This is a genomic window from Pseudomonas chlororaphis (assembly GCA_001023535.1).
Taxonomy (GTDB): Bacteria; Pseudomonadota; Gammaproteobacteria; order Pseudomonadales; family Pseudomonadaceae; genus Aquipseudomonas; species Aquipseudomonas chlororaphis_E.
The window spans coordinates 400,801-458,471 of sequence record CP011020.1 but is presented as its reverse complement, the minus strand read 5'-3'; the positions used below and the strand labels follow the sequence as shown (position 1 = coordinate 458,471).

Below are 57,671 nucleotides of genomic sequence, written 5' to 3'. Positions count from 1 at the left end.
GTACAGCGAGAGCCAGCCCACGAACAGAATTACCGGGATCAGCAAGGCGCTTTCCCAGCCATCCGGCACCCTCAGGCGCACGGACTCGGGCAGGCGGCTGAAGACGAAGCCGGCCACCAGGATGCCGATCGGCAGCAACATCAGTAGGCTGAAGATGCCCGGCAGGTGGCCTTCGACGTACGGCGCCAGGAACAGGCCGGCGAAGAAACCGAGGATCACCGTCGGCATCGCTTCCATCAGCTCGATCACCGGCTTGACCTTGCGGCGCATGCCCGGAGCCATGAAGTAGGCGGTATAGATCGCCGCCGCGACCGCCAGCGGTGCCGCCAGCAACATCGCGTAGAACGCCGCCTTGAGGGTACCGAAGGTCAGCGGCGAGAGGCTCAGCTTGGGCTCGAAGTCGGTGTTGGCCGCGGTCGATTGCCAGACGTACTTGGGTTCGTCGTAGTTTTCGTACCAGACCTTGCTCCACAACGCGCTCCACGAGACTTCCGGGTGCGGATTATCCAGCGTCAGCGGTTGCAGCTTGCCGCCCTGCTCGACGATCAACCGGTTGGCCCGTGGCGACATGCCGAACAGGCCCTGGCCGTCGACCACCTGGTCCACCAGCAACGTGCGATGGGCCGTGCTGTGGAACACCCCGAGCTTGCCGGACGCATCGAGGGCAACGAAGCCCTTGCGACGCTCCTCGGCAGTGATCTCGACAATCGGCGTGGTGCCCATCTGGAAACTGCGGATCTGCTTCAGGCGCTGCTCGCCGTCAGGATCGCGTGCCATGAACCACTGGCTCAGACCACCCTTGGAGTCGCCGACGATCAGCGAAATGCCGCCCACCAGCTGGGTCGACGCGGTGACTTGGGCTTCGCCGTTTTCCAGCAGTTTGTAGCGCCCGTTGAGGCTCTTGTCCCGCAGACTGAACACGTCGGCCTGGGCACGTCCGTTGATCACATACAGCCATTGCTGGCGTGGGTCGACGAAGATGTTCTTCACCGGCTCGGTCATCTGCGGCAAGTCGATGCGCGTCTGCTCGCTGGTGACTTCGCCGGTCATCATGTTTTCTTCGCTGGTCAGCGACAGCACCTGCAGTTGGGCGCCACTGGAACCGGCGAGCAGCAGGGTCGAATCGGTGGCGTTGAGGCTGACATGCTCCAGCGCGGCACCCTGCTCGTTCAAGGCGATAGGCGTTTCGCCGTACGGGTACTCGACAGCGGGCGAGATGGTTTTCTTGCCGTCCGGGTAGCTGACCTTATAAGTGTGACGGAACACCAGGGCCTGGCCGTTGGACAAACCGATCACCACCAGCGGGCTGCCGGGCTGGTCTTCACCGATGGACGTCACGCTGGCGCCGGCCGGGATCGGCAGATCGACGCGGCGCAGCTCGGTACCATTGTGAACGTCGAAAAACAGCGCCTGGCCCTTGTCGGAAACCCGCATCGCCACCTGGTTCTGTTCTTCGATGGCAATCATCAGGGGTTTGCCGGCGTCTTGCATCCAGGCCGGGGTGATCGGGTCCTTGGCGGTCAGGTCCGCGCCCTGGAACAGGGGCAGCACTACATAGGCCAGGAAGAAGAAGATCAAGGTAATGGCCGCGAGTACCGCGAGGCCGCCCACCAGGACGTACCAGCGGGTCAGGCGATCCTTGAGCGCACGGACACGGCGCTTGCGTTGCAGCTCAGGCGTATTGAAGTCAATGCGCTTGGGAGGGGAAGTCGTAGTCATTGTGGAATTGGCCAGATCATTCATGCGCACACCCTAGCGATCCTGTATGACAGAAAGATGACAATGCAGTGACGCAACAAAACCGCCGCCCGTGGGAACCGGCAGCGGAGAGAAAATTAGTGTGTGGGAGCGAGCTTGTTCGCGATGAGGGCGCCACATTCAACATCAGTGTCGACAGACCCACCGCTATCGCGAGCAAGCTCGCTCCCACAGAAAGCCCGGGCATTGGCCCGGACTCAGGCGTTACTTCTTGGCGACGTTGCCGCCTTCCGACAGACCCAGGTCAGCCAGCGCCTTGGCGGCGACCTTGGCTGGCAGTGGGATGTAGCCATCCTTGACCACGACTTCCTGGCCTTGCTTGGACAGGACCAGCTTCACGAACTCGGCTTCCAGCGGGGCCAGAGGCTTGTTCGGAGCCTTGTTGACGTACACGTAGAGGAAACGCGACAGCGGATATTTGCCGTTCAGGGCGTTTTCTTCGGTGTCTTCGATGTACTCAGTACTGCCTTTCTTGGCCAGGGCCACGGTCTTCACGCTGGCGGTCTTGTAGCCGATGCCCGAGTAGCCCACGCCGTTGAGCGAAGAGCTGATGGACTGCACGACCGAAGCCGAACCAGGCTGCTCGTTCACGTTAGCCTTGTAGTCGCCTTTGCACAGGGCTTCTTCCTTGAAGTAGCCGTAGGTGCCGGATACCGAGTTACGGCCGAACAGTTGCACCGGCTTGTTGGCCAGGTCACCGGTCACGCCCAGGTCGCCCCAGGTCTTGACGTCGGCTTTGCCGCCGCACAGACGGGTGGACGAGAAGATCGCGTCAACCTGTTCCATGGTCAGGTGCTGGATCGGGTTGTCCTTGTGTACGAACACCGCCAGGGCGTCGACCGCCACTGGAATAGCGGTTGGCTTGTAGCCGTACTTCTGCTCGAAGGCTTGCAGCTCGTTGTCCTTCATCTTGCGGCTCATCGGGCCCAGGTTGGAGGTGCCTTCGGTGAGTGCGGGCGGCGCGGTGGAGGAACCGGCGGCCTGAATCTGGATGTTTACGTTCGGGTATTCTTTCTTGTAGTTCTCGGCCCACAAGGTCATCAGGTTGGCCAGGGTATCGGAGCCGACGCTGGACAGGTTGCCCGACACACCAGTGGTCTTGGTGTAGCTCGGGATCGCAGGGTCAACAGCGGCAACCGCGTTGGCAGTCGCAACGCCAGCGGCGACAAAGGTCATTGCCGCCATCAAACGCTTCAGTTTCATGCCTTACTCCTAGCAGATAGGGTGTGTTAAGTCGGCCAAGTATCGGTAAGCCGTGTGAACACTCTATGGCTGAAATATGACAATTGGATGAAAGGCCAGCATGGAGTTTTACAAAGCGTTTCTGCGTTACAGATCAGCTTCCTTCACCACCCTCACCTTTTCCGCGTCCAGCGCATAGGTGGCGCTGGCCAGGTCGTTGTCGACCTTTTCGATCTTTAGCGTGCCGATCACCCACAGCGGTGTGTAGATGTCGTCCAGCTTCAAGCCCTTGGGGTAGCGCACCAGCACCAGTTGATTGGGCGGCGGTGGCGGGACGTGGATGCAGGCACCCGGGTAAGGCACCAGGAAAAACAGCGTGCTGCGGCCCTTGGCGTCGGCTTCCAACGGCACCGGATAGCCGCCGATGCGGATGTGCTTGTCGTTCATCGACGCCACGGTCTTGGTCGAATACATCACCGCCGGCAACCCCTTGCTCTGCTTCAGGCCACCTTTATTGGTGAACGTGCCGTCGGCTTCGGGGGAGTTGTGGTCGATTTCAGGCATGGCCTCAAGGGCCTTCTGGTCCGACTTGGGCATCAGCTCGAGCCAATCGGTTTCCGGCAATTCGGCAGCATGGGCCAGGCCACTGCCTAGCAAAAGAAGGGTCAACACTAGACGGCGCATGAACGGGCTCGGCAATGAGGAAAGGGTGGAACGCCGAGCATTCTAGCCCCCTGCGCGCGCCGCGAGCAGAGGGCTTTGTCGCATTTGAATCAGTTTCTTTTGATCAGGCCGTAGATCACCAGCAGCACGATCGCGCCCACCAGGGCACCGATGAAGCCCGCGCCTTCGCCGGCCTGGTAAATGCCCAGGGCCTGGCCGCCGTAGGTGGCTGCCAACGAACCGCCGATACCGAGCAGGATGGTCATGATCCAGCCCATGCTGTCATCGCCCGGTTTCAGGAAGCGTGCCAGCAGGCCGACGATCAAGCCGATAAAGATGGTTCCGATGATTCCCATGGCAATTCCCCTTTTGATTGAGCGTCATGCCAAAGCCTAGTCAGACTTTGGCACCTTGCCATGAGAGAATTCGGCCGACGAATGGTTCCAACAATGTTTCAGATTATTGCTCGGCGATCAGCGCCTCGACCTGGATGATCTGCTGGGCAAGGGTCGCCCGGTCAGCACAACGCAGGTTGGCGTGACCCACCTTGCGGCCGGCCTTGAAGGCCTTGCCATAGTGATGCAGATGGCAGTCGGCAATCGCCAGGACTTTCTCGGTGTCCGGCACCTTGCCAATGAAGTTCAGCATCGCGCTTTCACCGACCTTGGCGGTCGACCCCAGCGGCAGGCCAGCCACCGCCCGCAGGTGGTTTTCGAACTGGCTGCACTCGGCGCCTTCGGTGGTCCAGTGCCCGGAGTTGTGCACACGCGGGGCGATTTCGTTGGCCTTGAGGCCACCGTCCACTTCAAAGAACTCGAACGCCATGACGCCGACATAGTCGAGCTGCTTGAGCACCCGGCTGGAATAATCCTCGGCCAAGGCTTGCAGCGGGTGGTCGGTGCTGGCGACGGACAGTTTGAGGATGCCGTCCTTGTGGGTGTTGTGCACCAGCGGGTAGAAGCGGATCTCACCGTCGCGGGCACGCACGGCGATCAGCGAGACTTCCCCGGTGAACGGCACGAAGCCCTCCAGCAGGCAGGCCACGCTGCCAAGTTCGGCAAAGGTGCCGGCCACGTCTTCAGGGCTGCGCAAAACTTTCTGGCCCTTGCCGTCATACCCCAGGGTGCGGGTCTTGAGGACAGCCGGCAGGCCGATGGCGGCGACGGCCGCGTCGAGATCGGCCTGGGATTGAATGTCGGCGAAGGCCGGGGTAGGAATGCCCAGGTCCTTGAACATGTTCTTTTCGAACCAGCGATCGCGAGCGATCCGCAGCGCCTCGGCGCTTGGGTAGACGGGGACGAACTGGGACAGGAAGGCAACCGTTTCAGCCGGGACACTTTCGAACTCGAAAGTCACCAGATCGACTTCATCGGCCAACTGGCGCAGGTGATCCTGATCGCCGTAATCGGCCCGCAGGTGCTCACCCAGCGCGGCGGCACAGGCGTCCGGCGCTGGGTCCAGGAAAGCGAAGTTCATCCCCAGCGGCGTCCCCGCCAGGGCCAACATGCGACCCAACTGGCCGCCACCGATTACACCGATCTTCATTCGTCAACCACCTCAGGCAATGCGCGGGTCCGGGTTGTCCAGGACGCTGTCTGTCTGCTCAGCACGGAATTTTTTCAGCACGGTATGAAACTGCGGGTGCTTGGCGCCCAGGATGCTCGCCGACAACAGGGCGGCGTTGATCGCACCGGCCTTGCCGATGGCCAGGGTCGCCACCGGGATGCCGGCCGGCATCTGCACGATCGACAGCAGCGAATCGACGCCCGAGAGCATCGACGACTGCACCGGCACGCCCAGCACCGGCAGGTGGGTCTTGGCCGCACACATGCCTGGCAAGTGGGCCGCGCCACCGGCACCGGCGATGATCACCTCGATGCCACGGGCCTCGGCTTCTTCGGCGTACTGGAACAGCAAGTCCGGGGTGCGGTGGGCAGAGACCACTTTCACCTCGTAGGGGATGCCGAGCTTTTCCAGCATATCGGCGGTGTGGCTAAGGGTGGACCAATCGGACTTGGAGCCCATGATCACGCCAACCAATGCACTCATCAATGTGCCTCTTCTCTCTGGGCGCCCGCGGGCGCGTCAAAAAACAACAAGCCACGCGGGAAACCGGCGTGGCTTGTTGTACGAATAATGGCCGGGTGAACCGACCGAAGGCCGGGCAGTATACCGAAAACGGTGCGTTAAACGCACTTTCGCCGACCATCTGTCATTTGAGGCGAAGCGGCGGTTTTATTGACTTCGAGGTCAGCAGAACAACGACACAAATCCCTTGTGGGAGCGGGCTTGCTCGCGATAGCGACCGGTCAGTCAATGCAACGGTGAATGTCAGTCCGTCATCGCGAGCAAGCTCGCTCCCACAGGGGCTCGGTGATGACTCTGATATCAGTGACATCCCACAAGGGGTCTGCGCTGTCTTCAAGAACCGGGAACACCCTGCGCCACCCCGCCCTCCAGCTTGCGCCACAACAACCGGACATTGGCCTTGCGCACCAGGGCACAGCGGTAGAGGCGGATCTCCAGTGGGACGTGCCATTGCGCCCCGCCGCAGATCACCAGTTCGCCCCGGGCCAGTTCGGCGCGCACGCTCAGGTGCGGCACCCAGGCGATCCCGAGGCCTTCCAGGGCCATGCTTTTCAGGCTGTCGGCCATGGCCGTTTCATAGACAGTGGTGAAGCGCAGCGCGCGCTGGCGCAGGAGCTGATTGACCGAGCGCCCCAGAAACGCCCCGGCGCTGTAGGCCAGCAGCGGCACGCTGGCCTCGCCTTCGAGGTCGAACAGTGGGTTGCCGTCCGCATCCGCCGCACACACCGGGAGCATTTGGGTCTGGCCCAGGTGCAGCGACGGAAAGATCTCCGGGTCCATCTGCATCGCAGAGTCCGGATCATAGAAAGCCAGCATCAGGTCACAACCGCCCTCGCGCAGGGCGTGGACGGCGTCGCCCACGTTGGTCGCCACCAGGCGCGTGGCGATGTTCATGCCTTCGTTGCGCAACTGCGCGATCCAACGCGGGAAGAAGCCCAGCGCCAGGGAATGCGCGGCGGCCACCTGGATGACCTCGCCCTGCCCGCCTTCCAGGTGATGCAGATGACGCAACACTTCACCCAGTTGCTCGACCACCGTGCGCGCCGTCACCAGGAACAACTGCCCGGCCGCCGTCAGCTCGATGGGCGTGCGCGAACGGTTGACCAGGGTCAGCCCCAGTGCCGCTTCAAGGCTGCGGATCCGGCGACTGAACGCCGGCTGCGTGACGAAGCGCCGCTCGGCCGCCTGGGAGAAACTGCGAGTCGCGGCCAGGGCACTGAAGTCCTCGAGCCATTTGCTTTCAAGATTCATCACGTCCTCCCACATGCACCAAAACGGGTCACACGCTCGCCATAACGCCGGCGTCACACCGGCATTATGCCGAATATGCATAGGGCAGTGTTTAACAGCATTGGCCCTAATTTGCATGCAGGCCTAGGATTCGAGGCGTTCCGGCTCAGACCGGGTCCTTATCGAGATGATTTCCGTCATGTCCTCCGCTGCATCTTTCCGCACAGAAAAAGACCTGCTTGGCGTACTCGAAGTACCGGCACAAGCGTACTACGGCATCCAGACCCTGCGAGCGGTGACCAACTTCCGCCTCTCCGGCGTTCCGATTTCGCATTACCCCAAGCTGGTGGTCGGTCTGGCCATGGTCAAGCAAGCCGCCGCCGATGCCAACCGCGAGTTGGGCCAGCTCAGCGAAGCCAAGCACGCCGCCATCAGCGAAGCCTGTGCACGATTGATCCGCGGTGATTTCCACGAAGAATTCGTGGTGGACATGATCCAGGGCGGCGCCGGCACGTCGACCAACATGAATGCCAACGAAGTCATCGCCAACATCGCGTTGGAGGTCATGGGCCACAACAAGGGCGAATACCAGTACCTGCACCCGAACAACGACGTGAACATGGCGCAGTCCACCAACGACGCCTACCCAACCGCGATCCGCCTGGGCCTGCTGCTGGGTCACGATGCGTTGCTGGCCAGCCTCGACAGCCTGATCCAGGCGTTCGCGGCCAAGGGTGAAGAATTCAGCCACGTCCTGAAAATGGGCCGCACCCAGCTGCAAGACGCCGTGCCGATGACCCTCGGCCAGGAATTCCGCGCCTTCGCCACCACCCTGGGCGAAGACCTGGCACGCCTCAAGACCCTGGCACCCGAACTGCTCACCGAAGTGAACCTGGGCGGCACCGCCATCGGCACCGGCATCAACGCCGACCCGCGCTACCAGGCCCTGGCCGTACAGCGCCTGGCGACCATCAGCGGCCAGCCGCTGGTACCGGCCGCCGACCTGATCGAAGCCACCTCCGACATGGGCGCCTTCGTGCTGTTCTCCGGCATGCTCAAGCGCACCGCGGTCAAGCTGTCGAAGATCTGCAACGACCTGCGCCTGCTGTCCAGCGGCCCACGCACCGGCATCAACGAAATCAACCTGCCGGCCCGCCAGCCAGGCAGCTCGATCATGCCTGGCAAGGTCAACCCGGTGATCCCGGAAGCGGTCAACCAGGTGGCCTTCCAGATCATCGGCAACGACCTGGCCCTGACCATGGCAGCCGAAGGCGGCCAACTGCAGTTGAACGTGATGGAGCCGCTGATCGCCTTCAAGATCTTCGACTCGATCCGCCTGCTGCAACGGGCCATGGACATGCTGCGCGAGCACTGCATCGTCGGCATCACCGCCAACGAAGTGCGCTGCCGCGAGCTGGTCGAACACTCGATCGGCCTGGTCACTGCCCTGAACCCGTACATCGGCTATGAAAACGCCACCCGCATCGCCCGTGTCGCCCTTGAAAGTGGCCGCGGCGTGCTGGAACTGGTGCGCGAGGAAGGCTTGCTCGACGACGCCATGCTCGACGACATCCTGCGCCCGGAAAACATGATTGCTCCGCGCCTGGTCCCGCTCAAAGCGTGATCGACGCGACTAGGGTTTGTACGAAAGGGCGCCGAGCGGCGATCAGGCACTTTTCGTACAAAGCCAACGCTCACCAGGTCGAGGGACTAGACACCTCTCACCTTTTGAGGGCTTGGGGCTCGTCCCCAAGCCCTTTTTTTAATTGACCAGAGGCTGAAAAGAAGTCTGGAAGCTGAAGAAGGTGAGAGCGGGCTTGCTCGCGAATGTGGTGTATCAGCACACGTCATGGCGGCTGACACCCTGCATTCGCGCGCAAGCCCGCTCCCACACAAAGCAGCTCCGCAGATGCCGGGCACTGAAAGGAGCCCGGTTGTTTCAAAGGTCCGTTTCGTCGGACGCACCACAACTGTGCAGACGGGCACCGCGCTGATAGGTATAGTGCCGCCCCTCTTCGCATGCGCGGTCGTCGGTAGCGAGACCCCAACACATGCGAAACCCGAACTAATAACAAACCCGCGAAATGGACCGGGACGAAACATCGCCTCGCCTGTCGTGCCGTCCGCCGGCCGATGTAACGCGATGTTTCCAACTGGCCAGCATTTGCTTAAACAAAAAACAGCGAGGAATACTCATGCTCGAAGTCATCAACGACTTCCTTTCAGGGAAAGTGCTGATCGTGCTCATTGTTGGGCTCGGTAGCTACTTCACGATCCGCTCGCGTTTCGTCCAGTTCCGCCATTTCTTCCACATGTTCGCGGTGTTCCGTGACAGCCTCAGAAGCAGCGCTGGCCAGCTCAGCTCCTTCCAGGCCCTGATGCTCAGCCTGGCCGGCCGCGTCGGCGCGGGCAACATCGCCGGTGTCGGCATCGCCGTGACCCTTGGCGGGCCCGGCGCGGTGTTCTGGATGTGGGTGACCGCCCTGGTCGGCATGTCCAGCAGCTTCTTCGAGTGCTCCCTCGGCCAGCTCTACAAGCGCTGCGACTCCGAAGGCCAGTACCGTGGCGGCCCGTCCTACTACATCCAGCACGGCCTGCAGAAGCGCTGGCTGGGCATGATCATGGCCTTCCTGCTGCTGATCACCTTCGGTTTCGCCTTCAACGGCCTGCAAGCCCACGCCGTGACCCACTCGCTGAACAACGCCTTTGGCCTGGACACCACCTACACCGGCCTGGGCCTGGCGGTCCTGCTGGGCCTGGTGTTCATCGGCGGGATCAAGCGTATCGCCAAGGTCGCCGACCTGCTGGTACCGGTCAAAACCCTGGTGTACATCGGCGTGACCATCTACGTGATCGTGCTGCAATTCGACCACGTGCCGGCCATGCTCGCGACCATCGTCAAGAGCGCCTTCGGCCTGGATCAAGCCTTTGGTGGCCTGATCGGCAGCGCCATCGTGATGGGCGTCAAGCGCGGCGTGTTCGCCAACGAAGCCGGCCTGGGCAGTGCGCCTAACGTGGCGGCCGTGGCGTCGGTCGAGCACCCGGTCGCCCAGGGTGTGGTCCAGGCGTTCAGCGTGTTCCTGGACACCTTCGTGATCTGCACCTGCACTGCGCTGCTGATCCTGCTGTCCGGCTTCTATACCCCAGGTTTCGAAGGCGACGGCATTGCCCTGACCCAGAACTCCCTGGCGGCGGTCGTCGGTGACTGGGGCCGGATGTTCATCTCCGTGGCCCTGGCGTTGTTCGTCTTCACCTCGATCCTCTACAACTACTACCTGGGCGAGAACAACCTGCGCTTCATGCTGGGTGAGAACCGCAAGGCTCTGATCGCCTATCGCTCGCTGGTACTGGTGCTGATTTTCTGGGGTGCCATCGAAAACCTCAGCACCGTGTTCGCCTTCGCCGACATCACCATGACCCTGCTGGCGTTCGTGAACCTGATTGCGCTGTTCCTGCTGTTCAAGGTCGGCATGCGCATCCTGCGCGACTACGACAACCAGCGTTCGGCCGGTATCAAGGTGCCTGTCTTCGACTCCAGCCAGTTCCCCGACCTGGACCTGGACCGCAAGGCCTGGCCGGCCAACCCCTCGGCACCGGTTGCCAACCCTCAGGGCGCCCCGGCGGGCGTGGCCGCAGCGCAACGCTGATCGGCGACCACTGTTGAAAAACCGGGCGCATCCCCTGCGCCCGGCGTGACACAGCGTAAGGTCGGCGTCATGCTCGGCCTTATGTTGTGGCAGCCCATTGAAGCTGCCGTTTTCTTTCCTGGAGAACAACCATGAATGCCTCGACCTACCCTGCCGCCCAACACGTCATGGTGCTCTACACCGGCGGCACCATCGGTATGCAAGCCAGCGCCCACGGCCTGGCGCCTGCATCCGGTTTCGAAGCGCGGATGCGCGACTACCTGCACAGCCAACCCGAACTCGTCGTCCCGCAGTGGCGCTTCCGGGAAATGTCGCCTTTGATCGACAGCGCCAACATGACCCCGGACTACTGGCAGCAACTGCGCGAAGCGGTGGTCGAGGCGGTTGATGTGCAAGGGTGCGACAGCGTGCTGATCCTGCACGGCACCGACACCCTGGCCTACAGCGCTGCCGCGATGAGCTTCCAACTGCTCGGCCTGCACGCCCGCGTCTGCTTCACCGGCTCGATGTTGCCGGCGGGCGTGACCGACAGCGACGCCTGGGAAAACCTCAGCGGCGCCCTGGTCGCCCTCGGCCAGGGCCTGGCGCCGGGCGTGCACCTGTATTTCCATGGCGAGCTGCTGCCACCGACCCGCTGCGCGAAAGTGCGCAGCTTCGGCCGTCACCCGTTCAAGCGCCTGGAACGCCAGGGTGGCGGCGCCAAGGCGCCTTCCCTGCCGACGCAACTGAATTACAACCAGCCCAAGCGACTGGCGAACGTCGCGGCGCTGCCGCTGTTTCCCGGCATCAGCGCCGAAATCCTCGATGGCCTGTTGGGCAGCGGTATCCAGGGCCTGGTGCTGGAGTGCTACGGCAGCGGCACCGGGCCCAGCGACAACCCAGCCTTCCTTGCCAGCCTGCAGCGGGCGCGGGACAACGGCGTGGTCGTGGTGGCGGTGACCCAATGCCATGAAGGAGGCGTCGAGCTGGATGTGTACGAGGCCGGCAGTCGCCTGCGGGGCGTCGGCGTGTTGTCCGGTGGTGGCATGACCCGCGAAGCGGCGTTCGGCAAGTTGCAGGCGTTGATTGGCGCCGGCTTGCCGGTGGACGAGGTTCGCCGGTTGGTCGAGCTGGATTTGTGTGGCGAACTCGCCTAAGGTAGGCCCGTAACCTGTGGCGAGGGAGCTTGCTCCCGCTTGAGCGCGAAGCGCTCACAGCACAGAAGGAGCAAGCTCTCTCGCCACAGCATCCCTATGCCAACGAAAGGTACGGCACACAACTTGCTCGATCTCCAGCTTCCCCAGGCTGGAAACGGACATGCTGCATTCCCACCTCACCACCCTCAACGCCGTCTCCCTGGTGCTCAACGCCTTCAAGCACGAAGGGTTGCCCAGTGACGCCCTGTTGGCCGGCAGCGGCATCAGCACGGCGGACCTGAGCCGGGCCGACACGCGCATCACCACCAATCAGGAGATGCAGGTCTGCGCCAACGCCGTGGCCCTCAAGCGGGACATCGGCCTGGAACTGGGGCGGGACATGCACGTGTCCTCCTACGGCATGCTCGGCTATGCGCTGCTCACCAGTGCCACCTTAGGTGACGCTTTGCGCCTGGCGCTGCACTACCCGGCGCTATTGGGAACACTCTTTGAACTGAACCTGGACGACGATGGCGAGTACGTCTGGCTCAGCGCCAGCGACTATCGAGAGAACCCGGCCCTGGCGGTGTTCAACGCCGAGTTCTGCATGGTTTCGCTGAAAGTCATCTGCAACGACCTGCTCGGCCATCCGCTGCCCTTGCGCGCGGCACGCTTCGAACATGCGGCGCCGGATTACCAGGCCCGGTATAACGCGCACTTCGATTGCCCGGTGCGCTTCAACAGCCTGGACAACGGGTTCGCCTTCGACCGCCAATGGCTCGGGCAACCCCTGCCCCTGGCCGACCCCATCACCCACCACGCCATGGCCGAACGTTGCCGCAGGCAGAACACCGAATTCACCGGCCGCCAAGCCTGGCTGGGGCGGATCCGCCAGTTACTCAGCGCTCAATTGGACGCCGCCCCCGGGCTGGAAAGCCTGGCCGAACAGATGAACTGCTCGGCGCGCACCTTACGCCGGCACCTCAAGGAGCTGGGTTGCAGCTACCAGGAGCTGCTGGACGAGCTGCGCTTCGAACGGGCCAAGCAGATGCTGTGCGAGGACCAACTGCCGATCTACCGGATCGCCGAGCTGCTCGGCTTCAGTGAAACCGCCAGCTTCCGCCACGCTTTCGTACGCTGGAGCGGCGTAGCGCCGAGCCAGTTCAGGCCTTGAGCCATTCGATGAAGATTTAACTAGCCGCGCACAAACGCCCGGTGCAACGCGTCCACCGTCTGGAAGTGATAGGCCGGGCTTTCGGCACACAACTCCTCATGGCTGCCAAACCCATACCCCACTGCCGCCGCGTCCAGGCCATTGCTGCGGGCGCCGATCAGGTCGTGCTTGCGGTCGCCGATCATCAGGGTGTCGCTCGGGTCGAGGTTTTCTTCGGCCAGCAGGTGGGCGATCAGCTCGACCTTGTCGGTACGGGTGCCGTCCAGTTCGCTGCCGTAGATCACCTTGAAGTGCCGGGCGAAGTCGAAGTGGCGGGCGATTTCCCGAGCGAAGACCCAGGGCTTGGACGTCGCGATGTACAGCTGCCGGCCCTGCCCGCCCAGGGTTTCCAGCAACGGCATCACGCCGTCGAAGACGCGGTTTTCATAAAGCCCGGTGACCTTGAAACGCTCACGGTAGAAATTCACCGCCTCCCAGGCCTTCGCCTCATCGAAGCCATAAAACTGCATGAACGCCTGCAACAGCGGCGGGCCGATGAAATGTTCGAGGCGGGTCAGGTCGGGTTCGTCGATGCCCAGCTTGCTCAAGGCAAACTGGATCGAACGGGTGATGCCCTCGCGCGGGTCGGTGAGGGTGCCGTCGAGGTCGAAGAGTAGGGTTTGGTAGTGCATTAAAACTCCTGGGTGGTCATGCAGTTCACTCGAAGGGCTTGACTGAAACTGTGGCGAGGGGATTTATCCCCGCTGGGCTGCAGAGCAGCCCCTAACAAGCTGATCGCAATCGAACATGAAGCATCGCGCCAACTGGTTTGGGGCCGCTGCGCAGCCCAACGGGGATAAATCCCCTCGTCACAATGGTCATTCGACATGCTTAAGTGGGCGATTCAGATCCGGTCATAACCCTCGGCCAGGTGCAGGTCCTTGAGCTTCACGTAGTTCGCCGCGCTGTAGGTGAAGAACGCACGCTCCTTGTCGGTCAGTGGCCGGGCCTGTTTCACCGGGCTGCCGACGTACAGGAAGCCGCTCTCCAGCCGCTTGCCCGGCGGCACGAGGCTGCCGGCACCGATGATCACGTCGTCCTCGACCACGGCGCCATCCATCACGATGCTGCCCATGCCGATCAACACCCGGCTGCCCACGCTGCAGCCATGGAGCATGACCTTGTGGGCGATGGTCACGTCGTCGCCGACCCGCAATGGAAAACCGTCGGGGTTGAAAGGCCCGGCGTGGGTGATGTGCAGCACGCAGCCGTCCTGGACGCTGGTGCGGGCACCGATGCGGATATGGTGCATGTCGCCACGAATGACGGTCAGCGGCCAGACGGAGCTGTCTTCACCGATCTCGACGTCGCCGATCACCACCGCGGTGCTGTCGACAAAGGCGCCCCGGGCAAGCCGTGGGCTGTGGTTCTGGTACGTGCGAAGGGTCACGATAGGCTCTCTCTTTTCGGCTGATAGGTGCTGCTAGCTGCGGTGAGCGTCGATTGTAATTAAGATGGCCCCATGTTTCTTCCAGCCAAGGTGCCAACCGTGAGCGTGAACAACCCTCTTTTGCAACCCTATGACCTGCCGCCATTCTCGGCGATTCGTGCCGAGCATGTGCAACCGGCCATCGAGCAGATCCTGGCTGACAACCGCGCGGCCATCGCGCAAATCCTCAAGAGCCAGGGGCAGCAGCCGACCTGGGCCGGCCTGGTGCTGGCGATGGACGAACTCAATGACCGCCTCGGCGCTGCCTGGAGCCCGGTCAGCCATTTGAACGCCGTGCGTAACAGCCCCGAACTGCGCGAGGCCTACGAGGCCTGCCTGCCGGCGCTGAGTGCGTACTCCACCGAACTGGGCCAGAACCGCGAACTGTTCCAGGCATTCGAAGCCCTGGCGCGCAGCCCCGAAGCCGCCGGGTTCGACGTCGCGCAAAAAACCATCCTCGAGCATTCGCTGCGGGACTTCCGTCTGTCGGGTATCGACCTGCCGCCCGAGCAGCAGAAGCGCTACGCCGAGGTGCAGAGCACCTTGTCCGAGCTGGGCAGCCGCTTCTCCAACCAACTGCTGGACGCCACCCAGGCCTGGACCAAGCACGTCACTGACGAAGCCGCCCTCGCCGGCCTCACCGACTCGGCCAAGGCGCAGATGGCCGCCGCCGCGCAGGCCAAGGGGTTGGACGGCTGGCTGATCAACCTGGAATTCCCCAGCTACTACGCGGTGATGACCTACGCCGAAGACCGCGCCCTGCGTGAAGAGGTCTACGCGGCCTACTGCACCCGCGCCTCGGACCAGGGCCCGAATGCCGGCCAGAACGATAACGGCCCGGTGATGGAACAGATCCTCGACCTGCGCCAGGAGCTGGCCCAACTGCTGGGCTTCGCCAATTTCGCCGAGTTGAGCCTGGCGACCAAAATGGCTGAGTCCAGCGACCAGGTGCTCGGTTTCCTGCGGGACCTGGCCAAGCGCAGCAAACCGTTCGCCGCACAGGACCTGGAGCAGTTGAAGGCCTTCGCCGCCGAACAGGGCTGCCCCGACCTGCAAAGCTGGGACAGCGGCTTCTATGGCGAAAAACTGCGCCAGCAGCGCTACAGCGTTGCCCAGGAAGCCCTGCGTGCCTACTTCCCGATCGACAAGGTACTGGGCGGCCTGTTCGCCATCGTGCAACGCCTCTATGGCATCGAGATCGCCGAACTGAAAGGTTTCGACACCTGGCATCCGGACGTTCGCCTGTTCGAGATCAAGGAGAATGGCCAACACGTCGGCCGTTTCTTCTTCGACCTCTATGCCCGCGCCAACAAACGCGGCGGTGCCTGGATGGATGGCGCGCGCGACCATCGGCGCACCCTCGACGGCTCGCTGCAAAGCCCGGTGGCCAACCTGGTGTGCAACTTCACCCCGGCCGACAGCGGCAAGCCGGCGCTGCTGACCCACGACGAGGTCACCACGCTGTTCCACGAATTCGGCCATGGCCTGCACCACCTGCTGACCCGTGTCGAGCATGCAGGCGTGTCCGGCATCAACGGCGTGGCCTGGGATGCCGTGGAGCTGCCGAGCCAGTTCATGGAAAACTGGTGCTGGGAGCCCGAAGGCCTGGCGCTGATTTCCGGCCACTATGAAACCGGCGAACCGCTGCCCCAGGACCTGCTGGAAAAAATGCTCGCGGCGAAAAACTTCCAGTCCGGCCTGATGATGGTCCGTCAACTGGAGTTCTCGCTGTTCGACTTCGAGCTGCACGCGACCCACGGCGACGGCCGCAGCGTGCTGCAAGTGCTCGAAGGCGTGCGCGACGAGGTGTCGGTCATGAGGCCGCCGGCCTACAACCGCTTCCCCAACAGCTTCGCGCACATCTTTGCCGGCGGCTACGCGGCGGGCTACTACAGCTACAAATGGGCGGAAGTGTTGTCGGCCGACGCGTTCTCGAAGTTCGAAGAGGACGGCGTGCTCAACGCCGACACCGGCCGCGCGTTCCGCGAAGCCATCCTCGCCCGCGGCGGCTCGCAAGAGCCGATGGTGCTGTTCGTCGACTTCCGTGGCCGTGAGCCGTCGATTGACGCACTCTTGCGCCATAGCGGCCTGACCGAGGACGCGGCAGCATGAGCGAGGGGCCTGTGATCACCAAACGACGCTTCATCGCCGGGGCGGTCTGCCCGGCGTGCAGTGAGCCGGACAAGCTGATGATGTGGAACGAAGACGGCGTACCCCACCGCGAATGCGTGGCCTGCGGTTATTCCGACACACTCAACGAGCAAGGCCTGTCGGTGCCCAAGGAACTGGGCACGCGCGTCAACACCTCGGCGCCCAAGGTGCCGGACGCCAAGGTCCAGGCGGTGCAGTTCTTCCCCAACCCCAAGTTGAAGAAGAAAACCGACTGAAACCTGCGGTGTGACCTCCCGACCCGCCCGGAAGATCACACCACAGGCCATACATAGTTACCGCCCGGCACGCGGCCTTCCTTCCCAGACTGTCCAGCACGTACAGACTGACAGGAAGGCCTCATGCCCGACGACAACCCGCTGTTGCAGGCCTATGACCTGCCCCCGTTCGCACAGATCCAGGCCCGCCATTTCTCGCCGGCCCTCGACCGGATCCTGGCCGAGAGCCGCGCCCAAGTGGCCGACATCATCAAGACCCAGACGCCCTTTCCCACGTGGGACGACCTCGTGTTGGCCATGGACGCCATCCATTCGCGACTGGAGGGTTTCGGTTATCTGCTGCACCTGCTGACCTCGACCCGCACAGGGGACGCCTGGGCGCAGGTGGCCCTCGATTGCAGCGAACGGCTGCATGATTTCCAAGCCTGGCTGAAACGCCATCCCATGCTGTTCACGCTCTACCGGCGCCTGGCGGACAGCGCGATCGCCCGGCATTTTTCACCGGCGCGCAAGCGAGTGCTGGAGAAAATCCTGCGGCGCTTGCACCACAGCGGCGCGGCGGAGAGCTTGCCGGCCGACCTGGGCGTGTTGAAGCTGCGCATCAAGGAAGTCCAGGGATTGTTCCTGGAGAACCTGCACATGGCCACCCAGGCCTGGCGCATGACGTTTGACGATGAAGCCCGGTTGCGTGGCCTGCCGACCCGGTTCAAGCGGCAGATGGCCCGCCAGGCGCGGGAAGCCGGGCACGGCGGATGGCTGCTAACCCTCAGCGACGAGGCGTATGGCCTCGTCAGCCAATACGCCGACGATCGCTTGCTGCGCCAGCAGGTGCACGAAGCCTACAGCACCCGCGCATCGGATCAGGGACCCCACGCGGGGCAGTTCGACAACAGCGACATGCTCCGGCAATTGCTCGATGACCGGCATCGGTACGCCACGTCCCTGGGCTACACCGACTTTGCCCAGATGGCGATCGAGCCGGAGCAAGCCACGTCCACCGAAGAAGTGCGAGCGTTCCTGCGGCGCCAACTCGAACGCCAGCAGCGTCACCTCAAGCGCGACGCCGACCAGCTCAAGGCGTTTGCCGCGCAGCAAGGCCTCGACGAACTCCAGCCTTGGGATTACCCGTACCTGGCCAACCAACTTCGCCAACAAGCGGCCGGCGCATCCAAGGAGGCGCTGAGCGTCTGGTTCGCACTGGACGCCACTTTTGCACAGCTGTTGCAGATGGCCACGACGCTGTTCGGCGTCGACTTCGTCGAGCGCCAGGAGGTGGCGACCTGGCACTCGGACGTGCGTCTTTACGAGGTCCGTGAATGGGGGGCGGTGATCGGCTACCTGTATTTCGATCCGTTTTCGGCCCCCAACCGAGACGGTTTCCCCCACACCAGCACCCTGCGAAACCGCCATATCACCGCCGAGGGCCGCCCTCGACACCCCATTGCCGTACTGCATGGCTGGCTGCCGCGCAGCGAGGGGCCGGAGCCGGTGCTGCTCGACCACCTGCAACTGCGCATCCTGTTCCACGAGTTCGGCCATTGCCTGCAGCATGTGTTGACCCGCGCCGACTATCGCGACCTGTCGGGCATCAACGGCCTGTCTCGCGACACCGCCGAGTTTGCCGGGGTCTTGTTCGAGCAATGGTGTTTTTCCAGGCAGGGCCTGGTGCGCGTCGCGCGGCACTACCAGAGCGGCGAAGCCATGCCCGACACGGTCGCCGACCAGTTGCTGACCTTCACCCGGACCCAGGCCAGTTGGGAAACCGCCGTGCTGTTGCGCAACGCGCTGTTCGACCTGGAACTGCACCGCACCCACGGCGACGGGCGCAGCGCCCAGCAGGTCTTCGATCAAGCCAACGCTCAATTGCAGCACCTGCCGGTGACCACGACCGAACGCTGGCCCAACAGCCTGGATTACCTGGTGACCGGCTACGAGGCAAAGCTCTACGCCTACGCCTGGACGAAGGAGTTGGCCGCCAGTGTGTTCCACCGGTTCAAGCGCGAGGGGCTGTTCAACCCGGCCACCGGCCGCGCACTGCGTGAAATCATTTTTGCACCGGGGGACTCGCGACCGTTGTCCGAATCCATCGCCGCCTTTGCAGGCGCACCGCCAATCAGTGGTCCGGCCGGACCATCTGCGGATCGAGGTGCGGGGCCGAGACGGTCGAGTTGACCCAGCTTTCCAGGGAACACAGCGCGAAGACGCTGGTGCTGCAGTCACCGTTCGCCAACGCCAGACGGAGTTTCTCCACATCGGCCTGCATCACGTAACGAACACCGTCCTTGAAGTGATGGCTGTCACCGAAGCCGCCCTCTGTCATCTCGTTCAAGGCGTCCTCTTTGCTCCAGCCCTGCACCACCACCCGGTACATGGCCGCCACCAGCCCGGTTCGATCCGAGCCGTGCTTGCAGTGCATCAGCACCGGCCCCTTGGCTTCCGCGGCCTGGACGGCGCGCAGGGCGCGAAGGATGTCGCTGTCGTCGACGTGATTGGTGCGATAAGGCAGCCGGACCTGTTCAATACCAGGGTCGGAGAGCCAGCGCGCATCCGATTCCGGCAGGAACGTGATAACCGTGCCGATCCGCAGCTTCGTCAGCAATGGCATAGCGCCGCCGTTCGGCAAGGAGCTGCGGTAAAGCGTGGGCGACATCTGGTAAAGGTTGTAATCCTTTTCCACAGGCTGCGCCCACTCAGGGGGCCGCGTCTGCACGGCATCCGCCGCCTGGGCGGGCATTTCGGCCAGCCCAATGAGCAAGGCCAGGCAACACAGTGAACGGGAGCAGAGCTTGAACATGCACGGACGACCGGAAACAAAAGGGTTCGAAGGTGCGCAGTGTCGGCTCGCTCCGGTTAAAAACCCGTAAGCAGGACGTCAAAGTGTTGTGAATTGCGTTCGGTGATGACCGGGCCGCTGAATGGCACTGGTCCAAAGGCAGAGGGCGATATACTGTATGCTCATACAGCTTCGGAGTATTAGCCATGTCAGCCCCCCTGCCGCCACGTGGCCGTGGCACCGCGGCCAACCCGCACAACCGCTTCGCCCCCAGCCGCTCGGTGGTCGAGGATGACGGCTGGTATCAGGAAGTGCCGCCGACCCAGGGCACCGAAATCCGCTTCGAAACGGCGAAGACCATCATCACCCGCAACACCTCGCCGGACATCCCTTTCGATCGCTCGATCAACCCCTACCGCGGCTGTGAGCACGGCTGCATCTACTGTTACGCCCGTCCCAGCCATGCGTACTGGGACATGTCGCCGGGGCTGGATTTCGAAACCCGGCTGATCGCCAAGAGCAACGCCGCCGATGTGCTGGAAGAACAGCTGTCCAAGCGTGGCTATCAATGCGCGCCGATCAACCTGGGCTCCAACACCGACCCCTACCAGCCCATCGAGCGCGAGCAGCGCATCACCCGCAGGGTCCTGGAAGTGCTGCTGCGCTACCGCCATCCGGTGACCATCGTGACCAAGGGCTCGCTGATTCTGCGCGACCTGGACCTGCTCACGGAACTGGCCCGCCAGCGGCTGGTGGCGGTGATGATCAGCCTCACCACCCTGGACGATGAGCTCAAGCGCATTCTCGAACCGCGCGCGGCGGCGCCCAAGGCGCGGTTGCGGGCAATCAAGGTCATGCGCGAGGCCGGCATCCCGGTGGGGGTGCTGTGTGCACCGATGATCCCGATGATCAACGACAGCGAGATCGAAGCCCTGCTGGCCGAGGCCCACGCCGCCGGCGCCCAGTCGGCGTCGTACATCATGTTGCGTCTGCCCTTGGAGGTGGCGCCGCTGTTCGAGCAATGGCTGCAGGCGCACTACCCGCAGCGCGCCGCCCACGTGATGAGCCTGGTCCGCCAGAGCCGTGGTGGCGAACTGTACGACAGCCAGTTCGGCAGCCGCATGCGCGGCGAAGGCCCCTTCGCCGACCTGCTGGCCCAGCGTTTCACCAAGGCGATCAAGCGCCTGGGGCTGGATCGGCGCGAAGGCTACACGCTCGATTGCGACGCCTTTTGTCCGCCGGGCCGACAAATGTCCTTGATTTGAATACAGTTGACCTTGAAACAGCGTTAAAACAACGTTCACACACCGTTCACACACCGGGGCCAGGCCCCGTTGGGTTGTGATTCATGCCTTGTAATCTACGTCCTAGAGCCGTTGATTCAGTTTGAGTTAAGTTTCGGCCGCTACCTTGTTTCACGAGTGACTGACGGGTCGAACCCATCGACCTGGACGTTTTTTAACCAGCCACTAGTGGCCAGTGTGACTGGATCCGTCACGTTGGACACCGAACCGTCAAAGAGGATGAATCATGAGTGACAAGGATAAACAGCCGTTGGCTGCGTCGGCTTCAGCCCAACCCGAGGCGGAGACCGCCGATGCAGCGCTGCAGCATATTGTTGACGGCTTTTTGCATTTCCATCACGAAGTCTTCCCACAGCAGGAAGAGCTCTTCAAGAAACTCGCCACCGCCCAATCTCCCCGGGCGATGTTCATCACCTGCGCGGACTCGCGCATCGTGCCCGAGTTGATCACCCACAGTTCCCCCGGCGACCTGTTCGTCACCCGTAACGTCGGCAACGTCGTCCCGCCCTACGGGCAGATGAACGGCGGCGTGTCCACGGCCATCGAGTACGCCGTGCTGGCCCTCGGTGTGCAGCACATCATTGTCTGCGGCCATTCCGATTGCGGTGCCATGCGTGCCGTACTCAATCCGCAAACCCTGGAAAAGATGCCCACGGTCAAAGCCTGGCTGCGCCACGCCGAAGTGGCCAAGACCATGGTCCATGACAACTGCCCGTGCGGCGACGAAAAACAGACCATGCCCATCCTCACCGAAGAGAACGTGATCGCACAGTTGCAGCACTTGCGAACGCACCCCTCGGTGGCCTCGCGCATGGCCAGCGGCCAGCTGTTCATCCATGGCTGGGTGTACAACATCGAGACCAGCGAGATCAAAGCCTTCGACGCGGACCGGGGTTGTTTCCTGCCGCTCGACGGTAGCCGACCGATCCCGGTGGCGACGCCCAAAGCGCGCTTCTAACCGCTCCTAATACCATCCTTGCGTGGAACAAAGCCTGCCGCCCTTTCGGCGGTCGGGCCTTGCCATGCCTGAAGAAACTTCGGGAGAGTCGCCATGCGTGCTGCTCAATTAAAAGCTGTTCTGCCACGCGAGCTACTCGCTTCCGTGGTTGTGTTCCTGGTGGCGCTGCCCTTGTGCATGGGCATTGCCATCGCCTCCGGCCTGCCGCCCGCCAAAGGGCTGGTTACCGGCATCATCGGCGGTCTGGTGGTGGGTTTCCTCGCCGGCTCCAAATTGCAGGTCAGTGGCCCGGCCGCCGGGTTGGCGGTGCTGGTCTTCGAACTGGTGCGCCAACATGGCGTGGCGATGCTCGGGCCGATCCTGCTGCTGGCCGGGCTCCTGCAACTGCTGGCCGGGCGCTTTCGCCTCGGCTGCTGGTTCCGGGTGACCGCACCGGCGGTGGTCTACGGGATGCTGGCGGGCATCGGCGTGCTGATCGTGTTGTCCCAGGTCCATGTGATGCTCGACGCGGCGCCCAAGCCGTCCGGGCTGGATAACCTGCTGGCCTTCCCGGCTGCGGTGGGCCAGGCCTTGCCGTCCTTCGGCTGGCAGGCCGGGCTGCTCGGCCTGTCGACGATTGCGGTGATGTGGCTGTGGGAAAAGTTTCGTCCCCACAGCCTGCGCTTCGTCCCCGGCGCCTTGCTCGGCGTAGGCCTGGCGACCATCGCCAGCCTGCTGCTGGCCTTGCAGGTCAAACGCGTGGAAGTCCCGGAAAACCTCGCCGACGCCATCGACTGGCTACGCCCGGCGGACCTATTGAACCTGGCTGACCCGACGGTGCTGATTGCCGCCTTCGCGGTCGCGTTCATCGCCAGCGCCGAAACCCTGTTGTCGGCAGCGGCGGTGGATCGCATGCACAGCGGCGAACGGGCAGACTTCGACCGGGAACTCTCGGCCCAAGGCATCGGCAACATGCTGTGCGGCCTGGTCGGCGCCTTGCCGATGACCGGTGTGATCGTGCGCAGCTCCGCCAACGTCCAGGCCGGGGCAACCACCCGGATGTCGACGATTTTCCACGGCCTGTGGCTGTTGCTGTTCGTGTTGCTGCTGTCCAGTGTGCTGCAGAGCATTCCGGTGGCGAGCCTGGCGGGGGTGCTGGTGTACACCGGTTTCAAACTGGTGGACGTCAAGGCCTTTCGAAACCTGGGCCGCTATGGCCGGATGCCGATGTTCACCTACGCCGCCACGGCGCTGGCCATCATCTTCACCGACCTGCTGACCGGCGTGCTGATCGGTTTCGGCCTGACCCTGGCGAAACTGGCCTGGAAAGCCTCGCGGTTGAAGATCAGCCTGATCGACCTGCCCCAGGAAGGTGAGATGGAACTGCGGCTGGTGGGCGCGGCGACCTTCCTCAAGGTCCCGGCGCTGACCCAGGTGCTGGACACCCTGCCCGAGGGCGTGACGGTGCATGTACCGCTCAATAACCTGAGCTACATCGACCATTCGTGCCTGGAGCTGTTGGAAGAATGGGGCCGGGCGAATGCCAGCAAGGGCTCGAAGCTGTTGATCGAATCCCGCGGGCTCAAGCGTCGGCTGGAGGGGCGGTTGCGCACGACCGTCGGGGTGGGCGCAGCTTCTGCCTGATATCCCCAATCAGTGTGGGAGCGAGCTTGCTCGCGATAGCGGTGTATCAGTCAACGTCAATGTTGGCAGATCCAATGCCATCGCGAGCAAGCTCGCTCCCACAGGGGGTTTGTGAGGATACAGCTCTGGATCAAGCCGCTGGCTGATCCAACTCCAGGCCCAGGCCCAGGCGGCGTGACATGCATGGCCAGCGCTTCCACGCGGCGCCGGTGTTCGGGCTGCTGAGCTTCTCGCGGTAGGTTTCCACCGACTCCAGGGCGAACGTCTCGTCGTTGAGCATCTCGTCGAAGGCGTGATGCACCACTTCATCGAGTTGGTTGGCAAAGGCTTCGCCGATCAACTGGTGGGCAATCAGATTGGCGACCGTCATGTCCAGGGGGATCAGTGGCTGGCCGAAATGCTTGATGTACAGGTCATTGACCTCTTCGACGAATCGATGGGCCAGGTAGGCTTCGTCCAGCAGGCTGTCGAGCCCGACATGGCCGGCCATGATCGTCGGCGGCTGGAGGAAGTACTGTTCGGCGATCTTCAGGACCGGCTTGATCTGCGGCTCGATGCCCGCCTCTTTGGCGACTTCGTTGGCGGCATCCAGCAGGTCAGGCACTTCATCGATGTAGGCGGCGACAAAGCGCGCCAGGACGGCGTTGGCATTCGCCTCGGGCAATTGGATAGCACGGTGCAGGTGAGGTAACTGGTTTTCCAACTGACGGGCCAACTGGCCGGTCTGGGCTTCGTGTTGTTGGGCTTTTTGGATCTGCTCGCGCAATGCGGCGGTGTTCATGACAACTCCAGGGAAACAAAGGCAATGAAATAGGGAAGACATAACTTAGCTGGCGCAAACACACTCCTAAGACCTATTTTTCATAATTGCGCTCTTCCTTGATGCGTCACAGTTATATCGGTTTGCCATCACTCAAGGCCGAATGGTTCTCCATTCGCGGTCCCTGGCGCAAGTCCCCCTGTTTCAAACGATTTACGCGGTCGCGTTGCGAGGTTGCAGTCGCTGTCTATACTCGGGTTGGAATGGAGTTAGCTGATGACACCCGATGCATAGGCAGCAAGGCACGGCGGTCGAGTTCGCAGTCTGATGTAGCCGCTCTCCTTGCCGCAGGCGTTACGCCTACGGGATAACAAGAACGATAAGGGGAACCCGCAATGACGCGACATCCACACGTATGGATGGGCCTCCTGTTGTGGTCGATTTTCAGCCAGGCGCAAGCCGCCTGGACTGTGAATATGGCGCCTGGAGCGACACAGATCAGCAACGCAGTGTTCGACTTGCACATGACCATCTTCTGGATCTGTGTAGTCATCGGCATCATCGTCTTCGGCGCCATGTTCTGGTCGATGATGATGCACCGCCGCTCAACCGGCCAGAATGCCGCCCACTTCCACGAAAACACCCGCGTCGAGATCCTCTGGACGATTGTGCCCTTCGTGATCCTGGTGGCCATGGCGATTCCCGCTACCGCCACGCTGATCAAGATGTATGACTCCAGCGAGTCGGACATCGACATCCAGATCACCGGCTACCAATGGAAATGGCACTACAAATATCTGGGCCAGGACGTCGAGTTCTTCAGCAACCTGGCCACGCCCGCCGAACAGATCCATAACCAGAGCGCCAAGGGCGAGCACTACCTGCTGGAGGTCGACAAGCCGCTGGTGCTGCCGGTCGATGCCAAGGTGCGCTTTCTGGTGACCTCCGCCGACGTGATCCACTCCTGGTGGGTGCCGGCCTTCGCGGTCAAGCGCGATGCGATTCCCGGTTTCGTCAACGAAGCCTGGACCCGCGTCGACAAGCCCGGCGTGTATCGCGGCCAATGCGCCGAACTGTGCGGCAAGGACCACGGGTTCATGCCGATCGTGGTCGAGGTCAAGAGCAAGCCCGACTACGAGAAATGGCTGGGTGAACGCAAGGCCGAAGCCGCGCAGCTCAAGGAGCTGACCAGCAAGGAATGGACCCTCGACGAACTCAAGGAACGTGGCGACAAGATCTACCACACCACTTGCGTGGCCTGTCACCAGGCCGAAGGCCAGGGCCTGCCGCCGATGTTCCCGGCACTCAAGGGTTCGAAGATCGCCACCGGGCCCAAGGCCGATCACTTGAGCATCGTCTTCCACGGCAAGCCCGGCACCGCCATGGCGGCGTTCGGCAAGCAGTTGTCGGAGGTCGATATCGCGGCCGTCGTGACCTATGAACGTAACGCCTGGGGCAACAACAAGGGCGACATGGTCACGCCTAAAGAAGTGCTGGAACTCAAACAGGCGGAAAGCCAATGAGCCGACCTGAAGCGTTTTCCCGCAACCGGTCGGGGCTCGCCGCTCCGCGCCGTCCAGCCCAATCGTTCGAAGGAGACAGGACATGAGTGCTGTGATCGATGACCACGGTCATGCCGGCGCCGACCACGCCCACGGCCCCGCCAAGGGCCTGATGCGCTGGGTACTGACCACCAACCACAAGGACATCGGCACGCTGTACCTGTGGTTCGCCTTCTCCATGTTCCTGCTGGGCGGCTCGTTCGCCATGGTGATCCGCGCCGAGCTGTTCCAGCCCGGCCTGCAGATCGTGGAGCCGGCGTTCTTCAACCAGATGACCACCATGCACGGCCTGGTGATGGTGTTCGGCGCGGTGATGCCGGCCTTCGTCGGCCTCGCCAACTGGATGATCCCGTTGATGATCGGCGCGCCGGACATGGCCCTGCCACGCATGAACAACTTCAGCTTCTGGCTGCTGCCGGCGGCGTTCCTGCTGCTGGTGTCGACGTTGTTCACCGCCGGCGGCGGGCCGAACTTCGGCTGGACCTTCTACGCCCCGCTCTCCACCACCTATGCGCCGGAAAGCGTGACGTTCTTCATCTTCGCCATCCACCTGATGGGCATCAGTTCGATCATGGGCGCGATCAACGTGATCGCCACCATCCTCAACCTGCGCGCCCCCGGCATGACGCTGATGAAAATGCCGCTGTTCGTCTGGACCTGGCTGATCACCGCGTTCCTGCTGATCGCGGTGATGCCGGTGCTGGCCGGCTGCGTGACGATGATGCTGATGGACATCCACTTCGGCACCAGCTTCTTCAGTGCCGCCGGCGGCGGTGACCCGGTGCTGTTCCAGCACGTGTTCTGGTTCTTCGGCCATCCCGAGGTGTACATCATGATCCTGCCGGCCTTCGGTGCCGTCAGCTCGATCATCCCGGCGTTCTCGCGCAAGCCGTTGTTCGGCTACACCTCGATGGTCTACGCCACCGCGGCCATTGCGTTCCTGTCGTTCATCGTCTGGGCGCACCACATGTTCGTGGTGGGCATCCCGCTGGTGGGCGAGCTGTTCTTCATGTATGCCACCTTGCTGATCGCCGTGCCCACCGGCGTGAAGGTGTTCAACTGGGCCAGCACCATGTGGCAAGGCTCGCTGACCTTCGAGACGCCGATGCTGTTCGCCGTGGCGTTCGTGATCCTGTTCTCCATCGGCGGCTTCTCCGGGCTGATGCTGGCCATCGCCCCGGCGGACTTCCAGTACCAGGACACCTACTTCGTGGTCGCGCACTTCCACTACGTACTGGTGCCCGGCGCAATCTTCGGGATCTTCGCCTCGGCCTACTACTGGCTGCCGAAATGGACCGGCCACATGTACGACGAGACCCTGGGCAAGCTGCACTTCTGGCTGTCGTTCATCGGGATGAACATGGCGTTCTTCCCGATGCACTTCGTCGGCCTGGCCGGCATGCCCCGGCGTATTCCCGACTACAACCTGCAGTTCGCCGACTTCAACATGGTCTCGTCCATCGGCGCGTTCATGTTCGGCACCACGCAGATCTTCTTCCTGTTCATCGTGATCAAGACCATCCGTGGCGGCCCACCGGCACCGGCCAAGCCATGGGATGGCGCCGAAGGGCTGGAGTGGAGCGTGCCATCGCCGGCGCCCTACCACACCTTCACTACGCCGCCGGAAGTGAAATGAGATGACACACAGGCCTCCTGTGGGAGCGGGCTTGCTCGCGAATCAGACGACGCGGTCTGACAGAAACACCGCGTCATCGTTCTTCGCGAGCAAGCCCGCTCCCACAGGGTTCTCGGTGAGGATGGGAAACCATGGCTGACTCGATTTCGCTGAAGAAACTGGTCACCCGCCTGCTGGTCGTGGTGGTGGCCATGTTCGTCTTCGGCTTCGCCCTCGTGCCGATCTACGACGTGATGTGCAAGGCGTTCGGCATCAACGGCAAGACTGCCGGGCAGTACGAGGGCGAGCAGGTCACCGATGCGTCGCGGCAGGTGCGTGTGCAGTTCCTGTCGACCAATGCGGTGGACATGCCCTGGGACTTCTACCCCAAGGGCGATCAGTTGGTGGTCCAGCCGGGGGCCGTGAACGAAATGGTCTTCGTCGCGCACAACCCCACCAACCGGCCGATGAGTGCCCAGGCCGTGCCAAGCATCGCGCCGAGCACCGCCGCGGCGTACTTCCACAAGACCGAATGTTTCTGCTTTACCCAGCAAGTGCTGCAACCCGGAGAACGAATCGAAATGCCCATGCGCTTCATCGTCGACCGGGACATGCCCAAGGATGTGAAGCACCTGACGCTGTCCTACACGCTGTTCGATATCACCGCTCGTCATCCACCGGTGGCTCTAAACACTGACCGATAGCGTGCCCGATAAGGAGAACAATAAATGGCAACTCACGAACACTATTACGTTCCGGCCCAGAGCAAATGGCCGATCATCGCCACGGTCGGGATGTTCGTCACGGTGTATGGCCTGGCGACCTGGTTCAACGACTTGAAGGCCGCACGACCGGAATCCCACGGCCCACTCATCTTCTTCATCGGCGGCCTGCTGGTGGCCTACATGCTGTTCGGCTGGTTCGGCGCGGTGATCAAGGAAAGCCGCGCCGGGCTCTACAGCCCGCAGCTCGACCGCTCGTTCCGCTGGGGCATGAGCTGGTTCATTTTCTCGGAGGTGATGTTCTTCGTCGCCTTCTTCGGCGCGCTGTTCTATGTCCGCCATGTGTCGGTGCCGGGCCTGGCGGGCGAAGGTACCAAGGGCCTGTCGCACATGCTCTGGCCCAACTTCGAATACGCCTGGCCGTTGCTGAACAACCCTGACCCGAAACTCTACCCGGCACCCAAGGAGGTCATCAGCCCCTGGGGGCTGCCGCTGCTCAACACCGTGCTACTGGTCAGTTCCAGCGTCACCATCACCATCGCCCACCACGCGCTGAAGAAAGGCCATCGCGGTGCGCTGAAGCTATGGCTGGCGATTACCGTGCTGCTGGGGTGCGCCTTCCTGGGCTTCCAGGCCGAGGAGTACATCCACGCCTACAAGGAACTGGGCCTGACCCTGGGCTCCGGCGTCTACGGCGCCACCTTCTTCATGCTCACGGGGTTCCACGGCGCCCACGTCACCATCGGCACGATCATCCTGTTCGTCATGCTGATGCGCATCCTGCGCGGGCATTTCGACAACGAGCATCAGTTCGGCTTCGAGGCGGCGAGTTGGTATTGGCACTTCGTCGACGTGGTGTGGATCGGCTTGTTCATCTTCGTCTACGTGCTCTAGGAGCACGCGTTACCACGGGGCATGGGACACCAGCTGGCCGCTGAAGAAACCCCAGGCGATCAAGCCGACGGTGACCGCGGCCAAGCCGACCCGAACGGCCAGGGCAATCAGCAGGCGATTGGAATCGCTGTCGTCCTTGACCAGGAAAAACAGGCCGCTGAACAGGCTCGCAACCGTGGCAATCAGCATCAGGACGATGGCCGCTTTTAGCATTGGGGACACTCCGGGGGGACGCGATGCAGGTGAGTATAGCTATCCCGTTCGAGCACTTTCGGACGGCGCCATGAGAGGCTTCCGGCCGGGCCTCGTGCCGACGCTGGTGGTGGCCGTGCTGGTGCCACTGATGGTGTGCCTGGGGTTCTGGCAGTTGAGCCGTGGCGAATACAAGCGCGTGCTCATGCAGCAATACGCCGAGCGCCGCGTGGCGCCCCCGATGGACAGCACCGAACTGGCGCAGACCACCGACCCGGCTTTTCGCGTCGTCGAGCTGCAAGGTCACTTCGACGTCGAGCACAGCATCCTGCTGGACAACCGCCAGCACGACGGCCAGGTCGGCGTCGAACTGCTGCAACCGTTTCTCGACCGTGCAACCGGCGCATGGCTGCTGGTCAATCGCGGCTGGCTGCCATGGCCTGACCGCCGCACGCCCCCCGTCTTCAGCACCCCGGAGCAACCGGTGAGCGTTCAGGCCTGGGTCTATGTCGCACCGGGCGCCACCTTCCAGCTCCACGCCGACCCGGTGGCCGCTCCATGGCCGCGCCTGGTCACCGCCATCGAACCGGACAAGCTCTGGGCGGAACTGGGGCGCAGCGGTTTCAGCTATGAACTGCGCCAGCAAGGCGGCCCGGGCGCCTATCGGACCGACTGGCCGGTAGTGAGCATGGGCCCGGAAAAACACCTCGGTTATGCCGTGCAGTGGTTCGCCATGGCGGCGGCGCTGTTCGGCCTTTTTCTTTATCTCGGATGGCACAACGCAGGGAGACCGCATGGGAAGCACCATGAATCCAACCAACACGTCTGAGGCACCCGCCACGCCCAGCCGGCGCAAAGGGCGCCTGCAACTGCTGCTGATCGTGTTCGGCGTGATCGGGCCGATGATCCTCGCCACCGGCATGTACAAGTTCCAGTTCTGGGTGCCCGACAGCCGCAGCTACCACGGCGAGCTGATCGGCAACGGCCAGACCCGCGCCGAGATCGGCGTGCAGGCCGACGAGCAGCGCTGGCAGATCCTGGTCACCGCCCCGCAGGCGTGCTCGGTGGATTGCCGGCAACTGGTGTACCTGGCCCGGCAGGTGCAGATCGGCCTCGGTCGCGACGCGTCCCGCGCCAGCCATGCCCTGGCCATCGCCCAGCCGCTGGACGCCGAGTACGACGCCCAATTGCAGCGCGAGTATCCGCAACTGCAGCGCTACCCGCTGGACCTGCCGGCCTACCGCAAAGGTGCTCAGGACACGGGCGGCGCCCAGCTGTGGATCATCGACCCCCACAGCAACCTGGTGCTGCGCTACGACGCCCGCGTCAAGGGCAAGGACCTGCTCAACGACCTGCGCCACCTGCTGAAACTGTCGAACATCGGATGAGGGCATCGACATGGCCAAACCTGGATTTCGCCTCGCGCTGTTTGCCACGCTGCTGGCACTGATCGTCGTATTGCTGGGCGCCTACACCCGCCTGACCCACGCCGGCCTCGGTTGCCCGGACTGGCCCGGTTGCTACGGTTTCATCAGCGTGCCCAAGAGCGAAGCCCAACTGGCCCATGCCGAGCTGCATTTTCCCGACGCCCCGGTGGAAGCCCATAAAGGCTGGAACGAGATGGTCCACCGCTACTTTGCCGGGACCCTCGGGCTGCTGATCACCGTGCTCGCCGCCCGGGCCTGGATGAACCGCAGGCACCCCGGCCTGCCGTTGAAATTGCCATTGTTCCTACTCGCCGTGGTCTTCGCGCAAGCGGCGTTCGGCATGTGGACCGTGACCCTCAAGCTCTGGCCGCAGGTGGTCACCGGGCATTTGCTCGGCGGCTTTGCCACCCTGAGCCTGTTGTTTTTGCTGACCTTGCGCCTGTCCGGCGTGTTGCCGGCACTGACCGTGCCCAGGCGCCTGCAACACTGGGCCACCGCCGGGTTGTTGCTGGTGATCGGCCAGATCGCCCTGGGCGGTTGGGTCAGTTCCAACTACGCCGCGGTGGCCTGTATCGACTTCCCCACCTGCCACGGCCAATGGCTGCCGCCGGCGGATTTCGCCAACGGCTTTCACCTGACCCAACACATCGGCCCCAATTACCTGGGCGGGCAGCTCGACAGCGATGCCCGCACCGCCATCCACCTGACCCACCGCATTGGCGCGCTGCTGGTCACGGTGGTGCTGCTGGGGTTGGCCTGGCAGTTGAAGACGGTCGGCATGACCCGCCTCGCCGGCCTTGTGCTAGTGGCGCTGGCGGCGCAAATCACCCTGGGCATCAGCAACGTGCTGTTCCATTTGCCGCTGCCGGTGGCCGTCGCCCACAACGCCGGGGGCGCCGCGCTGCTGCTGACCCTGGTGCTGGTCAATTATCACGCCCGGACCAGCCTGGTCCGGGTCAGGCATCAGGTGCCGCTGCGCTGGCGGTTCACGCCGCATAAGCACGGCGCCAGCCCCATCACGATAAAAGGAGAGATGCCATGGCAACCCTGACCGGTGAACGCCACAGCCGGGCGATCTGGCGCGATTACCTGGAGCTGACCAAGCCCAAGGTGGTGGTGCTGATGCTGATCACCTCGCTGGTAGGCATGTTCCTCGCCACCCGTGCCGGCGTACCGTGGACGGTGCTGGTGTTCGGCAACCTGGGGATCGCCTTGTGCGCCGGTGGCGCGGCGGCGGTCAACCACGTGGTGGACCGGCGCATCGACGCGGTCATGGCCCGTACCCACAAACGGCCACTGGCCGAGGGCCGGGTGTCCCCTGCCGCCGCCCTGACCTTCGCCCTGGCCCTGGCCCTGGCCGGGCAAGCGCTGCTGCTGGCCTTCACCAACCCGCTGACCGCCTGGCTGACCCTGGCCTCCTTGCTGGGCTACGCGGTGGTCTACACCGGTTTCCTGAAACGGGCGACGCCGCAGAACATCGTCATCGGCGGCCTGGCCGGCGCCGCACCGCCGCTGTTGGGCTGGGTGGCCGCTACCGGTCACGTCAGCGCCGAACCGCTGCTGCTGGTGCTGATCATCTTCGCCTGGACCCCACCGCACTTCTGGGCCCTGGCCATCCACCGCAAGGAGGAATACGCCAAGGCCGACATCCCGATGCTGCCGGTGACCCACGGCGAGCACTACACCAAGGTGCATATCCTGCTCTATACCCTGGTGCTGCTGGCGGTGAGCCTGATGCCGTTCGTGATCCAGATGAGCGGGATGCTCTACCTGGTGTGCGCACTGGTGCTCGGCGCGCGGTTCCTGCAATGGGCCGTGGTGTTGTACCGTGGCAGTCGGCCGCATGCGGCGATCAACACCTTCAAGTACTCTATTTACTACTTGTTCCTGCTGTTCATCGCCCTGCTTGTAGATCATTACTTACTGTTGAGCCTATGACTCGAACCCAGAAAACCGTCTTCGCCCTCGTGGCCGTGATCGCGCTGATCCTCGGCCTTACCGTCAACAAGGTGCTGTCCGGCAAGGGCGAAGGCGACCCGACGGGGCTAATCGACGCCGGCATCATCCTGCTGCCCCAGAGCCGCAACCTGCCGGACGTGAAAATGACCGACCAGGACGGCCAACCGGTGACCGTCAACGCATTGAAGGACAAGTGGAGCCTGCTGTTCTTCGGCTACACCTTCTGCCCGGACATCTGCCCGACCACCCTCGCCCAACTGCGCCAGATCAAGAGCGAACTGCCGCCCGCCGCGGTGGACAAACTGCAGATCGTGCTGGTGAGCGTCGACCCGAACCGCGACACGCCCAAGCAGCTCAAGCAATACCTGGGCTACTTCGACCCGCAGTTCAAAGGCCTCACCGCCTCTTCCATCGAAGACCTGCAAAAACTCGCCAATGCGGTGAGCATTCCGTTCATCCCGGCCGACACCAGCAAACCCAACTACACCGTCGATCACAGCGGCAACTTAGCCGTGATTGGACCCGACGGCACTCAACGCGGGTTTATTCGTGCGCCGTTGAATAATCAGAAGCTGGTGGCGCAGTTGCCGGAGATGCTCAAGCGCAAATAACGCCACCAATCCCCTGTGGGAGCGAGCTTGCTCGCGATGAATTCAACACAATCCCCCGTGGCGAGGGAGCTTGCTCCCGCTCGACTGCGCAGCAGTCGCAAAACCAGAGAACTCGGTTTACCTGAAGAAACACCGGGGCCTGCTACGCAGGCCAGCGAGAGCAAGCTCCCTCGCCACAGGTGGTTGTGTCGAGCCGAATATCCAGCCCAACACAACCACTGTGGGAGCGGGCTTGCTCGCGAAAGCGGCGGGTCAGCTTGCATCGATACTGAATGTGCCACCTGTTCGCGAGCAAGCCCGCACACACTGGGCGGCGGTGAACACAGCATCCGCAACAGCCCGGTCCCCCTGTGGGAGCGAGCTTGCTCGCGATAAAAACGACACGGTTTCAGAACAGAACACCCCACCCGATTCGCTAAAAAACCTCTCTCCTACAGCCCCCACCTACACCCCTCCATCAAGCTACGCATCCTTGCGCCTTTACCTACAACTACGCCAGAATCCGCCCGCTTGTGCGCCTTGTTCCTGGGTTCTATCGTTTCCTTGCCACTGCCCATCAGTGGTCGGGTTTAGTAGCCCGGTTAAGGATACGGTCGCATGAGTCTCATCAGTCGGGCATTGCCCGCACTCGATGGTGGCTGTGCGCATGGCGCCTTCGGGCGCGCCGGGTTTTCCGTTTTCCTACCGGTCTACTAACTTGCGCACAGCTGCCTCCCTTTCGTTTAGTAGCGAGACGGTAGCGGCCTACTAACAAAGGAAACGTGAAAATGTTCAAAGCAACTCCAAATCCCCCAGATTCGGCCCCTACCCCGCAATCCGCAAAATCCAAAGCCAAGAAGCAAGACGAAACCACCAAACGCGTGCTCGATCACTACTTGCTACCGAAGCCGGATCAACCCAAAGACGAGCCGAAACCTGGGCAGGTTTTTACCGTCGTGAAAGGCCTCGATAACGAGTGCATGCTCGCTAACCTCAGTGAAACGCTGGCTTCAGCCGATGCCATGGTTAGTGATCTGGCGTTTGACCTGGATGGCTCGCGGCGCCATTTGGCGCTGGGGATACAGCAGTTGATTGAGTTGAGTTCGTTGTTGGCGAATCGGGTGTTGGATAATGTGGAGCCGGGGCGGTAGGTAGACGGTTTCCAAAGGAAAAACCCGGCGTTCTACGCCGGGTTTTAGTTATTCCATTCGCAGACGCGGACACGTATTTCTCTTTCGGCAATAGACCGCAAATGGCTAATAAACTGACGTACGGATAAGAGCCGCTTTGGAAGAAGTCGGCTTTGAGGACACGAAATAGATTTTCCACCTTCGGACTTTCCAAACCTTTTTCCTAGATATCCCTTGCCTCCAAGTTGACGTCTTACCACCCTAACTGCCAAGCTCCTGCATAGCACACAAGCGGAGCAAGTGAATGCCTTCTATGCGCCCCTCGCAGATAACTTTTCAATCTCGGACTGACGGAGGACCATTCGTAGAATTTCTACTCTTCGATAATGAAGGTATTCCGACCGATGATGTTTTGGTTGCAGAACACGGTGAGGTCTACTTCAGCGACCTCACCAAAGATTTTGAAACACCTGAAACTTGGCATCAAATCCTGTCCGTATCTCCGGATGAGATATGCATACACCCAATTCATCAGCGAGGGGGAAGCGCAAACTATGGAACTCCTAAGCACGGCCCTGTACACCAAATTTTACTCGCCAGACCCAAGGCCCACCCATACCGCATTCCAACCAATCGCGACGAGCTTGAAGGTCTTCTTAGCTCACTGCCAGATGGCTTCGCGAAGGATTGGCAAATAGGCTTGGGCCTACTGTGGGAATACCGTTTCATCATTGAGTCGATATCCGATATAGGTGACATACACACCATTGTGATCCATGGCGAGGATGGATCGGATGACGCGAAAATTCACGGAAGCTCGTACTATCTTGGCATTGATAGATATTCGGAGCTGAAGCGCAGCCTTGATCGCTTGAGCCAGAGGCACCAACGCGAGACGCGGTCAGACAAGCAATTGGTTTGTTACACGGGATTAGCCCACGCCGCGGATCCGATTCGAAATCCTGAGCGCCCGAAGAAATTACCTGCCAATGTTCTGACGGACCTTATCAAGCTAGGCAGAGGGCGCTCACAGCTATCTACGGCCGACCAAAAGTCAGCGGTAAACTTGGTGAAGGACAACGCAGATGTAATCGCCAAGAAGACACCCATGATGTTGCTCGACCTCAAAGCGGACATTGAGCGGGTAACTTTAGGTGAGTTAGTTGAGCGCTATAAAAACCTGATGTCCGCCGACGCAAAGAAAGACAGGTGGCAGCAGTTTCTTGTTGACAACCCGTTCATCCTAGACATGGCTTTTTCATATCCAATCAAAGTGGTCTGCGAACGACCATATGTGGGCAGTAAACGGTTCAATGGGCGAGGCGGAAATTATTCGGACTTCTTAGTGGCAGCAAAATCAACAGGTAACGTAGCGCTTATTGAGATCAAACACCCAAAAAAGGATCTACTGAAAACTCCCGCCTATAGGAATAATACGTACGGCCCCTCAATCGAACTGAGTGGTTCTGTTGCGCAGATAATTAATCAACGGGCAAGCCTGCAGAGGGAAATTCTCCAGCTCAAAGAAGATCTGGAGGAGCCAGTACATACGTACGCAGTTCCAGCCATCGTCGTAATTGGCCGCACACCTTCCGATAAACACCAGCGGCGCTCATTCGAACAGTACCGAAATGCTCTTAGGGACGTATCAGTGGTGACTTTTGATGAACTGCAGCGGCGCTTGGAAGACATTCACAAGGCACTTTCACCTTCAGCACCAGCGAACTCCAATCTTGGTCCGAACGCTGGCGCCGAAGAGGATGACATTCCGTTTTAGAGAGCACGGGGACAGACCACGATTATGAGGCGGAGCGAAGTTAACTAAAAATCGTGGTCTGTCCCTAATTTCTGCCGGGTATGACCACCACGATTTCATTTCCAGCCATACTCGTCTCTTCCATGTAATGTTTGATGCGGACCAAAACGGTCCGCGATGTACATTCAACAAAAAATTTCTTACTTCTCTCCAGGCCTGTCGGTCAGCAGTTAATCTCCAGGCTTGTGCTTGTGGATAGGTAAAGTTGGATGTTTTTTATCGTTGGGTGGATTCACGTGCCGCCTGCGGTCCTCCTTGCCGTCTTCGCGCTTAGGTTTCGGACCAGGCTTGATATCAGTAAACATACATACCCCCGGAAGGAACGATAGATGAGTAGCATTGAAAACGTAGCACATAGCCACCTATCTCGCTTCTTTCGTTGGTTATCGGCCCTTTCCCCTTTTCTGATTGAGGCAAAGTGCCGCTAATCGACTACCACGAGCTTTAGCTGACGAAACTCCACCCGTGGAGCTGTAGATGGCAGGGAGCTTGCTCCTGCTGGGTGGCGAACCCACCCCATGAGACGTTGATGCAGTCTCGCTGGTAGACCGCATCGACCGGTTTTACGACGGCTGCGCCGCCGAGCGGGAGCAAGCTCCCTCGCCACAGATTCGGTGCTCGAACTTCAGCTTTTCCCATCCTGCGCTTTGGCCTACAACCCAACCAGAATCCGCCGGCTTGTCCGCCTTGCCCTCAAGCTCTATCGTCTCCTCACCGCTGGCCGAGCCGTATCGGTAATCCAGGAAGCTGCCTATGTACCCAGGCTCGGGTAGAAAGCGCTGCCATTCCCTCCCGCACACTGCAACTCTGCGGCCCCTATATCTGTAGCAAAAGGAAGGTCTACATCCATGGACATCCAGGAAATCAAACAACGCCTAGCCCGCCCCGCCGTGAAGCTTATTGCCGGCGGCTTTCGTCCTACCGGGACTGATGAAGAAAGCTGGCTGGGCGACGTCTTTCTATTCCGCCCCGATGAAGAGGTGCCCACCAATCAGGCCGGGCAACCGTTGCTGCCCTATGCGCAGTTCTACCTGCCCGCCCTGCCCGTCAACAGCTCGCTGCTGGCCGGGGTTCGGGTGCTGACGGTGTTCATTTCAAACCCGCTTCCCGAGCACTTCGAGCCGATGGGGAATAATTGGGTCATCCGTGAATATGGGCCGGATGATGTGTTGGTGCGCAAGTCTCTGCCGGTGGCCGGCACATTCCTCAAACCCTTCCCGCTGACAGCGCAAGTGGTGCCGGAGGACTTTCCACTGTGGGATGGCGGTGGTGTGCCGGAGGACCTGGAGCAAGAAATTCTCGCCCTGGAACGCGCGGGCGAGATACAGAGCTATTACGACCTAGTCACTCACACCTACGAACACAAGTTCGGCGGTTACCCCTCGTTCTGCCAGTCGGGGGTCGATCCGGGTGAAGGCTTTGAGTTTGTGTTCCAGATCTCATCGGACGCGAAGATCAATCTGAACGTGGTCGACAGTGGGAGCCTGATGTTCTGGAGGCACAACGAAACTGGGGAATGGGCGCTTTATTATGATTTTTACTGACAGTGAAAAACGGGCTATCAAGGGGCGCCCCCTTCAATAACATTCACGTGGATGCTGGCTCCTGCTTCTCCGTCTTATGAGAGTCAAACCAGGATCTGACCACCGCACCTCCAAGCCACATATCCTTGCGCCTTTGCCTACAACCGCACCAGAACCCGCCGGCTTTTCAGCCTTGCCCTCGGGCTCTATCGTTTCCTCACCACTGGCCGAGCCGGTATCGATGACACTCAGGCATGCTAGCTCCCCGGGAAAGTCATAGGCCCGACCGCATCAAGCTTTCGGCAGCTAGCTTTGGTGGCTCATGTTCACCGGTACACACCGTCTATATACTCAAATCATGGAACGTATCCAATCAATCAATCTCGCGCGGATAGACTGGTGTTGTACCGATCACGGTATGACTCGGGACGAGCTCGCCCGTCAGATCGATATAGCACCTGCCAGCTTTGAAAAAGTGATGGCCGGCGAGGCGGGGCTGACCTTCAACCAGCTGCGTAAGCTGGCGGCCTTTTTCGGGCGAGGCACCTTATTTTTCATGGAGCCAGGGCCGGTCAACGAGGCAAAGGTGCACTCGCCGCAGTTCCGCACCTTGAGCAATCAGAAACCGGAGCTTTCGCATCACCTGAAGCTGCTGGTTGAGCGAGTGGAGCACCATCGCACCGTGTACCTTGCACTACGTGAGGAGCTTGATCCGACGGAGGTCGTGCGTTTCTCGCCGCCCGACCTGGCAGGCCTGAGCATCCCCGATGCGGCCAGCCGTGTGCGTGAATGGCTAGGCCTGGCGAGCCGCAACAATTTTGACAGTTATCGTAAGGCCATCGAAGCGCGCGGTCTGCTGGTTTTCCGCAGCAATGGCTACAACGGTAAATGGCAGATTGCCAAAGAAAACCCGATTCTCGGTTTTTCGCTCTACGATTCTGAATGCCCGGTAATCGTCGTTAAAAAGCAAGATGCAGATACCCGCCAAAGCTTCACGTTGATGCATGAGTTGGGGCACCTACTTATCCATCGTGCAAGCTCGATTGACGATGAAGAGGATTTGTATTCGACGGACGATGAAGAGCAAGAAGCGAACGCCTTCGCCGGCCATCTATTGGTCCCCGATCGGTTTCTGTTGAGCATTCATGACAATGAGCGCCCTGTTGAGGCGGCCGAATTCGATGGCTGGCTGGAACCACAACGCAGGGCGTGGGGTGTGAGCGGCGAGATGATCCTACGGCGTCTGATGGATGCCGGACGTTTGCCAAGCGAAGCCTATGCCGCATACCGGCGGTGGAGCACGCAACGAGTAGTGCCTGAAAAAGAGGGTGGCAGCCGAGAGCACCGCAATCGCGAACCCCGGCACATTTTTGGCGATGGTTACGTGCGCACAGTGCTGGAAGCCATGAACGCTCGTCGTATCACTCTCGCCAAGGCAAGCAGCTATCTCGACAACCTTAAGATCTCGGACCTGCACAAGCTGGAACGCTTCTATGCAGGTGTTTGATGCCTCATCCATGCTTTACGCATGGGATAACTACCCTATCGCGCAGTTTCCGGGTCTTTGGGCATGGATGGCGGATCGAGTGATGCAAGGGGTGATTCGGATGTCCGAGATTGCCGCCGAAGAGGTTGGACACAAAGCACCGGAGTGCGTGACTTGGCTGAAGGATGCAGGTCTGCAAAAGATGCCCGTGACCGAGGCGATCCTGTTGGAAGCCTTTCGCATCAAGGGATTGCTCGAGATCGAAGAAGACAAATACGGTGCTGGGGTTGATGAAAACGATCTATACATCATTGCCACCGCGAAGCTACATGGCTGCGAGTTAGTCACGGATGAGGCGTTTCAACCTTCCGCGAACAAGCTCAAACGCAATTGGAAGATTCCTGCTGTTTGCAATATGGAAAGTGTGCAAACCCCCTGGATCAACTTCCTCGACTACATCAAGCGATCACAAGCGGTTTTCGGATGATGAATTCAACTCATTTGAATTGATCGAGCAGAAAGGACATCAGCAAGGCAATGACCCATTGAGTAATGTCGGACACCGACAACCTCGCTGTTTGAGCTCATAGTGAACTCTTTTCGTCTCCCTCAGAATGTCGGCTGACTAGGCAGCCAGATAGACCGCGTTGAGTTTTTGGGGCTGCTTCGCACCCCAACGGGGATAAATCCCCTCGCCACAGAGAGAGTGCCGGGCTCTCCTTGGCCCCCCACAAAGAGCCATTTACGGTCAAACCTTTTGGCCATTTCGATCCCCTTTTGGCCGCTCCTGCCGTTCTCTCCAACAGCGCATCCCGCAAGACTGTCAGTTACTGGAACAGCCTTGCGGAGAACAATAAATGCTGACGATCTATTCCGACGATCACCACCTGCATCACGGCCGCTGTGAGTTGATGGATGGGCAGTTGATGCCCTGTTTCGAGATGCCTTCGCGGGCCGATCATGTGCTGGAGCGAGTCAAGGCGCGGGCGTTGGGCCCGGTCGAGGCACCACGGGATTTTGGTCTCGGGCCGATCCAGCGTATCCACAGCGCGGCGTACCTGGCGTTTTTCAAAGGGGCCTGGGAGCGCTGGGCCGCGTTCAATCGCGAGGGGGATCTGTTGCCCTACACCTGGCCGGCGCGGACGTTGCGCACGGTCATGCCGACCAGCCTGCACGGCCAGCTCGGCTATTACAGTTTCGATGGCGGCGCGCCGATCACTGCCGGCACCTGGCAAGCGGCCTACAGCGCCGCCCAGGTGGCCCTGACCGCCCAGGCCGACATTCAGGCCGGCGCCCGCAGTGCGTTTGCGTTGTGCCGCCCGCCGGGGCATCACGCCGCCGGTGACTTGATGGGCGGTTATTGCTACCTCAACAACGCCGCCATCGCCGCCCAGGCCTTTCTAGACCAGGGTCATCGCAAGGTCGCCATCCTCGATGTGGATTACCACCACGGCAATGGCACCCAGTCGATTTTCTACGGGCGCAGCGACGTGTTGTTCGCCTCGATCCACGGCCATCCAGAGGCGGAGTTTCCGTTTTTCCTGGGTTACGCCGACGAGCACGGCGAGGGCGACGGTGAAGGTTTCAACTTCAACTATCCTTTGCCGGCCGGCTCGGGCTGGGACACCTGGAGCGCGGCGCTGGAGCAGGCCTGTGGCGAAATCCGTGGCTACGACGCCGATGTGATTGTCGTGTCCCTGGGTGTGGACACGTTCAAGGACGACCCGATCTCCCAATTCAAGCTCGACAGCCCGGATTACCTGGCGATGGGCAAACGCATCGCCGCACTCGGCAAGCCGACCCTGTTCGTGATGGAAGGCGGGTACGCGGTGGCAGAAATCGGCATCAATGCCGTGAATGTCCTTGAAGGTTTCCAAAGCGCCCAATGAGGAAGAAAAGCATGAGCAGACTCAAGCGTTTGATGGTTCCAGCCCTGTGTGCTGCGCTGTTCGGCGGCGCGGTACACGCCGAAGAGCGGACCCTGCGGGTCTACAACTGGTTCGACTACATCACGCCCAAGGCGCTGGAGGATTTCAAGGCGCAGCACAGCCAGGTCAAGCTGGTCTATGACATCTTCGACACCAACGAGGCCCTGGAAGCCAAGCTGCTGACCGGTAACTCGGGTTACGACGTGGTGGTGCCGTCCAATGTTTTCCTGGCCAAGCAGATCGAAGCCGGGGTGTTCCAGCCCCTGGACCGCAGCAAGCTGCCGAACTGGAATCACCTCGATCCCAAGCTGATGAAGCTGATCGAAGCCAACGACCCGGGCAACCAATTCGCCGTGCCCTACATGTACGGCACCATTCTGATCGGCTTCAACCCGGACAAGGTCAAGGCCGCCCTGGGTGACAGCGCGCCGGTGAACAGTTGGGACCTGATCTTCAAGGAAGAGAACATCAGCAAGCTCAAGCAATGTGGCGTGGCGCTGCTCGATTCGCCATCGGAAATCCTGCCCCTGGCCTTGCAGCACCTGGGACTGGACCCCAACAGCAAGAAGCCGGCGGACTACGCCAAGGCCGAAGCACTGTTGATGAAGATCCGTCCGTACATCACCTATTTCCACTCGTCCAAGTACATGGCCGACATCGCCAATGGCGACATCTGCGTGGCGGTCGGTTACTCCGGCAGCTTCTCCCAGGCGGCCAACCGGGCCAAGGATGCCAAGAACGGCGTTGTCGTGGACATGCGCTTGCCCAAGGAAGGCGCGCCGATCTGGTTCGACATGCTCGCCATCCCCAAGGGGGCGAAGAACCCGGAAGATGCCTACACCTTCATCAACTATCTGCTGCAACCACAGGTAATCGCCCCGGTCAGCGACTTCGTCGGTTACCCGAACCCGAACAAGGACGCCACGGAAATGGTCGACCCGGCGATCCGCCAAAACCCCAACCTGTACCCGACCGAAGCGGCCATGGCCACGCTGTATACGTTGCAACCCTTGCCACGGGACGCCGAACGGGCGCGCACGCGGGCTTGGACGAGGATCAAGTCGGGTCAATAGAACGGTGAGGTCGTCCCTGGCCTGGGGGTGTGAAAGCTGGGTATACCCGTGATTCCAGTGTGGGAGCGAGCTTGCTCGCGATGGCGGTGTCAGGCACCGCCGTGTTGAATGGGCTGGCGCCTTCGCGGGCAAGCCCGCTCCCACAGGGTCGGTGGGGTTTGTAGTCCCGGGTATACCCGTGATTGCAGTGTGGGAGCGAGCTTGCTCGCGATGGTGGTATGTCAGGCGCCGCCGTGTTGGATGGGCTGGCGCCTTCGCGGGCAAGCCCGCTCCCACAGGGTCGGTGGGGTTTGTAGTCCCGGGTATACCCGTGATTGCAGTGTGGGAGCGAGCTTGCTCGCGATGGCGGTGTCAGGCGCCGCCGTGTTGAATGGGCTGGCGCCTTCGCGGGCAAGCCCGCTCCCACAGGGTCGGTGGGGTTTGTAGTCCCGGGTATACCCGTGATTGCAGTGTGGGAGCGAGCTTGCTCGCGATGGCGATCCCCCAGCCACCTCCCCCAAAAGCCCCATACATAGTTACCGCCGCCCTGTTTTCCGCGCCGCTAGCATGGAAATCCCGAAGCGCTCGGCTTCGCCATTCCATACGTCGCGAGACAGGGAGACTCAGATGACACCCACAGCCACCCCCACGATACCCAGGGCCGATGCCAATCCCAAGGATGCGATCCTGAATCAGTTGCTCGCCGGGCCCACGTATCCGGAGGTCGCGTCGATTCTCCTGCGCGATGGCCTCAGGAAGCTCTACCCCACGCTGAACCTCGATCCGCACAACACCGTGGTAGGCGAGCCGGACTGGGACATTGTCGAGGACCAAATCGTGCGACGGCCGACGCGCTACGAAACCCTCAGCGAAATGCTCGCCGGCCTGGTGAATGAAAATGGCGATTCGATGCTGCTGATCGAAGGCCTGCACTTCCTGACCCAGTTGCCACTCACCTCCCCCGATGTGCATTTGCCGGTGCGGATCGACCAGATCGGGCGCCTGCTCAATGAGCTGGTGCCGGCCATGCGGACGGCCTGCCAGGAGCAGCAACTGACGTATTGGAATGAATCACTCGGCGAATCCGGCCCTCGCTGGCACCAACTCTCCAGCGCGCTGCGCCAGGCCTGGAACGTCGGGCGCGTCAAGGGCTGGACGGCGGCCGAGTGCGAGATGGCCCGGCAATTGTTCCACTACCCCGACCACAAGGATCGCAAGGCGAAGGACCCGTACGACACCCACGCGTACCTGATCGACATCGACAACGTCGACGGCCCTGAAGTGAAGCGCCTGAGCGACAACTCGATCGTCGTGCTGATCGGCACCCTCGACAAGAAGGAGGTCATCCTCAAGTACTCGATCGCCAGCGGTTACCAGAAATTCGACTCACAGCACGCCCTGGGGCAATCCCTGCCCGCCCATTTCGGGGCGTCCAGCTACCGCAAGCTCCAGTGGCGGCTGTACGAGCCGCAGGGCAATATCTTCGATCACAAGGCCTGCGGGATGATCGCCGAGCAGGTCAGGATCATCGGTTCCTCCCCGCAGACCTGGGCAACCTACGAGCCCCCTGCCAGCGATGGAGAAGGCGACGAGGACGGCCTCGTGGCCTGGTTCCAGAAGCAGATGCCCCACTGGTTGCTGGACGCCTCGCCGTCCGATCAGATCCTGTTTGCCCAGCACATGAAGAACCTGTCGATCCTGAATCAGGAGCATGTCGGCAAGACCTACCTGGACGGCATCGAGCCGCTCAAGGACTTCACGCTGAACCTGCTGAAAAAGCAGATGGTCGCGGACCATGCCGACGCCTCGCGGCTTGATTTGGAGGCCATCGAGATCGAGGTGCGCAGCCCGGTGATCTGGGGAAGCTTCGTGGTACCCGGCCAGATCGAGACCACCCGCTTGAGCCTCGTCGAGTTGGCCCTGCAGAACCTGATCGCCCTGCCCGTCGGCGACAAGATCGTCAAGTTGCGGGACGACACGCCAGCGCCCGGATGGCTGACCGTCGAATACGTCGGGAACCTCATCACCCAGGTCGATATCGGTCGCGTCTACCCCGAACTGATCAAGCAGACGCTGCTCGACGACCCGGCCGAATCGAGCCGCCGCGAGCAGCTGTACACCTCTCAACTGCGCATCCAACTGCCGATGCTGGCGCTCGAATACAAGATCCGCGGCCAGGGTCACCTCGATGACACCGGCTACCGCTACGTCGCCGCGCTGATGGCACCTGCGCCAGCTGATCGCAAGGTCGACGGCAAAACCATCGTCCTGCGCCCACTGGCCTTCGTGCCAGAGCTGCAACTGGGCGACGCGCAAGACGTGGTGAGCAACATGTTCATCATCGGCCCCGAGGACTCCAGCGCCGGGCCCTGCCTGCTGTACCGGCCGCTGTTGGAACCGCAGTTGGGCCAGTACCCCTCCTTCAGCAACCTGTTGTACGCCATCCGGCAAACCCCTTCGTTACGCCAATCGGTGCTGGCCTGGTTGCCCGATGGGGTACGCGATGATTACGGCCGGTTTGTCTTCCCGGACCTTTTGCCCTCCCCCTGGAGCATCGTAGCGTTCGTCGCCGACCCGTTGAGTTCCCTGGCCAACAGCGGTCCCGTCAGCTTGACCGACAAGGCCCTGGGGACGAATTTCCTGCCGCAGTTGTTCAAGGCCAATGCCAACGCCCTGGTCGACCTGGCCGATCGTCAATCGGTGTCCAACCGGGAAAACCGCTGGGAGACCTTCAAGCGGGCGGGCTGGCTGCTGCTCAACCTCGCCCTGCCCTACCTGGGCACCGCCGTCGGCACCGCCGGCTGGCTCTGGCAGATCCTGGACGACATCGACAAGCTCACCCAGGGCAAGGACGCGGCCGACCGACCGGCCAAGTGGGAGGCGTTCACTGACCTGCTGCTGAACATCGCGCTGGCGATCATCACCCATGCCATCGACCGCGCCCGGTCGGCCAGAGGTCCGCGCCCGCTCCAGGCCCCGCAGGAAGTGAGCGAGCTGCAAAACCTGCCCAAGCCGCCCCATGAGCTGGTGATCGAACGACTCGCGCCGCTGGCGAGTGCTTCACTACCGACCGAACACTACGAGGCCATCCGCTCCAGCGGCGCGTTGATGGGCACGTCGAAGGACAGCGCACGGTTTCTCGACAGCTTCAGCACCGACGAGCCGGCAAACCCCGGGCCATACCAAAGCGACGGCGCCCTCAAGGGCCTCTACGAACAGGACGGGGTCTGGCACGCGAAAATGGCCGGCAAGTGGTTCAAGGTGCAGGTCGAAGGCGAGCTGGTGTCTATCGTCGACGCCCAGGACCCTGCGCGCGAAGGCCCCCCGCTGATCAGCGATGGCCACGGCAAATGGCACATCGATACACGCTTGCGCGTGCGCGGTAGCGGGTCCAGGGGCATCCGGCAGAAAGTCATCGCCGATGCGCAGCGGCGCCGGATCGACCTGCTGGCTTCGCTGAATCAGTTCGAAGCCAAGAAACCGCAGAACCAGAAACTGTTGACCATGTACGCCGTGGAAATGGACGAGGCGTCGGGCACCGCCAGGGAGGTCAAGCGCGACACCTACATCGCAACGCTGAAGGCCCAGCGGGAAAACTACGAACAAGCGCTGAAAACCCTGATGGAATGGCCGCTGTTCCAGTCCCGGCCCGACTACCCCCGCACACGGCTCGGCTACCTGAATGCGCAGATCAACTTCACCTTCGCCGAGATGGAGGCCCTGGGGGAACGGTTCGTCCCGGCCCTGGACAAGGCCAAAAGCATGGTCACCTCCGGGGTCAGGGTGTTGGAGCAACAGCACATTGACGCGGCCGAAAGCATGATCAGCGTCGGCGACGATATGATCGAGCGCCTGGACTACATGGAGACGCGGTTCATCGAACTGAAGAGCGTCGGCTATGAGGGCTTCGAGTTCATCCGCCGGCACCGCAAGAAAATGCCACTCTATACCAGCGCCGACCTGCGCCTGATCAAGCTGGATATGTTCCGCCACCTGTGCCTGACACTCGACAGCGTCGAATCGATGCCCGAAGGCTGGGAAGCGATCAACCAGATCGTCGATAACGCCACGGTCGCGTTCCAGAGCCTGCGCGACGCCATCGACGAACGCAGCGTGATTCGCCTCGATGAACGCATCGACGCGTTCGGCAGCCTGGCCGAGCAGTTCGCCGCCATTGACGAACACCTGCACTACCTGGGCAACGAGTACACGGGCAGCGTGCGGTCGCCCCAGCTCGCTCGCCTGCGCAAGGGGATTGCCACGCTGGAACAAACCACGATGCAGCACTTGGCGGCGGCCCTCGATGAGCGTCGAGATAGGCGCAACGCCGGTTCCCCGTACGAGCAACGCCCCCGGCCGAGGAAAAAATTCATCCGGGCGCGCTTCTGGGGCCTGGTGAGCGGTGAGCCGCGCTTGTCCCGGTTGATGGAGGAAACCGATTGGGTCGACGTGAAGAACCCGTTCTCGGGGGAGATCATCGTCACGTTCCACCGCAAGGAAACCGGCGAGTGGATCCCCCATGTCAAACCCGACGCGACGCCGCCGACCGTTCCGTCCCTGGACGTCAGCGTCACCAAGGGCCAGGACCTGATCAACGGGCTGACAGCGTTCAAGGCGCAGATGCAAGCCGCGGTCACACAGCCCGACAAGACGCCCGCCGGGATCGGGATGATCCTCAATGCCCACGCCGGCAGGATGGAGAAAGTCAGCGCGGCCATCCAAAAGGCCCTCGACCAGGCCCAAGGCGTGGCTTCGAACGAAACGTTCGAGCTGCCAGAAGCACAACGGCGCTCGGCGCAAGCCTTGCGCACGCAGCTTGAACGCGAGGCCAGCGCGTTGTACGTCCTGGGTTTCGACACTGTGTTGAATGTCATCAAGCAACGCCCGCCGACCATGAGCAGCATCGTGTGGCTTAAAAGCCGGAACCAGATCTCCATCACCAAACAGAAGAGCCGGCAACGCATCAAGACCCCGCCCTACGGCTACCTCGACCGATATGAGATCAAGGACGTGAAAACCGGTAAGACGCTCTGGTTCGCCGACTTCCGCTATTCGACCAACTGGGTGCCTGCCTACGCGTTTCTTTCGGCGCGCTTGAAAACCATTGAGCAAGCCAGCCAGCAGACCGTTGCCACCGACGCCAGCCAAGCCCTCAGCCAGCGCCAACTGATCGACCGTTACCGCAGCGAAATTGCCGTGGACCAGGCCAAGGAGGTGTTCTTTCAAAAAGCTCGGCCATGAACCGTAATGCCGTTCACTTCAGGTTTATCAGGGCTCGTGGCGAGGGAGCTTGCTCCCGCTGGAGCGCGCAGCGGTCCCAAGTTTTTGGGGCGGCTACGCAGCCCAGCGGGAGCAAGCTCCCTCGCCACGGGGCGGTGGCGTTTTTGGGTTAACGGGTATGAACCGAGGCCCTCAGGGCTTCCAGGCTTGCGCCAGGCTCGCCAGGGCGGTTGCGATGGCCGCCGGTGGGACCGCGGCGAAGCCCAGCACCAGCCCGCCGTGGATGGGCGTGGTGCTGCTGGGCAGCCAATAGCTGCTCAGGCCATTGACTTCGACCCCCGCCGCCGTCGCCTGGGCGATCAGCTCGCGCTCACGGGCCAGACTCTCCACCGGCACCGTGACATGCAGCCCGGCCACGACGGTTGGCAGGGTGCCGACCCCCGGAATGCCTTTGGGCCAACCGGCCAGCAACGCGTCACGCCGAGCCAGCGCGGCCCGGCGCATCCGCCTGATGTGACGCTGAAAATGCCCGGCCGCCATGAACTCGGCCATCACCGCCTGGGTGCTGACTTCCGAATGACGCACGTCCACGGCCCGACGCCGGGCGAAGGCATCGACCAAACCCGCAGGTAGCACCAGATAACCGAGGCGCAGGGCCGGGAACGCCACTTTGCCGAACGTCCCGACATAGAGCACGCGCCCTTGGCGATCCAGGGCCGCCAACGGCGCCAGCGGCGCGCCGCTGTAGCGGTACTCGCCGTCATAGTCGTCCTCGACGATCCAGCCGTCGTTGCGTTCGGCCCAAGCCAACAGCTCCAGGCGCCGCGCAAGGCTCATGACGACCCCGGTCGGGTATTGATGGGACGGCGTCACGTAGGCCAGCCGGCAATGGCTCAACGCACTGAGCGCCGTGCAATCCAGGCCATCGCCATCCACTGCTACGCCCCTCACATCGGCACCGGCCACGGAGAACGCATGCCCGGCCGCACGATAGCCCGGGTTTTCCACCGCCACGACGTCGCCAGGGTCCACCAGCAACTGTGCACAAAGGCTGATCCCCTGCTGCGCGCCACTGGTGATCACAATTTGTTCAGCGGTGCACGACAAGCCGCGAGAGCTGCGCAGGTAGGCCGCGATCAGGCCGCGCAAGCGCGCATCCCCCTGGGAGTCGCCGTAGCACAGCTGTTGCAGGTCGGGCTTGCGCCAGAAAGCCGCATTCAGCTTGGCCCAGACGTCGAACGGGAACAGGTCGAACGCCGGGACACCCACCCGAAACGCCCGCGGCGGACCGCTGGGAGGCTGGGCCAAATGGTGCTTTTCGACCCGCTCCAATCCACCACTGTGGATAACTTTACTGGATGGAAGCACAGGTAAATCCAGCCAATCTGTGGATAAACCCGTGGATAAGCCTGTTGACAACCCTGTGGATACTTTTGTGGATATGTTTTTCGGCGCGGGCTCTTTCTCGAAGGCACGCGTTCCATTGTGGGAGCGAGCTTGCTCGCGAAGCGGCCATCCCAATTCCGGCGAGGACAACTGCGCCACATAGGTACCGTCCCCCACCCGCCCCTCGATGAATCCCTCGGCGTACAACTGATCGTAGGCCCGTACCACGCTGTTGCGGGAAATCGACAAGGCCGCCGCCAGGTCGCGGCTGGCCGGCAGGCGCGTGCCGCTGGCCAGGCGTCCGTCCAGCACCCGCGCCCGCAACGCCTGGTAGAGCTGGCGGCTGAGCCCCTGGCGGCGATCCAGCTCGATGCCGGCCGGATTGAACGACAGCGGCGGTACGGCGTTGCTCATGATGACCCTCGCAATGGACCTATCGAATTGGTCTGAAGTGGCTCTTACAACAGACCAATAGCCTGCCTAGGATGCTCCCATTCGCCAAGGAAAAACATCATGTACAACCCCAAAGCCTTTGCCGTCGAAGACCTGCCCCAATTGCACGGGATGATGGCCGAATGTCGCCTGGCCTTGCTGGTCACCCACGGCGAGCAGGGCCTGCAGGCCAGCCACCTGCCGTTGCTGCTGGACCCGCAGCAAGGGCCCAACGGCAGCCTCTACGGGCACATGGCCCGGGCCAACCCGCAATGGCGCGACCTCGAAGCCGGCGCCGAAGCGCTGGTGATCTTCGCTGGAGCCGATGCCTACGTCAGCCCGGCGTTCTACCCAGGCAAACACGAGCACGGCAAGGTCGTGCCCACCTGGAACTACCAGGCCGTGCACGCTTATGGCCGCGCCGAGGTGTTCAGCGACGCGACGCGGCTGCGCAAACTGGTCAGCGACCTCACCGACCGCCATGAATCGGGGCGCACGCAACCATGGCGCATCGACGATGCACCGGCCGAGTACATCGACAGCATGCTCAAGGCCATCGTCGGCTTCGCCCTGCCCCTCCAGCGCCTGGAAGGCAAGCGCAAGCTCAGCCAGAACCGCAGCCCGGCGGATGCCGCCGGGGTACGCCAGGGGCTCGCCGCCAGCCCCGATCCACAGGACCAGAATGTCGCCCGCCTGATGTCCGTCTTTTCGCCCAAGGAGTGAACATGAGCCTCATCCAGATCCGCCCCGTGACCGCTGACGACCACGCCGCCTGGCTGCCGCTGTGGCAGGCCTACCTGACGTTCTACAACACACAGCTGCCGGAGGCGGTCAGCCACAGCACCTGGCAACGCCTGCTCGATGAGCGCGAGCCGACCCACGGGGCCCTGGCCTGGCGCGACGACACCGCCATCGGCCTGGTGCACTTCATTTATCACCGCTCGAACTGGAGCATCGAGAATTCCTGCTACCTGCAAGACCTGCTGGTAACCCAGCAGAGCCGTGGCACCGGCGTCGGTCGGCAGTTGATCGAGTTCGTCTACACCACCGCCAAGGCCGATGGCTGCTGCAAGGTGCATTGGCTGACCCATGAAACCAACGCCACCGCGATCCAGCTCTACGAGCGCATCGCCGAACGCCCCGGTTTCATCCAATTTCGCAAAGCCTTGTAAGGAGCGCCGCATGTTGACTTCACTGGCCGACTGGAAAGGCGCCCCGACGCCGTCCACCCAACTGATCGAAGGGCGTTTCATCCGCCTGGAAAAACTTGACCCGGCGCGCCATGCCGACGGTTTGTGGCAGGCGCTCGAAGGCCCGGGCGCCGATCCGAAGCTCTGGGACTACCTGCCCTACGGTCCCTTTTCCGAGCGCCAGGCGTTCGATGCCTGGCTGGACAACCATGCCGCCCACCTCGACCCGTACTTCTTCACGGTGATCGACCGCGCCAACGACCAGGTGCAAGGCATTCTCAGCCTGATGTCCATCGTTCCAGCACAAGGCCGCATCGAGATCGGCCATGTGACATTCGGCGCCGCGATGCAGCGCTCGCCGAAGAGCACCGAAGCGGTCTACCTGCTGGCCCGGGAAGCCTTCGCCCTGGGTTATCGGCGTCTGGAATGGAAATGCAACAACGCCAACGCCCGCTCGCGGTATGCGGCCGAACGGCTGGGGTTCACGTTTGAAGGGGTGTTCCGCCAGCACATGGTGGTCAAGGGGCAGAACCGCGATACCGCGTGGTACTCCATGCTGGATTCGGAGTGGCCGGTGATCGGCGCGGCGTTCGAACAATGGCTCAGCGACGAAAATCAGCGCGAAGGCGGCCAGGTGCGCAGCCTGGCGCAATGTCGCTCGGCGTGATGAGTGAACGAGGATCGCCACCGCGCCTCGGTTCGCGGTGGCGATCGATCAAGGACGATCAGGACTCAGGCGGCTTCCTCGTGGCCAGGAACGGCTTGAGCACCTCGGGTGTCACGCCGCTTCGGGCATACGGCCAGGCCCATTGCGGGATGGCCCCATGGGCACTCACATAGCTGGCGAAATCCAGCCGGCTGTGCCCCGCAAGGCTCGCTGAAAAATCGAAGTTGTAGAGGAAGTACTGGGCCTGCCGTTCGGTCATGGCGTAGGCCCCCAGGATCAATCGGTGCGCCCGGCCCTCATCATTGACCAGACTGTCGATCAAGGCACCGGTGAGCGCCGACTCGCTGTCGAGCGAACCTGGCCGTCCCAGCGCGAAACGGATGTTGTCGTCACTGAACTGCGGCCCGATCAAGTCATGCCAGATAGCCCTGGCGCCATCACGGGTAATCCCGCGCATCGAGCGAATGGAGACCCACAGGTTCGGCCGGTTGAACAGGATCGCCACCCGGCTGTTGGACAGCGGCTGCCCTGGCATCGCGAACAACCTGGCGACCGCCGACAGGTCACTGTCCTTGAAGTACCGCACCTCTTGGAGAAAGCCGAAAAAGTCCAGCAAGGCCTGCCGATGCGTGAACAGGCTGTGCAGGTTCCAATCATCGAACGGCCGCATCCAGTTGATATCGATGGCACCGTACCTCGTCAGCTCGTCATAGTGACCACTGGCGTAATCGCCGATCAGATGAAGGCGCGTGTTGGAAATGCTCGGGGTGCGTATCCATTGTGAAAGCAGGCTCACGGGGAACAGACCGCCCAGGTTGGAGGCGATCACCGGGGACTTGAGAAGAATATTTGCCCGCGCCTGCAACACAGGAAATCGCTCGAGCGCCACGGTGAGCAGGTCGACCAGGTCGTCGGCGCGGTCGTAGTAAATGTGTTGCTCCAGCAGGTCCGCGTCGTCATCCATGAGGTTGCCGGTTTCTTGCTCGTAGCGCCGCTTGGCCTTCTTCAAGTCTTCGCTATCCACCAGGTAGGCACCGTTGAGCGCCTCGTCGAGTTGCATCTCGTTGAGGTGGCCATGCAGCGCCTCGTCGTAGCGCACATAGGCCAGGCTGTTACGAGGGTGATGATCGGTCAGTTCCCGAGCCTTGATCCCGTATTCGAGCATGATGTGCACCACGTCCTGGGAGAACATCAGGTACTCATTGTTGAGCAGTTCGACAATCGCCGCGCGCTCGATGGGCGGCAGTAGTGTGTCCTCGAAGAAGGTCCGCAGGGCCTGATCGGTTTGCGTGTAGTACGGAACGCTGCTCAGTATCGGGCGACCCGGCGCCCGCGGAGACAGGTAACTGCCGATGTGTCGCAGCACCTCCGGTGGCAGGTCGGCGTTCCAGGCGTTGTTCAATGTTCGACGCGCCACGTCGTCGGCATACAGCTTGAGAAAATTCACCAGCGGTTGAAACAGGTTATGCGGGTTACCCGTGCCGTAGACAATCTGGCTCACATCGAAGACCGCGGCCTTGCCCATCAGATGTTCCAGCGAACGGGCATTGTCAGCGAGCGCTTGCTGCAGGCCGGTGGGCGGCGCTACCAGGTACTGGCCCATTTCCGGGTGGCGTTCGATGTAGGCGGCGGTTTCATTGCGCAGGCGCTGCATCGAGAAGGTTTGTGGCGACTGGCCCTCGTTCAACCCCCGGGCAACGGCATTGAAGAAGCAGTTGCCGTCCGGATCGAAGGTGACGTCGGTGTCGCCCGCCAATCGCAGCGAGTAGTGGTTTTCACCGGTGCGGATCAGCACGACGTCCGTGTCGGACCGCAGCGGATGCGTGCCGGTCGGATAGCCGCTTTCAACCTGGCCTGGGGTAAAGCGGATCGACCAGTCCCGTTGCCCTGGTCGTTGATCGATGATCAACAGGCTGCGATTTTGTGGCCAGCTTGGAAGGCGGGTGATGAGTGACGGGACCAGGTCCATGATCTCCACGTCCCACGCGTTGGGCGTGCGGATCAGGTCGGCCACGGCGCGAAGCGTTGACGAGGATGGGTTGGGGTTCGACGGGCCCGGTTGGGGCGTGCCTGCCGGCGACCGTTTGCCTCCACCCAGGCCAAAGCCGACGGCGTGCCACTCGCCATTGGGCGCGCGGGCCACTGTGCTTCTCATCACGCCACTGGCGCGGATGTTCGATCCTGAAACCGGGTCGACGATGGCCGCCTCGATGGCCCCGAGCGGCGTATGGTCGTGCACCCGGAACACCACGCCATCGGGCTGCTGCACATACACCCGGCGCGCGACGCTCCCCGTGGCGCTGTCGGTGATCGCGGGGCGATAGAAGCCCCGGGCATCGGCGGACACCCCGCGCAGCACCGTGGTGTCCGCCACCGCATAGCGACGATAAAGCGCTGTTTCGAGGGGCAGGCCAAACGGCGCGCCAGCCTGGTTCTGACGGGCCGTAACTGCCAGGAACGAGGAGCCCCCTCGCACATTGAAGCTCACGCCACCGAGGCCGGTTGTCTTACGGGTGTTGGCCACCGCATGGACAAACGCCAGCGTCGTAGTGTTGGTGGGCACGGCACCGGTCTTGAGCACCAGCAAGCCGGTCCTGACGGCACGGGTCAGCATCTGAAAACCGGGGATCAACAGCAGGCCGGCCAGGTCCATGACGATTTCAACCGCCATCATCACCAGCCGCGCAGTGGTTTGCAGGCCGATGTCCCGTTTGCTGTTGGAGCGGTGGTCCGCATAGGCGCTTTGGAAATTGACGTGGGCGCGGTGAAAGTCTTCAAGCCAGTCACCGCTGATCAGCCAGCCACGGATCAGGGGGCGACCACGAAACTGCCCCAGGGCGCGCTTTATTTCCTCTTTATTGAGGGTGGAAATGCGCGAGCGGAAGTACGTGCGCCATGCTTCTTGTTGCAGCAGCCCGGTAATGCCATCGCTCAGGTCGGCAAACTCATGCAGGTCATTGCCCTCGGGGCTGTCTGGCAAATACACGCCCACGGTGCCCTTGATGTCAGGCCCGGCCTGGTCTGAAAAGATCAGCGCACCGTCGATGCTCAGGGCATTGCGCGGCGCGTTGCCCTGCCCATCAACGCTGCCACCCAGCAGCAGCCCATGGACATGAACCCTGCGTCCACCCACCCAGGCCCGCTCGGCAACCGTGGGTGATTGCAGGACCGCCTCCAGCCAACTGGCCAGCAACTTTCGCGGATGGGCGGGCTTGGCGACCGAGTCGATCACCTTGGCCTTGAACACGGCGTCGCCCTGAAGCGATGCCTCATAGCCCTTGAACGCCAGGCTGGCCCGGTACGCCGCCTGCCAGGCCGCCTTGTAGCGTGGTTCATTCATGCGCTGGCGCAACAGGATTTCATAGTTGCCACCGGCGTCGATGCTCGTCGCCATGCTGGCCAGCTCGGGCCCGGTCACGGTGATCGAGAAGCCGCTGTCCGGGTGTCGGATGCGCTGGCCATGGCGGTCGATCAGGTAGACCGCCAGCACTTCGCGCATGGCGTTCGGGTATTGCGGCGCTCGCAGATTGTCGAGCATCAACTGAGTCAGACTGCTGGTGCGCGACTGCCTCGGGTTGGCCTTGTCGCCATAAGACAGCCTGACCTGCGTCCGGTCCGGGTCCACGTCGATGCGCGGGTGGAGGGTTTGCCGCAGGTACTGCTTGATCTTCTGTCGCGTGAATTGCACCAACGTCGGCACATCGCTGCCCAAGGCGTAGACGGCGTCGAACACCTGGGTTTCGAGACGACGATAGTGGGCCTGCTCGGCCGGTGTCGCGCGCTTGTAGAAAGCGGGACGCTGCCTCTCTATCAAGGCTTCCTGGCGGGCCGCCAGTGGCCCGGCCAACGACAACGATGGCAGGCCAAGGGCATCTTCGGTGAGCCGTGCAAAGTCACTCACCGCCACCGTGGCGTTCGCCGGCGCGTCCAAAACCTTTTCCAGCGCTGCGCCTTGCATCTGCAACAGGTCTGCGGCCGCCACCTCGAAAACGTGCCCGGACAGTTCGGTGGAAATGTCCTGGATCCTGCGTTCCTGGCCGTCAAGAAAGGGACGTACGCGGCTGACCAGGTCCTGGAATGCCTCGAAGCGCTGAAGCCCTCGCTCCAGGGAATACAGGAACAGCGATGGTCGGTCGGTAAACCTGATCACCATCGCCGCCGGCCACTTCTGCGGCTGCGCCGCGCCGTGGTCGAGCATGACCGCGTAGACATGAGGCACGGGGGCTCGCGACAAGCGGCTTCTGTCGGCCTGGGACGGGTGGGTGATGATGAGGTCCAGCAAACGGTCGTCATCGCTTTGCTGGATTCGCGCACTGTGGCTGGGCTGGGCGACAGGATCCCGATCGGCCTTGTACAGGTCGAACAGGTGCAGGAAACGTCGGCACAACAATTGCGCCAGGGCGGCTTGCGTGGTGGACGAGGCCGTCACGCCCAGGGACGCTTCCCAGTTCTGGCGCTGGCGAAAGCGCGCCAGTTCGTCACGGAACTCACGTTTCACCTGCTCGTTCGTGGGCGGATGGGCGATATGGAACACCGTCTCCAGGGCCCGCAGCGTAGGCCCGTCCAGTGCGCCGGCAAAGAGGCTGTCAGCGTCCTTGAGGGAATCGGGGCGGCTGAAAAAACCGACGCCACCGTTGGCGAAGGCAGGTGCCGTGTCGGTCAGCAGGCTGTTGCGCAGTACCTGGGTGAAACGCTCTGATGACGTGAGGGTGCGCTCACCGCTCGGGCTCGTGGTGAAGCGGTTCACATAGCAGTGATCCGGCTCCAGGTTCGCCAGCAACGAGGGGCGAAAGGTCTGTGGGGCAATCCTGGCCTTGAGCAAGCTGACCAGCAGGTTTGCGATGACCGTGTCGAAGGTGGGAACGGCGGCGAACAAACGGGCCAGCTGTATTTGGTGGGTGTCCAGCAGGTCCAACTGCCTGAGTTGCTCCCTTGCCTGGGCGTCGGTCGCGTCCGACCGGGGGCCAGGCGACGCACTGCCCGGCTCATCGTTGGGAAAAATCGACATCTGAAGGATCCGGTTCTGATTGAAGAGTCCGGACCCTATCGCGCTGTTCGAGCCGCCATGGCGTACATATGTATGGGGGGCGGCTGAACCGGGAGGCAAGCGTAAGCTGATATGACCTTCAAGGCCCACTGTGGGTGCGGGCTTGCTCGCGAAGCGGCCGGCGCGGCCTGACAAAGACTGCGCGTTATCGTTCTTCGCGAGCAAGCTCGCTCCCACAGAGGATGGGGGGCAAAGCTCAGGCCAGCTTTTGCGCCAACACCGCAATGTGCTCCGGGCCGATCCCGCAGCAGCCGCCCAGATGACTGGCCCCACGTTTCTGCCAGTCTGCCGCCCATTGCAGGTAGCCCGGCGGATCGAGGTCGTCGCGCAGCGGGTCCAGACCGTCATTGGCGGTGGCTTCTTTCGGTTGCGGCGGGAAGGCGTTGGCATAGGCACCCATGTTGATCGCCACCCCGAGGCGCTCGAAGGTCTCACGGGCGGCATCGATCGCCGCCCCGATCACTTCCGGCTGGCTGCAGTTGAACAGCAGTGCCTGGACACCCAGTTCGGCCGCGACCGCCGCGGCCTCCGCCACCGGCTCACCGGAACGCAGGCGCGGCACTTCGTCGGTGTCTTCATCTTTCAAGGTAAACGACAGCCAGAACGGCTTGCCGTCCTTCGGCAGCCCGGCGTGGATCGCCCGCGCCTCGACCGTGGAACTCTGGGTCTCGGCCAGCCACAGGTCGACATGGGGCGCCAGGCCGGTGACCAGGGGCGTCAGCAGCTCGCTGGCACGGGAGGCGTCGAACAGGTCGGGCCGATAGGAACCGAACAACGGTGGCAGCGAGCCGGCCACCCGCACCGCTTTGCCGGATGCCAGCACGGCCCGTTGCGCCAACGCCCCCGCCAACGCGGCCAACGCCTGGCCTTCGGCGGCGAAACGCGCCTCGCCGATGTGAAACGGCACCACCGCGTAGCTGTTGCTGGTGATCACGTTGGCGCCGCTGGCGATGTAGGCCGCGTGCACGGCCTCCACGGCCTCGGGTGCTTCGCTCAAGGCCAGCGCCGACCACTCCGGCTGGCGGAACGGTGCGCCCCGGCGTTGCAGTTCGCGGCCCATGCCGCCATCGAGAATGACTGTCGTTGCTGCGCCCATATGCGATTCACTCATAAGCTTATGAAAAATACTCACTACCGGAGTTGTTCTTATAACTATTTAATACGCAGCCATCGGCTGACCACAACTTATTTTTTACCCGGGACTGCACATGAAACTTCAACCTTTGTTGGCCCTGGGCCTGACCTTACTGGCCGCTTCATCGCAGGCGTTCGCCGGCGCCACCCTGGACCGCATCGAACAGAAAAAAGAGCTGGTCGGCGTGTTGATGGAAAGCTATCCACCCTTCTCGTTCCTGAACGAACAGAACCAGCTCGACGGTTTCGACGTGGACGTCGCCAAGGCCGTGGCCGAGAAACTGGGCGTGAAGCTGCGCCTGGAAACACCGTCCTGGGACGTGATCGCGGCCGGACACTGGAGCGGCCGGTATGACATCTGCATCTGCTCCATGACCCCGAGCAAGGCGCGCGCCGAGGTGTTCGACTTCCCGGTGCAGTACTACGCCTCGCCGGCGGTGATCGTGGTCAACGCCAAGGACGACAGCATCCATGGCGCCAAGGACCTGAGCGGCAAGAAAGTCGGCCTCACCAGCGCCTCCAGCTACGAAAGCTACCTGAACAAGAACCTGGTGATCGAAGGCGCCGAA

The 57,671-nt window shown here is 62.1% G+C and carries 46 protein-coding genes and 1 pseudogene (2 of these 47 only partly in view); 31 read left to right on the top strand and 16 right to left on the bottom strand.

Annotated features, from left to right (window positions below):
• The 7 genes from VM99_01875 to VM99_01845 form a co-directional block, all read right to left on the bottom strand.
• Positions 1–1,743: the 5' portion of a phosphate ABC transporter permease gene (locus VM99_01875; GenBank protein AKJ96856.1), read on the bottom strand. 543 nt of this gene lie to the left of the window's left edge; the window shows 1,743 of its 2,286 coding nt (coding positions 1–1,743); its start codon is at positions 1,741–1,743; its stop codon lies beyond the left edge, outside the window.
• 219 nt (positions 1,744–1,962) lie between these two features.
• Positions 1,963–2,961, bottom strand: coding sequence for a phosphate-binding protein (locus VM99_01870; GenBank protein ID AKJ96855.1), 999 nt, complete (start codon positions 2,959–2,961; stop codon positions 1,963–1,965).
• 126 nt (positions 2,962–3,087) lie between these two features.
• The gene (locus tag VM99_01865) at positions 3,088–3,624 is read right to left on the bottom strand and encodes a lipoprotein (protein ID AKJ96854.1); all 537 of its coding nucleotides are present in this window, start codon (positions 3,622–3,624) and stop codon (positions 3,088–3,090) included.
• 89 nt (positions 3,625–3,713) lie between these two features.
• The gene (locus VM99_01860) at positions 3,714–3,959 is read right to left on the bottom strand and encodes a transglycosylase (GenBank protein ID AKJ96853.1); all 246 of its coding nucleotides are present in this window, start codon (positions 3,957–3,959) and stop codon (positions 3,714–3,716) included.
• A 103-nt stretch (positions 3,960–4,062) separates the two neighbouring features.
• Complete coding sequence (locus tag VM99_01855) at positions 4,063–5,148, bottom strand: phosphoribosylaminoimidazole carboxylase (GenBank protein AKJ96852.1); 1,086 nt, start codon at positions 5,146–5,148, stop codon at positions 4,063–4,065.
• 12 nt (positions 5,149–5,160) lie between these two features.
• Positions 5,161–5,652 (bottom strand): N5-carboxyaminoimidazole ribonucleotide mutase, encoded by a 492-nt coding sequence (locus VM99_01850; protein ID AKJ96851.1) that lies wholly within the window; start codon positions 5,650–5,652, stop codon positions 5,161–5,163.
• Between the two features lie 372 nt (positions 5,653–6,024).
• A complete protein-coding gene (locus VM99_01845) occupies positions 6,025–6,942 on the bottom strand; it encodes a LysR family transcriptional regulator (protein ID AKJ96850.1) in 918 nt (305 codons plus the stop codon).
• Between the two features lie 178 nt (positions 6,943–7,120).
• On the opposite strand from VM99_01845, the gene aspA reads away from it, so the two are divergent.
• The 4 genes from aspA to VM99_01825 all read left to right on the top strand — a co-directional run bounded on the left by aspA (position 7,121) and on the right by VM99_01825 (position 12,857).
• A complete protein-coding gene (gene aspA / locus VM99_01840; protein ID AKJ96849.1) occupies positions 7,121–8,545 on the top strand; it encodes an aspartate ammonia-lyase in 1,425 nt (474 codons plus the stop codon).
• A 571-nt stretch (positions 8,546–9,116) separates the two neighbouring features.
• Positions 9,117–10,568, top strand: a complete 1,452-nt coding sequence (locus VM99_01835) for a sodium:alanine symporter (protein ID AKJ96848.1) — start codon at positions 9,117–9,119, stop codon at positions 10,566–10,568.
• A 131-nt stretch (positions 10,569–10,699) separates the two neighbouring features.
• Positions 10,700–11,704: an asparaginase gene (locus VM99_01830; GenBank protein ID AKJ96847.1), complete on the top strand. Its 1,005-nt coding sequence runs from the start codon at positions 10,700–10,702 to the stop codon at positions 11,702–11,704.
• A 160-nt stretch (positions 11,705–11,864) separates the two neighbouring features.
• Positions 11,865–12,857, top strand: a complete 993-nt coding sequence (locus VM99_01825; GenBank protein AKJ96846.1) for an AraC family transcriptional regulator — start codon at positions 11,865–11,867, stop codon at positions 12,855–12,857.
• A gap of 20 nt (positions 12,858–12,877) precedes the next feature.
• Here VM99_01825 and VM99_01820 read toward each other — a convergent pair whose 3' ends face one another.
• Both VM99_01820 and VM99_01815 read right to left on the bottom strand, forming a co-directional pair.
• Complete coding sequence (locus tag VM99_01820) at positions 12,878–13,528, bottom strand: HAD family hydrolase (GenBank protein ID AKJ96845.1); 651 nt, start codon at positions 13,526–13,528, stop codon at positions 12,878–12,880.
• Between the two features lie 212 nt (positions 13,529–13,740).
• Complete coding sequence (locus VM99_01815; GenBank protein ID AKJ96844.1) at positions 13,741–14,286, bottom strand: anhydrase; 546 nt, start codon at positions 14,284–14,286, stop codon at positions 13,741–13,743.
• Between the two features lie 99 nt (positions 14,287–14,385).
• Here VM99_01815 and VM99_01810 point away from each other — a divergent pair, with 99 nt between their 5' ends.
• From VM99_01810 to VM99_01800, 3 genes are all read left to right on the top strand, one after another.
• The gene (locus tag VM99_01810) at positions 14,386–16,437 is read left to right on the top strand and encodes an oligopeptidase A (GenBank protein AKK01668.1); all 2,052 of its coding nucleotides are present in this window, start codon (positions 14,386–14,388) and stop codon (positions 16,435–16,437) included.
• Complete coding sequence (locus VM99_01805) at positions 16,434–16,712, top strand: DNA-binding protein (protein ID AKJ96843.1); 279 nt, start codon at positions 16,434–16,436, stop codon at positions 16,710–16,712. The genes VM99_01810 and VM99_01805 overlap by 4 nt, the downstream gene beginning before the upstream one ends.
• A 123-nt stretch (positions 16,713–16,835) precedes the next feature.
• Entirely contained in the window at positions 16,836–18,884 is a 2,049-nt protein-coding gene (locus tag VM99_01800; protein AKJ96842.1) for an oligopeptidase A, read from the top strand.
• Here the strand turns inward: VM99_01800 and VM99_01795 are convergent.
• The gene (locus VM99_01795) at positions 18,826–19,506 is read right to left on the bottom strand and encodes a protein phosphatase (GenBank protein ID AKJ96841.1); all 681 of its coding nucleotides are present in this window, start codon (positions 19,504–19,506) and stop codon (positions 18,826–18,828) included. The two genes, VM99_01800 and VM99_01795, sit on opposite strands and share 59 nt — an antisense overlap.
• Before the next feature lie 185 nt (positions 19,507–19,691).
• Between VM99_01795 and VM99_01790 the strand changes: the two genes are divergently transcribed.
• The 3 genes from VM99_01790 (at position 19,692) to VM99_01780 (ending at position 23,370) form a co-directional block, all read left to right on the top strand.
• Positions 19,692–20,750: a radical SAM protein gene (locus VM99_01790; GenBank protein AKJ96840.1), complete on the top strand. Its 1,059-nt coding sequence runs from the start codon at positions 19,692–19,694 to the stop codon at positions 20,748–20,750.
• A 265-nt stretch (positions 20,751–21,015) separates the two neighbouring features.
• On the top strand, positions 21,016–21,747 hold the full coding sequence (locus VM99_01785; protein AKJ96839.1) for a carbonate dehydratase: 732 nt from the start codon (positions 21,016–21,018) through the stop codon (positions 21,745–21,747).
• 93 nt (positions 21,748–21,840) lie between these two features.
• Positions 21,841–23,370, top strand: coding sequence for a SulP family inorganic anion transporter (locus tag VM99_01780; GenBank protein AKJ96838.1), 1,530 nt, complete (start codon positions 21,841–21,843; stop codon positions 23,368–23,370).
• Between the two features lie 130 nt (positions 23,371–23,500).
• Here the strand turns inward: VM99_01780 and VM99_01775 are convergent, their stop codons facing one another.
• Positions 23,501–24,151, bottom strand: a complete 651-nt coding sequence (locus tag VM99_01775) for a hypothetical protein (GenBank protein ID AKJ96837.1) — start codon at positions 24,149–24,151, stop codon at positions 23,501–23,503.
• 374 nt (positions 24,152–24,525) lie between these two features.
• Here VM99_01775 and VM99_01770 point away from each other — a divergent pair, with 374 nt between their 5' ends.
• From VM99_01770 to VM99_01755, 4 genes are all read left to right on the top strand, one after another.
• Entirely contained in the window at positions 24,526–25,653 is a 1,128-nt protein-coding gene (locus VM99_01770; GenBank protein AKJ96836.1) for a cytochrome B559 subunit alpha, read from the top strand.
• An 82-nt stretch (positions 25,654–25,735) separates the two neighbouring features.
• Positions 25,736–27,328, top strand: a complete 1,593-nt coding sequence (locus VM99_01765) for a cytochrome oxidase subunit I (GenBank protein ID AKJ96835.1) — start codon at positions 25,736–25,738, stop codon at positions 27,326–27,328.
• A 131-nt stretch (positions 27,329–27,459) separates the two neighbouring features.
• Positions 27,460–28,011, top strand: a complete 552-nt coding sequence (locus tag VM99_01760; GenBank protein AKJ96834.1) for a cysteine synthase — start codon at positions 27,460–27,462, stop codon at positions 28,009–28,011.
• 24 nt (positions 28,012–28,035) lie between these two features.
• Positions 28,036–28,923 carry an MFS transporter gene (locus VM99_01755; protein AKJ96833.1) on the top strand — a complete coding sequence of 296 codons (888 nt, stop codon included), beginning with the start codon at positions 28,036–28,038 and terminating at the stop codon, positions 28,921–28,923.
• A gap of 9 nt (positions 28,924–28,932) precedes the next feature.
• On the opposite strand, the gene VM99_01750 is transcribed toward VM99_01755, so the two are convergent.
• Complete coding sequence (locus VM99_01750; protein ID AKJ96832.1) at positions 28,933–29,136, bottom strand: major facilitator superfamily permease; 204 nt, start codon at positions 29,134–29,136, stop codon at positions 28,933–28,935.
• Positions 29,137–29,206: 70 nt separating this feature from the next.
• Between VM99_01750 and VM99_01745 the strand changes: the two genes are divergently transcribed.
• The 13 genes from VM99_01745 (at position 29,207) to VM99_01685 (ending at position 47,267) form a co-directional block, all read left to right on the top strand.
• Entirely contained in the window at positions 29,207–29,944 is a 738-nt protein-coding gene (locus VM99_01745; GenBank protein AKJ96831.1) for a cytochrome oxidase biogenesis protein Surf1,facilitates heme A insertion, read from the top strand.
• A complete protein-coding gene (locus tag VM99_01740) occupies positions 29,910–30,503 on the top strand; it encodes a hypothetical protein (protein AKJ96830.1) in 594 nt (197 codons plus the stop codon). The genes VM99_01745 and VM99_01740 overlap by 35 nt, the downstream gene beginning before the upstream one ends.
• Positions 30,504–30,513: 10 nt before the next feature.
• Positions 30,514–31,593, top strand: a complete 1,080-nt coding sequence (locus VM99_01735) for a cytochrome B561 (GenBank protein ID AKJ96829.1) — start codon at positions 30,514–30,516, stop codon at positions 31,591–31,593.
• A complete protein-coding gene (locus VM99_01730) occupies positions 31,581–32,480 on the top strand; it encodes a protoheme IX farnesyltransferase (GenBank protein ID AKJ96828.1) in 900 nt (299 codons plus the stop codon). The genes VM99_01735 and VM99_01730 overlap by 13 nt, the downstream gene beginning before the upstream one ends.
• Complete coding sequence (locus VM99_01725; protein AKJ96827.1) at positions 32,477–33,112, top strand: copper-binding protein; 636 nt, start codon at positions 32,477–32,479, stop codon at positions 33,110–33,112. Before VM99_01730 ends, VM99_01725 begins: the two co-directional genes overlap by 4 nt.
• 767 nt (positions 33,113–33,879) lie before the next feature.
• The gene (locus VM99_01720; protein ID AKJ96826.1) at positions 33,880–34,242 is read left to right on the top strand and encodes a hypothetical protein; all 363 of its coding nucleotides are present in this window, start codon (positions 33,880–33,882) and stop codon (positions 34,240–34,242) included.
• A gap of 283 nt (positions 34,243–34,525) precedes the next feature.
• Positions 34,526–35,998 carry a hypothetical protein gene (locus VM99_01715; GenBank protein AKJ96825.1) on the top strand — a complete coding sequence of 491 codons (1,473 nt, stop codon included), beginning with the start codon at positions 34,526–34,528 and terminating at the stop codon, positions 35,996–35,998.
• Positions 35,999–36,885: 887 nt separating this feature from the next.
• The gene (locus VM99_01710) at positions 36,886–37,581 is read left to right on the top strand and encodes a hypothetical protein (protein ID AKJ96824.1); all 696 of its coding nucleotides are present in this window, start codon (positions 36,886–36,888) and stop codon (positions 37,579–37,581) included.
• A 337-nt stretch (positions 37,582–37,918) separates the two neighbouring features.
• Positions 37,919–39,067 carry a peptidase gene (locus VM99_01705; protein ID AKJ96823.1) on the top strand — a complete coding sequence of 383 codons (1,149 nt, stop codon included), beginning with the start codon at positions 37,919–37,921 and terminating at the stop codon, positions 39,065–39,067.
• The gene (locus tag VM99_01700; GenBank protein AKJ96822.1) at positions 39,054–39,533 is read left to right on the top strand and encodes a DNA-binding protein; all 480 of its coding nucleotides are present in this window, start codon (positions 39,054–39,056) and stop codon (positions 39,531–39,533) included. The genes VM99_01705 and VM99_01700 overlap by 14 nt, the downstream gene beginning before the upstream one ends.
• Positions 39,534–39,903: 370 nt before the next feature.
• Entirely contained in the window at positions 39,904–40,935 is a 1,032-nt protein-coding gene (locus VM99_01695; protein AKJ96821.1) for an acetylpolyamine aminohydrolase, read from the top strand.
• Positions 40,936–40,946: 11 nt separating this feature from the next.
• A complete protein-coding gene (locus tag VM99_01690; protein AKJ96820.1) occupies positions 40,947–42,047 on the top strand; it encodes an ABC transporter substrate-binding protein in 1,101 nt (366 codons plus the stop codon).
• Between the two features lie 606 nt (positions 42,048–42,653).
• Positions 42,654–47,267 carry a hypothetical protein gene (locus VM99_01685; protein AKJ96819.1) on the top strand — a complete coding sequence of 1,538 codons (4,614 nt, stop codon included), beginning with the start codon at positions 42,654–42,656 and terminating at the stop codon, positions 47,265–47,267.
• Positions 47,268–47,438: 171 nt separating this feature from the next.
• On the opposite strand, the gene VM99_01680 is transcribed toward VM99_01685, so the two are convergent.
• Positions 47,439–49,046 carry a GntR family transcriptional regulator gene (locus tag VM99_01680; GenBank protein AKJ96818.1) on the bottom strand — a complete coding sequence of 536 codons (1,608 nt, stop codon included), beginning with the start codon at positions 49,044–49,046 and terminating at the stop codon, positions 47,439–47,441.
• Positions 49,047–49,145: 99 nt separating this feature from the next.
• On the opposite strand from VM99_01680, the gene VM99_01675 reads away from it, so the two are divergent.
• The 3 genes from VM99_01675 to VM99_01665 are packed head-to-tail and all read left to right on the top strand — an operon-like array spanning position 49,146 to position 50,921.
• Positions 49,146–49,787 carry a transcriptional regulator gene (locus VM99_01675; GenBank protein ID AKJ96817.1) on the top strand — a complete coding sequence of 214 codons (642 nt, stop codon included), beginning with the start codon at positions 49,146–49,148 and terminating at the stop codon, positions 49,785–49,787.
• Positions 49,788–49,789: 2 nt separating this feature from the next.
• Positions 49,790–50,236 (top strand): GNAT family acetyltransferase, encoded by a 447-nt coding sequence (locus VM99_01670; GenBank protein AKJ96816.1) that lies wholly within the window; start codon positions 49,790–49,792, stop codon positions 50,234–50,236.
• Positions 50,237–50,246: 10 nt separating this feature from the next.
• Positions 50,247–50,921: a GNAT family acetyltransferase gene (locus VM99_01665; protein AKJ96815.1), complete on the top strand. Its 675-nt coding sequence runs from the start codon at positions 50,247–50,249 to the stop codon at positions 50,919–50,921.
• Between the two features lie 58 nt (positions 50,922–50,979).
• Here the strand turns inward: VM99_01665 and VM99_01660 are convergent, their stop codons facing one another.
• From VM99_01660 to VM99_01650, 3 genes and pseudogenes are all read right to left on the bottom strand, one after another.
• Positions 50,980–52,791 carry a hypothetical protein gene (locus tag VM99_01660; GenBank protein ID AKK01667.1) on the bottom strand — a complete coding sequence of 604 codons (1,812 nt, stop codon included), beginning with the start codon at positions 52,789–52,791 and terminating at the stop codon, positions 50,980–50,982.
• A gap of 216 nt (positions 52,792–53,007) precedes the next feature.
• A pseudogene (locus VM99_01655) lies at positions 53,008–55,860 on the bottom strand (hypothetical protein).
• A 304-nt stretch (positions 55,861–56,164) separates the two neighbouring features.
• Positions 56,165–57,064 (bottom strand): homocysteine methyltransferase, encoded by a 900-nt coding sequence (locus VM99_01650; protein AKJ96814.1) that lies wholly within the window; start codon positions 57,062–57,064, stop codon positions 56,165–56,167.
• A 112-nt stretch (positions 57,065–57,176) separates the two neighbouring features.
• Here VM99_01650 and VM99_01645 point away from each other — a divergent pair, with 112 nt between their 5' ends.
• Positions 57,177–57,671: the 5' portion of an amino acid ABC transporter substrate-binding protein gene (locus tag VM99_01645; GenBank protein ID AKJ96813.1), read on the top strand. The gene runs 327 nt beyond the window's last position; 495 of the gene's 822 nt are visible here — the first part of the coding sequence; the start codon lies at positions 57,177–57,179; its stop codon lies off the right edge, out of view.

What these genes read in the sequence shown, in the direction of transcription:
- VM99_01745 (AKJ96831.1), top strand. Translation starts at nt 29,207, where the DNA reads ATGAGAGGCTTCCGGCCGGGCCTCGTGCCGACGCTGGTGGTGGCCGTG.
- VM99_01650 (AKJ96814.1), bottom strand. Translation starts at nt 57,064, where the DNA reads ATGGGCGCAGCAACGACAGTCATTCTCGATGGCGGCATGGGCCGCGAA.
- VM99_01685 (AKJ96819.1), top strand. Translation starts at nt 42,654, where the DNA reads ATGACACCCACAGCCACCCCCACGATACCCAGGGCCGATGCCAATCCC.
- VM99_01705 (AKJ96823.1), top strand. Translation starts at nt 37,919, where the DNA reads ATGGAACGTATCCAATCAATCAATCTCGCGCGGATAGACTGGTGTTGT.
- VM99_01830 (AKJ96847.1), top strand. Translation starts at nt 10,700, where the DNA reads ATGAATGCCTCGACCTACCCTGCCGCCCAACACGTCATGGTGCTCTAC.
- VM99_01735 (AKJ96829.1), top strand. Translation starts at nt 30,514, where the DNA reads ATGGCCAAACCTGGATTTCGCCTCGCGCTGTTTGCCACGCTGCTGGCA.
- VM99_01790 (AKJ96840.1), top strand. Translation starts at nt 19,692, where the DNA reads ATGTCAGCCCCCCTGCCGCCACGTGGCCGTGGCACCGCGGCCAACCCG.
- VM99_01695 (AKJ96821.1), top strand. Translation starts at nt 39,904, where the DNA reads ATGCTGACGATCTATTCCGACGATCACCACCTGCATCACGGCCGCTGT.
- aspA (AKJ96849.1), top strand. Translation starts at nt 7,121, where the DNA reads ATGTCCTCCGCTGCATCTTTCCGCACAGAAAAAGACCTGCTTGGCGTA.
- VM99_01820 (AKJ96845.1), bottom strand. Translation starts at nt 13,528, where the DNA reads ATGCACTACCAAACCCTACTCTTCGACCTCGACGGCACCCTCACCGAC.
- VM99_01785 (AKJ96839.1), top strand. Translation starts at nt 21,016, where the DNA reads ATGAGTGACAAGGATAAACAGCCGTTGGCTGCGTCGGCTTCAGCCCAA.
- VM99_01775 (AKJ96837.1), bottom strand. Translation starts at nt 24,151, where the DNA reads ATGAACACCGCCGCATTGCGCGAGCAGATCCAAAAAGCCCAACAACAC.
- VM99_01835 (AKJ96848.1), top strand. Translation starts at nt 9,117, where the DNA reads ATGCTCGAAGTCATCAACGACTTCCTTTCAGGGAAAGTGCTGATCGTG.
- VM99_01825 (AKJ96846.1), top strand. Translation starts at nt 11,865, where the DNA reads ATGCTGCATTCCCACCTCACCACCCTCAACGCCGTCTCCCTGGTGCTC.
- VM99_01730 (AKJ96828.1), top strand. Translation starts at nt 31,581, where the DNA reads ATGGCAACCCTGACCGGTGAACGCCACAGCCGGGCGATCTGGCGCGAT.
- VM99_01710 (AKJ96824.1), top strand. Translation starts at nt 36,886, where the DNA reads ATGGACATCCAGGAAATCAAACAACGCCTAGCCCGCCCCGCCGTGAAG.
- VM99_01805 (AKJ96843.1), top strand. Translation starts at nt 16,434, where the DNA reads ATGAGCGAGGGGCCTGTGATCACCAAACGACGCTTCATCGCCGGGGCG.
- VM99_01755 (AKJ96833.1), top strand. Translation starts at nt 28,036, where the DNA reads ATGGCAACTCACGAACACTATTACGTTCCGGCCCAGAGCAAATGGCCG.
- VM99_01700 (AKJ96822.1), top strand. Translation starts at nt 39,054, where the DNA reads ATGCAGGTGTTTGATGCCTCATCCATGCTTTACGCATGGGATAACTAC.
- VM99_01740 (AKJ96830.1), top strand. Translation starts at nt 29,910, where the DNA reads ATGGGAAGCACCATGAATCCAACCAACACGTCTGAGGCACCCGCCACG.
- VM99_01720 (AKJ96826.1), top strand. Translation starts at nt 33,880, where the DNA reads ATGTTCAAAGCAACTCCAAATCCCCCAGATTCGGCCCCTACCCCGCAA.
- VM99_01800 (AKJ96842.1), top strand. Translation starts at nt 16,836, where the DNA reads ATGCCCGACGACAACCCGCTGTTGCAGGCCTATGACCTGCCCCCGTTC.
- VM99_01680 (AKJ96818.1), bottom strand. Translation starts at nt 49,046, where the DNA reads ATGAGCAACGCCGTACCGCCGCTGTCGTTCAATCCGGCCGGCATCGAG.
- VM99_01845 (AKJ96850.1), bottom strand. Translation starts at nt 6,942, where the DNA reads ATGAATCTTGAAAGCAAATGGCTCGAGGACTTCAGTGCCCTGGCCGCG.
- VM99_01770 (AKJ96836.1), top strand. Translation starts at nt 24,526, where the DNA reads ATGACGCGACATCCACACGTATGGATGGGCCTCCTGTTGTGGTCGATT.
- VM99_01750 (AKJ96832.1), bottom strand. Translation starts at nt 29,136, where the DNA reads ATGCTAAAAGCGGCCATCGTCCTGATGCTGATTGCCACGGTTGCGAGC.
- VM99_01675 (AKJ96817.1), top strand. Translation starts at nt 49,146, where the DNA reads ATGTACAACCCCAAAGCCTTTGCCGTCGAAGACCTGCCCCAATTGCAC.
- VM99_01870 (AKJ96855.1), bottom strand. Translation starts at nt 2,961, where the DNA reads ATGAAACTGAAGCGTTTGATGGCGGCAATGACCTTTGTCGCCGCTGGC.
- VM99_01855 (AKJ96852.1), bottom strand. Translation starts at nt 5,148, where the DNA reads ATGAAGATCGGTGTAATCGGTGGCGGCCAGTTGGGTCGCATGTTGGCC.
- VM99_01780 (AKJ96838.1), top strand. Translation starts at nt 21,841, where the DNA reads ATGCGTGCTGCTCAATTAAAAGCTGTTCTGCCACGCGAGCTACTCGCT.
- VM99_01795 (AKJ96841.1), bottom strand. Translation starts at nt 19,506, where the DNA reads ATGTTCAAGCTCTGCTCCCGTTCACTGTGTTGCCTGGCCTTGCTCATT.
- VM99_01725 (AKJ96827.1), top strand. Translation starts at nt 32,477, where the DNA reads ATGACTCGAACCCAGAAAACCGTCTTCGCCCTCGTGGCCGTGATCGCG.
- VM99_01860 (AKJ96853.1), bottom strand. Translation starts at nt 3,959, where the DNA reads ATGGGAATCATCGGAACCATCTTTATCGGCTTGATCGTCGGCCTGCTG.
- VM99_01690 (AKJ96820.1), top strand. Translation starts at nt 40,947, where the DNA reads ATGAGCAGACTCAAGCGTTTGATGGTTCCAGCCCTGTGTGCTGCGCTG.
- VM99_01715 (AKJ96825.1), top strand. Translation starts at nt 34,526, where the DNA reads ATGCCTTCTATGCGCCCCTCGCAGATAACTTTTCAATCTCGGACTGAC.
- VM99_01670 (AKJ96816.1), top strand. Translation starts at nt 49,790, where the DNA reads ATGAGCCTCATCCAGATCCGCCCCGTGACCGCTGACGACCACGCCGCC.
- VM99_01765 (AKJ96835.1), top strand. Translation starts at nt 25,736, where the DNA reads ATGAGTGCTGTGATCGATGACCACGGTCATGCCGGCGCCGACCACGCC.
- VM99_01865 (AKJ96854.1), bottom strand. Translation starts at nt 3,624, where the DNA reads ATGCGCCGTCTAGTGTTGACCCTTCTTTTGCTAGGCAGTGGCCTGGCC.
- VM99_01850 (AKJ96851.1), bottom strand. Translation starts at nt 5,652, where the DNA reads ATGAGTGCATTGGTTGGCGTGATCATGGGCTCCAAGTCCGATTGGTCC.
- VM99_01665 (AKJ96815.1), top strand. Translation starts at nt 50,247, where the DNA reads ATGTTGACTTCACTGGCCGACTGGAAAGGCGCCCCGACGCCGTCCACC.
- VM99_01760 (AKJ96834.1), top strand. Translation starts at nt 27,460, where the DNA reads ATGGCTGACTCGATTTCGCTGAAGAAACTGGTCACCCGCCTGCTGGTC.